The 57671-nt window shown below is 34.4% G+C and carries 50 protein-coding genes and 1 riboswitch; of the genes, 43 read left to right on the top strand and 7 right to left on the bottom strand.

The annotated features are described in order from the left end of the window. Positions 1-199: 199 nt before the first annotated feature. The 17 genes from MWH28_RS09505 (at position 200) to MWH28_RS09425 (ending at position 20028) form a co-directional block, all read left to right on the top strand. The gene (locus tag MWH28_RS09505) at positions 200-3031 is read left to right on the top strand and encodes a PD-(D/E)XK nuclease family protein (protein WP_248619127.1); all 2832 of its coding nucleotides are present in this window, start codon (positions 200-202) and stop codon (positions 3029-3031) included. Next, positions 3032-6520: a UvrD-helicase domain-containing protein gene (locus tag MWH28_RS09500; protein WP_248619126.1), complete on the top strand. Its 3489-nt coding sequence runs from the start codon at positions 3032-3034 to the stop codon at positions 6518-6520. It abuts the gene before it with no gap. Between the two features lie 208 nt (positions 6521-6728). After that, complete coding sequence (locus MWH28_RS09495) at positions 6729-7019, top strand: nucleotidyltransferase family protein (RefSeq protein ID WP_248619125.1); 291 nt, start codon at positions 6729-6731, stop codon at positions 7017-7019. 14 nt (positions 7020-7033) lie between these two features. Further along, a complete protein-coding gene (locus tag MWH28_RS09490) occupies positions 7034-7450 on the top strand; it encodes a HepT-like ribonuclease domain-containing protein (protein WP_248619124.1) in 417 nt (138 codons plus the stop codon). 690 nt (positions 7451-8140) lie between these two features. Beyond that, positions 8141-9220, top strand: coding sequence for an XdhC family protein (locus MWH28_RS09485; protein ID WP_248619123.1), 1080 nt, complete (start codon positions 8141-8143; stop codon positions 9218-9220). A 4-nt stretch (positions 9221-9224) separates the two neighbouring features. Next, on the top strand, positions 9225-9950 hold the full coding sequence (gene yqeC / locus MWH28_RS09480; RefSeq protein ID WP_248619122.1) for a selenium cofactor biosynthesis protein YqeC: 726 nt from the start codon (positions 9225-9227) through the stop codon (positions 9948-9950). Positions 9951-10226: 276 nt separating this feature from the next. Further along, positions 10227-10835: a nucleotidyltransferase family protein gene (locus tag MWH28_RS09475; protein WP_248619121.1), complete on the top strand. Its 609-nt coding sequence runs from the start codon at positions 10227-10229 to the stop codon at positions 10833-10835. Between the two features lie 103 nt (positions 10836-10938). Then, entirely contained in the window at positions 10939-11772 is an 834-nt protein-coding gene (locus tag MWH28_RS09470) for an FAD binding domain-containing protein (RefSeq protein WP_248619120.1), read from the top strand. Between the two features lie 19 nt (positions 11773-11791). Further along, the gene (locus tag MWH28_RS09465) at positions 11792-12274 is read left to right on the top strand and encodes a (2Fe-2S)-binding protein (protein ID WP_248619119.1); all 483 of its coding nucleotides are present in this window, start codon (positions 11792-11794) and stop codon (positions 12272-12274) included. Positions 12275-12276: 2 nt separating this feature from the next. Further along, complete coding sequence (locus tag MWH28_RS09460) at positions 12277-14574, top strand: xanthine dehydrogenase family protein molybdopterin-binding subunit (protein WP_248619118.1); 2298 nt, start codon at positions 12277-12279, stop codon at positions 14572-14574. Between the two features lie 112 nt (positions 14575-14686). Continuing rightward, a complete protein-coding gene (gene yqeB, locus MWH28_RS09455; RefSeq protein WP_248619117.1) occupies positions 14687-15487 on the top strand; it encodes a selenium-dependent molybdenum cofactor biosynthesis protein YqeB in 801 nt (266 codons plus the stop codon). A 41-nt stretch (positions 15488-15528) separates the two neighbouring features. Then, positions 15529-16551, top strand: a complete 1023-nt coding sequence (locus MWH28_RS09450) for a molybdopterin-binding protein (RefSeq protein WP_248619116.1) — start codon at positions 15529-15531, stop codon at positions 16549-16551. A 170-nt stretch (positions 16552-16721) separates the two neighbouring features. After that, positions 16722-17081 (top strand): VOC family protein, encoded by a 360-nt coding sequence (locus tag MWH28_RS09445; RefSeq protein WP_248619115.1) that lies wholly within the window; start codon positions 16722-16724, stop codon positions 17079-17081. Between the two features lie 224 nt (positions 17082-17305). After that, positions 17306-17620, top strand: a complete 315-nt coding sequence (locus MWH28_RS09440; protein ID WP_248619114.1) for a YbjQ family protein — start codon at positions 17306-17308, stop codon at positions 17618-17620. A 162-nt stretch (positions 17621-17782) separates the two neighbouring features. Beyond that, positions 17783-18361 (top strand): TetR/AcrR family transcriptional regulator, encoded by a 579-nt coding sequence (locus tag MWH28_RS09435; RefSeq protein ID WP_248619113.1) that lies wholly within the window; start codon positions 17783-17785, stop codon positions 18359-18361. A 16-nt stretch (positions 18362-18377) separates the two neighbouring features. Then, a complete protein-coding gene (locus MWH28_RS09430; RefSeq protein ID WP_248619112.1) occupies positions 18378-19451 on the top strand; it encodes a serine hydrolase domain-containing protein in 1074 nt (357 codons plus the stop codon). A 40-nt stretch (positions 19452-19491) separates the two neighbouring features. Next, on the top strand, positions 19492-20028 hold the full coding sequence (locus tag MWH28_RS09425; protein ID WP_248619111.1) for a cell wall-active antibiotics response protein: 537 nt from the start codon (positions 19492-19494) through the stop codon (positions 20026-20028). Here MWH28_RS09425 and MWH28_RS09420 read toward each other — a convergent pair. Further along, a complete protein-coding gene (locus tag MWH28_RS09420; protein WP_248619110.1) occupies positions 20025-20312 on the bottom strand; it encodes a hypothetical protein in 288 nt (95 codons plus the stop codon). The genes MWH28_RS09425 and MWH28_RS09420 overlap by 4 nt on opposite strands. 323 nt (positions 20313-20635) lie before the next feature. Here MWH28_RS09420 and MWH28_RS09415 point away from each other — a divergent pair, with 323 nt between their 5' ends. From MWH28_RS09415 to MWH28_RS09385, 7 genes are all read left to right on the top strand, one after another. Then, a complete protein-coding gene (locus MWH28_RS09415) occupies positions 20636-21643 on the top strand; it encodes a LysM peptidoglycan-binding domain-containing protein (RefSeq protein ID WP_248619109.1) in 1008 nt (335 codons plus the stop codon). 247 nt (positions 21644-21890) lie between these two features. Next, the gene (locus MWH28_RS09410; RefSeq protein WP_248619108.1) at positions 21891-22046 is read left to right on the top strand and encodes a hypothetical protein; all 156 of its coding nucleotides are present in this window, start codon (positions 21891-21893) and stop codon (positions 22044-22046) included. 32 nt (positions 22047-22078) lie between these two features. Continuing rightward, entirely contained in the window at positions 22079-23164 is a 1086-nt protein-coding gene (locus MWH28_RS09405) for an AI-2E family transporter (RefSeq protein ID WP_248619107.1), read from the top strand. Positions 23165-23318: 154 nt separating this feature from the next. Next, positions 23319-23783: a MarR family winged helix-turn-helix transcriptional regulator gene (locus MWH28_RS09400; RefSeq protein ID WP_248619106.1), complete on the top strand. Its 465-nt coding sequence runs from the start codon at positions 23319-23321 to the stop codon at positions 23781-23783. 1 nt (position 23784) lies between these two features. Continuing rightward, complete coding sequence (locus tag MWH28_RS09395) at positions 23785-25182, top strand: MATE family efflux transporter (protein WP_248619105.1); 1398 nt, start codon at positions 23785-23787, stop codon at positions 25180-25182. Between the two features lie 328 nt (positions 25183-25510). Further along, positions 25511-26821: a methyl-accepting chemotaxis protein gene (locus tag MWH28_RS09390; RefSeq protein ID WP_248619104.1), complete on the top strand. Its 1311-nt coding sequence runs from the start codon at positions 25511-25513 to the stop codon at positions 26819-26821. Positions 26822-26983: 162 nt separating this feature from the next. After that, positions 26984-29470 (top strand): CoA-disulfide reductase, encoded by a 2487-nt coding sequence (locus MWH28_RS09385; RefSeq protein ID WP_248619103.1) that lies wholly within the window; start codon positions 26984-26986, stop codon positions 29468-29470. A gap of 138 nt (positions 29471-29608) precedes the next feature. On the opposite strand, the gene MWH28_RS09380 is transcribed toward MWH28_RS09385, so the two are convergent. Genes MWH28_RS09380 through MWH28_RS09370 form a run of 3 tightly spaced genes read right to left on the bottom strand, consistent with a single transcriptional unit; the run spans position 29609 to position 31423 of the window. Next, a complete protein-coding gene (locus MWH28_RS09380) occupies positions 29609-29944 on the bottom strand; it encodes a carboxymuconolactone decarboxylase family protein (RefSeq protein WP_248619102.1) in 336 nt (111 codons plus the stop codon). 15 nt (positions 29945-29959) lie between these two features. After that, the gene (locus tag MWH28_RS09375) at positions 29960-31144 is read right to left on the bottom strand and encodes an MFS transporter (protein WP_248619101.1); all 1185 of its coding nucleotides are present in this window, start codon (positions 31142-31144) and stop codon (positions 29960-29962) included. A gap of 24 nt (positions 31145-31168) precedes the next feature. Then, positions 31169-31423, bottom strand: a complete 255-nt coding sequence (locus MWH28_RS09370) for a hypothetical protein (RefSeq protein ID WP_248619100.1) — start codon at positions 31421-31423, stop codon at positions 31169-31171. Positions 31424-31622: 199 nt separating this feature from the next. Here MWH28_RS09370 and MWH28_RS09365 point away from each other — a divergent pair, with 199 nt between their 5' ends. Next, entirely contained in the window at positions 31623-32204 is a 582-nt protein-coding gene (locus tag MWH28_RS09365) for a 4Fe-4S binding protein (RefSeq protein ID WP_248619099.1), read from the top strand. 132 nt (positions 32205-32336) lie between these two features. Continuing rightward, positions 32337-33878 (top strand): hypothetical protein, encoded by a 1542-nt coding sequence (locus MWH28_RS09360; RefSeq protein ID WP_248619098.1) that lies wholly within the window; start codon positions 32337-32339, stop codon positions 33876-33878. A gap of 59 nt (positions 33879-33937) precedes the next feature. On the opposite strand, the gene MWH28_RS09355 is transcribed toward MWH28_RS09360, so the two are convergent. Then, positions 33938-34288: a cupin domain-containing protein gene (locus MWH28_RS09355; RefSeq protein ID WP_248619097.1), complete on the bottom strand. Its 351-nt coding sequence runs from the start codon at positions 34286-34288 to the stop codon at positions 33938-33940. A gap of 407 nt (positions 34289-34695) precedes the next feature. Here MWH28_RS09355 and tsaA point away from each other — a divergent pair, with 407 nt between their 5' ends. The 8 genes from tsaA (at position 34696) to MWH28_RS09315 (ending at position 45177) form a co-directional block, all read left to right on the top strand. Next, a complete protein-coding gene (gene tsaA / locus MWH28_RS09350) occupies positions 34696-35790 on the top strand; it encodes a tRNA (N6-threonylcarbamoyladenosine(37)-N6)-methyltransferase TrmO (protein ID WP_248619096.1) in 1095 nt (364 codons plus the stop codon). A 162-nt stretch (positions 35791-35952) separates the two neighbouring features. Next, entirely contained in the window at positions 35953-37506 is a 1554-nt protein-coding gene (locus MWH28_RS09345; RefSeq protein ID WP_248619095.1) for an ABC transporter substrate-binding protein, read from the top strand. Continuing rightward, entirely contained in the window at positions 37507-38466 is a 960-nt protein-coding gene (locus MWH28_RS09340; protein ID WP_248619094.1) for an ABC transporter permease, read from the top strand. Then, the gene (locus MWH28_RS09335) at positions 38466-39248 is read left to right on the top strand and encodes an ABC transporter permease (RefSeq protein WP_248619093.1); all 783 of its coding nucleotides are present in this window, start codon (positions 38466-38468) and stop codon (positions 39246-39248) included. The genes MWH28_RS09340 and MWH28_RS09335 overlap by 1 nt, the downstream gene beginning before the upstream one ends. A 17-nt stretch (positions 39249-39265) precedes the next feature. Continuing rightward, the gene (locus tag MWH28_RS09330) at positions 39266-40960 is read left to right on the top strand and encodes an ABC transporter ATP-binding protein (protein WP_248619092.1); all 1695 of its coding nucleotides are present in this window, start codon (positions 39266-39268) and stop codon (positions 40958-40960) included. A gap of 102 nt (positions 40961-41062) precedes the next feature. Beyond that, complete coding sequence (locus MWH28_RS09325) at positions 41063-41539, top strand: Spy/CpxP family protein refolding chaperone (RefSeq protein ID WP_248619091.1); 477 nt, start codon at positions 41063-41065, stop codon at positions 41537-41539. A 520-nt stretch (positions 41540-42059) separates the two neighbouring features. Further along, on the top strand, positions 42060-42710 hold the full coding sequence (locus MWH28_RS09320; protein WP_248619090.1) for an adenylate kinase: 651 nt from the start codon (positions 42060-42062) through the stop codon (positions 42708-42710). Between the two features lie 439 nt (positions 42711-43149). Further along, positions 43150-45177, top strand: a complete 2028-nt coding sequence (locus MWH28_RS09315; protein ID WP_248619089.1) for a bifunctional 2',3'-cyclic-nucleotide 2'-phosphodiesterase/3'-nucleotidase — start codon at positions 43150-43152, stop codon at positions 45175-45177. 79 nt (positions 45178-45256) lie between these two features. Here MWH28_RS09315 and MWH28_RS09310 read toward each other — a convergent pair whose 3' ends face one another. Then, positions 45257-45961 carry an SIMPL domain-containing protein gene (locus MWH28_RS09310; protein ID WP_248619088.1) on the bottom strand — a complete coding sequence of 235 codons (705 nt, stop codon included), beginning with the start codon at positions 45959-45961 and terminating at the stop codon, positions 45257-45259. A 253-nt stretch (positions 45962-46214) separates the two neighbouring features. Between MWH28_RS09310 and MWH28_RS09305 the strand changes: the two genes are divergently transcribed. From MWH28_RS09305 to MWH28_RS09295, 3 genes are all read left to right on the top strand, one after another. After that, positions 46215-47249, top strand: a complete 1035-nt coding sequence (locus tag MWH28_RS09305; protein ID WP_248619159.1) for an SUMF1/EgtB/PvdO family nonheme iron enzyme — start codon at positions 46215-46217, stop codon at positions 47247-47249. A gap of 219 nt (positions 47250-47468) precedes the next feature. Continuing rightward, the gene (locus tag MWH28_RS09300; protein ID WP_248619087.1) at positions 47469-47804 is read left to right on the top strand and encodes a hypothetical protein; all 336 of its coding nucleotides are present in this window, start codon (positions 47469-47471) and stop codon (positions 47802-47804) included. A gap of 137 nt (positions 47805-47941) precedes the next feature. After that, the gene (locus MWH28_RS09295; protein WP_248619086.1) at positions 47942-48325 is read left to right on the top strand and encodes a single-stranded DNA-binding protein; all 384 of its coding nucleotides are present in this window, start codon (positions 47942-47944) and stop codon (positions 48323-48325) included. 281 nt (positions 48326-48606) lie between these two features. Here the strand turns inward: MWH28_RS09295 and MWH28_RS09290 are convergent, their stop codons facing one another. Then, complete coding sequence (locus MWH28_RS09290; protein WP_248619085.1) at positions 48607-49773, bottom strand: dicarboxylate/amino acid:cation symporter; 1167 nt, start codon at positions 49771-49773, stop codon at positions 48607-48609. Between the two features lie 629 nt (positions 49774-50402). Between MWH28_RS09290 and tdh the strand changes: the two genes are divergently transcribed. The 6 genes from tdh (at position 50403) to MWH28_RS09260 (ending at position 57531) form a co-directional block, all read left to right on the top strand. Next, the gene (gene tdh, locus MWH28_RS09285; RefSeq protein WP_248619084.1) at positions 50403-51458 is read left to right on the top strand and encodes an L-threonine 3-dehydrogenase; all 1056 of its coding nucleotides are present in this window, start codon (positions 50403-50405) and stop codon (positions 51456-51458) included. Positions 51459-51592: 134 nt separating this feature from the next. Next, positions 51593-52762 carry a glycine C-acetyltransferase gene (locus tag MWH28_RS09280; RefSeq protein ID WP_248619083.1) on the top strand — a complete coding sequence of 390 codons (1170 nt, stop codon included), beginning with the start codon at positions 51593-51595 and terminating at the stop codon, positions 52760-52762. A gap of 119 nt (positions 52763-52881) precedes the next feature. Further along, a complete protein-coding gene (sdaAB, locus tag MWH28_RS09275) occupies positions 52882-53553 on the top strand; it encodes an L-serine ammonia-lyase, iron-sulfur-dependent subunit beta (protein ID WP_248619082.1) in 672 nt (223 codons plus the stop codon). A gap of 15 nt (positions 53554-53568) precedes the next feature. Next, the gene (gene sdaAA / locus MWH28_RS09270; RefSeq protein WP_248619158.1) at positions 53569-54453 is read left to right on the top strand and encodes an L-serine ammonia-lyase, iron-sulfur-dependent, subunit alpha; all 885 of its coding nucleotides are present in this window, start codon (positions 53569-53571) and stop codon (positions 54451-54453) included. Between the two features lie 80 nt (positions 54454-54533). Continuing rightward, positions 54534-54646: riboswitch (SAM riboswitch) on the top strand. A 78-nt stretch (positions 54647-54724) separates the two neighbouring features. Then, positions 54725-56008 (top strand): homoserine dehydrogenase, encoded by a 1284-nt coding sequence (locus tag MWH28_RS09265; RefSeq protein WP_248619081.1) that lies wholly within the window; start codon positions 54725-54727, stop codon positions 56006-56008. A gap of 107 nt (positions 56009-56115) precedes the next feature. Continuing rightward, positions 56116-57531 carry an alkaline phosphatase gene (locus tag MWH28_RS09260; protein WP_248619080.1) on the top strand — a complete coding sequence of 472 codons (1416 nt, stop codon included), beginning with the start codon at positions 56116-56118 and terminating at the stop codon, positions 57529-57531. Positions 57532-57671: the final 140 nt, after the last annotated feature.

Below are 57671 nucleotides of genomic sequence, written 5' to 3'. Positions count from 1 at the left end.
ATAAGATAAAGAAAGAGTTAAATTAAGTATAAATAGGATTTAAGGTCAGATTCTAAACGGATCTGGCCTTTTAATTGTATGTAACTGTTGGCCCGCTTGCTCTTATCAAGGATAATTAAAGAAAGTATAGAATTTGAATACTATGGTAAGATAATATTGGTTTTAAGCCAATAAATTACTAATGAGGGTGGTATGTGTAATGAAGAGGTTAATCTATAGCGAGACTAATCCATTGCAGAATAGAGGATTAGATTACTATTTGAAAGAAGAAGATTTATTATATGTAGTCCCTTACTTTGAAATGCAAAATACTATGAGAGAGAAGCTTTTAAGAAATAGTAAAGAACAAGCAATAGAATTAAATAATATAATCTCTCTAGATCATTTATTTAGAGAGTTGTATTTCAAAGTAGATGGTCAGTCTCAGATATTAACTGATAATGAACTAAAGTATATATTAGAGGAAGTATTGAAGAGTCAAGATTATGATTACTTTGATCATAATTCTGTGAAATATTTATTGGAATTTATCAATAATATTGATGCAGAAATGATAGATCTATCTAAGTATGAAGGTGTTGATTCGGTATTAAGAGAGTTAGTAGAGATTTATCAGCAGTTTCAGGCTAAATTAAAGGGGTCAGGATTTATTAGTAAATGGCAAGCTTATCAAGTGCTCTTAGATAAATTATCAGCAGAAGATTTTACTTATCTTTATCCTGAGCTAAAGAGGATATTTTTGGCTAGATTCTATGTGATTAGAGGGGTAGAGTTAGAGTTGATTTTGAAGTTAGCAGAGTATGTGGAAGATTTTGTGATCTTGATCGATTATCATCAGCAGAAGAAAAAGTTATTTAGTAATTTAGATAGTGTAGTGGCTAGATTAGAAGCAGAAGGCTTTGTTTTAGTTGATAAAACCAGTCAAGATAATCGATTGATTCAGGATCTCTTTTCTAATCAGATTAAAGCAGAAAAGTATAACTGGGAGCAGTATCTGGAGCATAAATTGCAGATAGTAGAGGCTAAAAGTAGGATGGATGAGCTAAACTTTGTGGCTAAAAAGATCAGGGAGTTGGCCCAGACAGGTATAGCTCTTGATAGAATTGGACTAGCCTTCTCTCGTCCTGAGGACTATTTACCTGATTTAGATCGTGTTTTTGCTGATTATAATTTAGTTTATGATAACAGGATCTCTCTTCCTTTATTGGCTTCACCAGTTGCTAAGGCAGCCTTTGCATTATTGGAGGTATTGGATGGTAATTTTGATCATCAACAGTTACTGGCTGTAGTAGATAATGACTTAATTAATTTTGGCTTAGGAAGAAAGATCACCGATGATTTAGAGCTGGTACTTAAGAGTTTAAGATTTGAGGTTGAAGGTTGGAAGTTAATTAATAATCTAGAAGAAGAGGTTCAAGTAGATGAGTTAGAAGAGGTTAATCAAGTCTTGAGATTGTTTAGAGAGGTCTTAGAGTGGGATCTAAAAGAAAAGGTTCAGTTTAGAAAATTTGTGGGAAAGTTGAGTGAGTTATTAATCGAGTTGAAATTTGGGTTAAAAGTAGATTTAGCTAATAATGATGATTTATTAGCAGCTTGGCAAGGTATCCAGGGGATAATTGAGGGCTTAAATAAGGTTTTTGGAACTGAGAAAAGAGCCATTAGCCAGTGGATAGATTTATTGCAGGAAGCTATGTTAGAAGGTAAATATAAGCCTGCTAATCAGCGAGGGATTAAAGTTACAGGAAATTTAGAGTTGAGGGCAGGAGATTTTGACTACATCTTCTTGTTAGGTATGAGCCAGAGTCAATATCCTGCTGTAAGCAAAGAGCCATTAAAGGGTTATTTAGAATTGTTGGGGGTTGATCTAGAGGACAAGCAGGTCAAGGATAGATATACTCTCTTTAATAATATTTTGGCAGCTAATAAAGAGGTTATAGTTACTTATTCATCTGCTATAGATGAGGATCAACCGTTACTTACATCATATTTACAGGAGTTGTTTAGAGTAGTAGATCAGGAGCAGATTTTGGGTAAGATAGCTGAAGGTAATAAAGTTATTTATTCTACTAAGGAGGCGCAAAAGGTTAGAGGGGCTAGTAAAGAGGTCAGTAGCTGTCAGGGATTACTTGAAGATGAAGATAATTTAAGGTGGTTGGAGAATAAATTCAATGCTGATTACAATTATTCTGCTCATATGTTGGAAAAATATAATAGTTGTCCGTTTGCCTTTCTTGTTGATCATATTTTTGAATTAGGAACTGTTGAATATAATGAAGAAGTACATAATGTAGAACGCGGGAGAATATTACATCAGATTGTAGAGGAATTTCATGGTCAGTTTGGAGATAGGGTTAATGATGACAATTATCAATTTGCTGAAGAAAAATTACTTAATGTAGTCGAGCAAGTACTCTCTAATTATCCATTGTTTGAGAAAAATTTCTATTGGCAAGCAGAAGGGCATCGTTATTTACAAGATAAGCAACTAGGGCCAATCTTTGAAGAATTCTTAGCTGCAGAGAAGGAGGCTAAACTAGGTAGGACTAAGATCGATGATTTTAGTTTTGCAGAGGCAGAGTGGGAGTTTAAATCTCTAGAAGTGATTGAAGGGTATAAGTTTTCAGGAAGGGTTGATCGGATAGATTATAATCAGAAGCAGGATGTCTATGGTGTGATTGATTATAAGAGTGGTAAGGTTACTAATAAAAATTTAACTACTAATCCGATTCAAATTCCACTTTATATTATGGCGGTGGAAAAAGAGTTTGGGGCTGATGTTGCCTTTGGTAGCTATTATGGATTGAGACCAGATGATAGGATCGGCTGTAAGAAGATAATTAATAGTGGGGTAATCCAGAAAACTAATCAGGATCAAAGGACTGAAGAGTTTAGAGCAAGATTAGAAGAGACTAAGGAGTTGATTAAATCTTGTATTCAAGGGATCAAGCAGGGTAAGTACTCACTAGAAGAAGAGCAGAGTGGATGTAGTTATTGTCAAAGTCAACTCTTTTGTAGAAAGGAGGAGTTATAAATGGGCCAACAGATTAGAGGGATTGAGTTTACTGCTGAACAGGCGCAGGCAGTAATTACTTTAGATAAGAATTTAGCGATTAATGCGGGAGCAGGAAGTGGTAAGACTAGAGTCTTAACGGAGCGTTATTTAGAGATATTATTGCGTCCAGTTGCAGAAGGTGGTTTGATGTATCAGCAGGATGCTTTAAATAAGATTATAGCGATTACCTTTACTAAAAAAGCAGCTGGAGAGATGAAAGATAGAATTAGAGAGAGATTTGAGCAGTATCTCAGTCAAAATAGCGATCAGCTAAGTTCAAAGGAGTCGGAGTGGATCTTTTATATTTTGGATAATTTAAATCAGGGAAGAATCTCTACAATCCATTCTTTGTGTAGTGAGATCTTACGTAAATACTTCTTTAAGGCAGGGGTCAGAGCTGACTTTAGAGTTTTAGAAGGGATTGAAGAGGAACGGTTAAAGGATGAGGCAATCATTAATGTTATAGATCGGATTAGGGGGTCATCTGAGCAAGAGGTTTATCAGGATTTATGGCAACTAACTTTCAGTTATGGTAAGAGGAAGTCAGTTGATCTCTTTAAGAGTATGTTGACTATCAGAGGTAGATTAGATGAGCTATTAGTTAGTAGGGATTCAAATCAGATCAATGGTGATTTAGGAGAGCTAGTTTATGATATCAACTTGAGAGTAATTAAGGACTATCTAGCAGATGAAGAGATCCAAGGAATGATTCAAGCTTTAGATCAGTATCAACCTCAGAATGAGTCTGAAGGTGTTATTGTAGTTAAAAAGATAATTAAGTTATATGAGAATTTAGCTAGTAAGCTGAGTGAGTATTCTAAAGATCAAAAGAATAATACCAAGCTGGAGTTGTTAGAGTTACATTTTGAGCTGATTCGCTGTTTTTATAACTTTGATAAAGATAAAGAGCTTAGTATCTACAGAGCAATGACAGCAGGGGATTGGGAAGGTGGCAATCAAAGCAAACTAGCTGTTAATAAGCTACATAAGAGATTAAGGAGTGCTATCCTAGAGTTAATGCCTCACAAGAATGGTACTCCAATTATAGTTACTGAGCAGGATGATGCTTTGCTAGAGCCTGAAATATTAGGATCAATATTAAGAATCTATCAATTAATCAAAGAGGAGTATCAGCACTTAAAAGAGAGTAAGGGATATTTAGATTACTTAGATTTAGAGCAACAGACTGTAGAGTTATTCAAGCAGGATTATGATTTAGTCCAACAGTTAAGGGCTGAGTTTAGCTTTATTATGGTTGATGAGTTTCAAGATACCAATCCGCTTCAGTGGCAGATTGTTGGCCCGTTAGTAACTGTTGATCGTTCCTATCAAGAGTTGGCCCCAAATAAGTTATTTTTAGTAGGAGATCCCAAGCAGTCAATTTATGGTTTTAGAAGGGCAGATATTAGGATCTTTAATCAGGTCTTAGAAGAGATTTCTCCTACTAAGAAAGAGGATCAGGTGATTAAGCTCAAGGATAATTTTCGTTCTAACCAAGGGATTATCGACTTTGTTAATCTAGTCTTTGCCAAGATAATGGTTGAAGAGAATGAGTATGATGTAGCTTATCAATCTCTTGACTATGGACGTGGAGTTAGATTTTCTGAAGAGGTGAGGGAGCAATTAGATTCACATCTAGAAATATTAGCTACTGCTAAGCCTGATAGTGATCAAGATTATAGTAGTGCAGAGGCTGAAGGGGAGACTATTGCTAGCAAGATCAAGTGGTTAGTAAATAATTCTCAGAAGAAGATAGCTAAAGATGGAGGTAAGGTTGCTGTTGATTATGGAGATATAGCTATCTTGATCAGAAGTAGAACTAGGTTGAAGGCGTATGAAGAGGCTTTAGAAGCGTATAATATTCCTTATCAAACGGTAAGCGGAGTAGGATTTTATCAACGACAGGAGATTTATGATATCTATTTAGCGTTAAAGAGTCTTATCTTTCCCCAAGATGATTTAACTACCTTTGGTTTAATGAGAAGCCCATTATTTGCTTTAAGTGATGATCAATTATTTAGTCTGATGGTTGATAGTAAAAATTATAGGTTTACTGATGAGAGCTTATTAGAGCGGGTATTTAAGATTGATCAGCAGAGTAAAGAAAGGTTTAATCGCTGGTTAGAGTTAAGGAATAGAGTTAGTATTGATCGTTTGATCGATACTATCTTGATCGATTGTGGAGCATATAGGAGTTATTTATCAGGGCAACGGTTGGCTAATTTAGAAAAGCTATTAAAGGAGGCTGCTGAATTTAGCTACCATAATGAAGGAGATCTATATAAATTTGTTAAGGAATTAGAATTGCTAATTAATAATCAAGAACAAGAAGAAACAGCAGAAGTAGCAGAAAGTGGGGAGCAAGGTAAGGTGAGATTAATGACCATCCATGCCTCTAAAGGTAAGGAGTTTCCTGTAGTCTTTTTAGCTAATATGAATAGTAGACTGAGAAGTAATACTTCGACTATTATCTGTGATGAGATAGAGAATAAAAACTATCTGGGCTTAAGATATTATAATGAGCAGTTAAAGAAGGAAGAGAATTTCACCTATGGTATTCTAAAACAAGAGCTTAAAAAGAGAGAGCTGATGGAAGAGAAGAGGGTCTTTTATGTAGCAGTTACCAGAGCAGAAGAGATGTTATTTTTGTCTGGAGTAGTAGATGAAAAGAAGCCTAAGTTACATAATAGCTTTAAATGGTTACTAGATGAGGGGTTAAATTATGATTTAGCAGAGTTTCTAGCAAGAAAGAAAGAGAGCGATCAAATTAAGGTTGAATTAGAAGGCAGAAAGTTAGTAATAGCTATTAGTAAAGGGAGCGATGATTCAATAACTATTCAAGAGGAGTCTGAAAGCTTTGTTCAAGATAACATAATAGATCTGACAGCTGATTTTAATTATGGCAAGAAGATAGTAACTCCCTCCCAATTAATGAAGGATAAGCAGGAAGTTGAAGGTGAGCAGCAGCTTAATATTTCATTATTAAATGATGATTATGGAGGGTTGAAAGGTAGTATAGTCCATAAAGGAATTGAATTGCTCTCTAAGGGTTTAGAAGTAGATTTCGATTATCTTTTCAACTTATATCCTGAGCATAAGCAGTATAAAGGCCTGAAGGATGAAGTAGTAGATATGATTTCTAAACTTAGAAGTTGTAAGCAGTTTGAACGACTAATCAAAGCTAAATATCAAGGAGAGGTTCCTTTTTATCTAGAAACTGAAGAGAATAAGATCAGAGGAATAATTGATTTTATTTTCAAAGAGGATGATGGAAGATTAGCGGTAGTTGATTGGAAGACGAACCGAATTAATAAGCCAGAAGATATAGTAGAGTTAGTAGAGAAATATAGAGAGCAAATCAAGATCTATCAACAAGCAGTTAAGAAGATAAGTGGGCAGGAAGAAGTAAATGGATATCTTTATTTTGTCAATGGTGAGCAAGGTGAAAGGTTGCAGGAGATAATCTAGTAGAGTAGTCAAAATTATGGGATTAGGTTACTAATAAGTCTTAGTAACAGAGTTTTAAAGTATATAGCTGAATGTTACGTCCCCTAGAGCTTTTGGACAAGAACCTAGTTAACACGTATAATAATAAATAAGGAATGAGAATAAACAAGTTGAGGATTAAGTATATTATGATATAATGATGATATAAGAAGTAGAAGAGGTGAATAGAATGCTTGATTTAAAATGTTACGAACAAGAGATTAATCAAATTTGCGAGGCTGAAGGGATTGAAATAATGGGTATTTTTGGTTCTGTTTCTAGAGGTGAGGAAAAAGAAGAAAGTGATATTGATATTATTATTAAATATAAAAATAAAGATAAGACTCTATTTGATTTGATCAGATTAGAAAACAAATTAACAAATTTATTTGGTAGAAAGGTTGATTTATTAACAGAGGAATCTATTAGTCCATATATAGTTGATGAGATAGAAAAGGATGTAAAGCTGTTGTATTGTTGATAAAGGGGGATGTTATGTCAAAGGATAATCAATTATATTTGAATGATATTTTAGATGCTATTGGAAGAATTAAAAAATTTACTAAGGATATTGGTTTAGAAAAGTTTATAGAAGACGAGCTAGTACATAGTGCTGTTATTAGGCAACTTGAAATAGTAGGAGAAGCAGCTAATAAAATTAGTAAAGAGTTACAAGAAGAATTTGATAGTATTCCTTGGAGAGAGATAATAGGTACTAGAAATAAATTAATTCATGATTATTCAGGAGTTGATCTTGTCTTAGTGTGGAATATAGTTGAAAAAGAATTAGATGATTTAGAGAAGGGATTAAAAAGGATCTTTGAGGTTAAAGGATATAAAAGGTTAAAGAAGAAAAGGAGTAACAAAGCAAAAAAGTTATTGGCTAAGTTGAAAAAAGAAGGCAAGGGCTAATAATATTATTAAGATTAATGTCTACCATATGGTAGGCTTTTTTATTATAGGAATAATTTTTGAAGTAGAGCTTTTTATCATAATATTCTCGGAGCTATTGCACCATTATTTCCTAACTTCCAAAAGATTCTCTCCCTTGTAATAAGCACTTACCTAATAATATTACTTAAATGGTTTGGTTGAATTTGGGTAAGGAATTTTGGATCTATATTTAGTATTGCTCTTAAGTAGCGGGCCAACAAAAATGATTAATCTCTAGTCAGTTTCTAGACAAAGCTGACTTTTTTTATTTTAAAGGTTATCAAATTATGGTATTATAAGGGTAAGAGGTGATTTAGGTGATTGAGATTGAAGGGGAATTAGATAAAAGGTTACTTTAAAGAAGAAGAGGATATAATAGCTGTTTATCTTTTTGGTTTTATCATTGGATATATTATCAGCAAAATTTGATATTTCAATAAGTAATGATACCAGAGGTAAATAAAGTGTATGATTTTATTATTTTTTTGCAGGGGAATGTACTTGATTGTTGAATGTTATTTTTAATGACTTCATCCTTTTTGTTTGCTTATTTTCTAAATAAGTTTAATAAAAGTGGGGAAGTCTTTTTATTTTTTAAAAAAGTTTAATAATCATGTTAAATTATCTTTTGGTTTATTTGAATTTAATTTATTGAAGGAGGAAATAATTATGTCAATTGATATTTTTTCTGAACTATTGACTAGCGTAGAAGATAAAGAGAAGATAGCTTTAGTTACAATTATAGAATCATCTAATCCTGAATTGTTGGGAAAGAAGATGTTAGTTAAGGAAGATGGGGATTATTTAACTCCAACAGATATTTGCTTAAAAGAGAATGAGTTAGATAAAGTAGTGAACCAAGCTAAAGAAGTTTTGACAGGTAATGAATTGAAAGTTTGTCAACTGAAGTCTGAATCTTTACTCTTTTCTGTTGAGCCTTATAAGCTTAATCCACGATTAATTATTTTGGGAGGAGGGCATATTGGCCAGAGTTTATATCAATTTGCTAAGGAGCTTGATTTTGAGTTAGTAATTGTTGATGATAGACCTAAATTTGCTAATAAGGGATTATTTCCAGAAGCTGATCAGGTGCTTTGTCTTGATTTTAAGAAATTAACGGCTGAATTGGAGATTACTCAAGCTGATTACATAGTAGTTGCTACTAGAGGACATCGCTATGATTATGACTGCTTGGAGCAGATTTTGGATTTTAATGTTCGCTATATTGGTATGTTAGGTAGTCAACGAAAAGTAAAGGCTATTTTTGATAGCTTGAGAGAAACAGGTTATTCTGAAAGAGAGATAAATCGTGTTAAAGCTCCAATTGGAATCGATATTGGTTCGGAGACTGTACCAGAGATTGCAATTAGTATTTTATCAGAAATAATTAAAGTTAGAAGAAGTGAGAAAGATAGTGGTAGGTTAGGAGAAGAGGCTATTGATTTTTTAGCTGATTATCAAGAGGAATATGATCAGTTGGCATTAGCAACTATTATTAAGACAAGTGGTTCTACTCCTCGCAAGCCAGGGGCCAAATTATTAATTTTACGAGATGGGAGAACAGTCGGTACAATTGGTGGAGGCTGTGGAGAAGCAGAGGTTAAGCAGAAGGCTTTGGATTTATTTCATAGCTCAGAGCAAGCTATTAGTTATCAACTTAATTTTTCTAGTGATCTGGCAGCGGATGAAGGTATGATCTGTGGAGGCAAGATGGACGTCTTTATTGAAGTTATTAATGTGAGGAATTAATTTCATGCTAGCCCAAAAATTAAAGATTAGACCAGGTGAAGTAGTTTCTATAGTAGGAGCTGGGGGAAAGACTTCAACTTTGGTGAGATTATTAGAGGAGTTGAAGGAGCTATACACATGTAAAATAATAGCAACAACAACAACTAAAATGTTATTTTCAGAGCTTGAAGGTAAGGTTGATTCTTTATTGATTAGTGATCAATTTAATCAACTGGCCCAAGAAGTAGATAATTTTGAAAAGAGATTAGTAGGATTAGCCAAAAAAGTTACTAAAGAAGGGAAGTTGATTGGTCTTGATCAAGAATGGCTTGATCGATTAGCTGAGCTTAAAAGTGAATCAATATTATTAGTTGAAGCAGATGGAGCTGCTTGTAGAGATTTTAAGATTCCTAATTCTCAAGAGCCTGTTGTTGCTGAGAGTACGGATTTGTTAGTGATAATGGTAGGAATGAGGATAGTAGGTTGTGAGTTAAATGCAGAAAATTTACATCGTGTTGGTTTGTTAAACAAGATTAGTAATGATTTTGAAATAGGTCAACCAATTACGATTGATCTAATAGAGCAAGTGTTGTTAGCTCAGGAAGGATATGATTTATCGGGCCAACAGAAAAAGAGTAGAGTTGTTGTGATTTTAAATCAGGTAGGTGAGATGGATAGACCTTGTGAAGCTACCAGACTAGCTCAAAGATTGGCAAGAGCAGGAGTTGAGGAAGTGATGATTAAAAATTGAGAGTTAAAATTAAGAATATAACCCGTTGTGCTAATATAGAAATTGAATTTTATATCAGTTGACAGTGAACAGTTGACGGTTGACAGTTAAAACCATTTAAAACTTAAACCCAAAACCAATCTAAAGCTATAATTTTAAGGTTTTTTATAGCTCTTAAGATTTTGATATTAACTGTAAACTGTAAACCGTAAACTGTCAACTCAATTATGTGGCACTAAAAGTGCCACATAATTGTAATTTAGAAGAGGATAAGCTAATTAAGGGGGGTGTTTAAGAGTGATAACGGCTATAGTGTTGGCAGCTGGAGTATCGGCTAGATTTGGAGATGAGATTAAGCAGTTGGTTTATGTAGGAAAAAAAAGAATGATAGAGCAGGTTATAACTACTTTAGTAGAGTCAGATGTAGATGAGATCATTGTTGTTTTAGGATATCAGGCTGAAAAAATAAAAGAGGTACTGATAGATTATGATGTTAGGTTTTGTTATAATCCTGATTATCAACAAGGGCAGAGTACTTCTTTGGTTGCGGGGTTAGAAGAGGTCGATGATGAAACTACGGGAATTCTTTGTATGTTAGGAGATTTACCATTAGTTAAAAAAGAGACAATTAATCAGTTGATCAGTGAATTTAAGTCAGGTGAAGAATTAATAGTAGTTCCAGAGTATAAAGAACAACGGGGCAATCCAGTAATCTTTGCTAGAAAATTAAAAAAGGAGATGCTTGAGGTTAGAGGGGACAAAGGAGCTAGGGATTTATTGGTTAAATACCAAACAAAGGTTAATGAAGTATTAGTAGATGATAGTGGTGTTAGTTTTGATATTGATACTAAAGCTGATTACGAAAGGTTAATGAAAGTAATTAGAGATCAATTTGTCGATTCTTAGTTTAATTTGTCATAAAAAACAGAAAAAAGTATAAATTTTCAGACAATTAAGAAGGAGAAAATGAATAAAAGCAGAAATATGTATAACGAGAGGAGGGAGCAAGATGAAAAATTTCAAACTATATCAACCTGAAACTATTGAAGAAGCGGTAGATGTTTTAAATGAAAGAAAAGATTATCATTTATTAGCGGGTGGAACTGATTTGATGTTAAGGTGGAAGCATGGTCAAATTGACTTAGAGAATCTGGTTAATTTAAAACGGATTGAAGAGTTAAACTTTATTAATTTTGATGAAGAAGGATTAGAAATAGGTGCGTTGGTAAGTGTAAATCAGTTGATTGAGAATCAGGCGGTTCAGGAGCATTACCCTGCTTTATTAGAGAGTGCTTTAGAACATAGTTCTCCTTTGACTAGAAATTTGGCAACAGTGGTGGGGAATATCTGTAATGCTTCGCCGGCTGCTGATCTTATTCCGGCACTTTTGGTTTATGATGCTAAGTTGAGGGTTAGAAAGAAGGAGCAAGAGATCTTGCTAAGGCTTAAAGATTTCTTTGTTGGCCCTGGTCAGACTAAATTAGAAGATGGAGATTTTGTTCTTTCTGTAATTTTGCCTGCTCCTGTTCAAGAATTAAAGAGTTCCTTTTTAAAGGAAGGTAAGAGGAAAGCTCATGAGATTGCTATAGTAAATAGTGCTGTTAGTTATATAGATAAAGGTGGAAATATATCTGGATTGAAGGTAGCTTTAGGTGGTGTAGCTCCAACACCATTATTATTAGATTTGGATTGGTTTGATGAAATTAGTGAGAATAACTTAAACAAGTTAGTTAAAGTGATAACTGATAGTATTACCCCAATTACTGATCAACGTTCTACAGATTGGTATCGTAAAGAGGTAACTGGAGTATTAGTTAAAAGGGCTATTAAGTCAGCTGATTAAGAATAAGGAGGGAAAAGAGATGGAAGTAGCAATTCAATTTACCTTAAATAATGAAGATTATAGCTTGGAGATACCTGTAAATTTAACGCTACTTGATTTGATTCGTAATGAATTAGGTTTGACGGGGACTAAAAGAGGATGTGATGAAGGAGATTGTGGAAGTTGTACTATTTTAGTTGATGGGAAGCCAGTTAGTTCTTGTCTTATGTTAGCAGTAGATATTGATGGTAAGAAGGTGCTAACTATTGAGGGATTAGAAGGTGAAGATGGAGAGTTACATCCAATTCAACAGGCTTTTGTAGAAACTGGTGCGATTCAATGTGGTTTTTGTACTCCTGGTATGGTCTTAACTGCTAAAGGTTTGTTGGATGATAATCCTGAACCTAGTGAAGTAGAAGTACGGCGAGCTATTTCGGGTAATTTGTGTCGTTGTACTGGTTATGAAAAGATCGTTGAGGCTATCTTGGAAGCAGCTAAATATTTAAGAGAGAAAGGAGTGTAAGAATGGGATATTCTACTGTTGGAAAGGAAGAGGTTAAGGTTGATGCTAAAGCTAAAGTAACTGGTCAGGCTAGATATGTTGATGATATGTATGTTAGGAATATGCTGGTTGGGAAGGTGTTAAGAAGTCCTTATGCACATGCCGAAATTGTTAATATAGATACATCTAAAGCAGAGGCACTAGATGGAGTAGAAGCGGTTTTAACTTATGAAGATACACCAAAAATCCCATTTAATTTTGCAGGGTTTCCACCTTCAGAAGCTGCTATCTTAATTGAAGATCAATATATATTTAGTGATAAAGCTAGGTTTGTTGGAGATCCAATTGCTGGGGTAGCAGCGGTTGATGAAGAGACAGCTAAAAAAGCACTAGAGCTGATTGAGGTTGAATACAAAGAGTTACCAATTATTTTAGATTCTAAGGAAGCCTTAGAGGAAAAAGAAGTGCTTATTCATACTGACCAAAAAGGACCACAAGAACATATTGACGGGAATATTTGTGGAAAAATACCTGCTGTTATTGGAGATGTGGAAGAAGGTTTTGAAGATGCTGACTATATCTTTGAGGACACATATGAGACGCAAAAAGTATTTCAAGCTTCTATGGAACCTTGTGGAGTTGCAATAGCTGAGGTGGGGCTAAATGATCGAATAAAGATTACTACTTCGACTCAAATGCCACATTTGGTTAGAAAAATTACTGCTCAAGCTTTAGGAATGCGGATTCGTGATATACAAATAATTAAGCCTTTCATCGGTGGAGGTTTTGGTAGTAGATTAGGGATTGTAAATGAACCTATTGCTGCTATCTTAGCTAAGGTTACACGCAAACCAGTTAAGGTTGCTTATGATCGAGAAGAGTCATTTTTTACAGAATCTAGACATCCAACTACTATTACTTTAAAGACTGGTGTCAAAGAAGATGGAACATTTACTGCTAGACAGATGGAGGTCTTAGTTGACACAGGTGCTTATGTTACTCATGGACCATCTCTAACAGCAGTTCTAACCGGGTGGTTTTTAGCAATGTATAAAACTCCTAATCTTAAATCAGAAGGTCGTACAGTCCATACTAATACTCCACCGGCAGGAGCATTTAGAGGGTATGGAAACCCACAGGTTGCTTTCGCAGTTGAATCACAAGTAGATAAAATTGCTGAAGAGTTAGAAATCGATCCTACTGAAATGCGTTTAAAGAATCATCCCTGTAAAGATGATGTCTGGTTATGGAGTAAGATGCCGATTGAAAGTTGTGGATTAGAAGAGTGTATGGAAAAGGGTATGAAAGCAATCAACTGGGAAGAAAAGAGAAATAGAGAGAAGGATACTGGAACCAAACGAAGAGGTGTTGGTTTAGGTTATATGATGCATGTTAGTGGTGCTGTACCTGAACTGCACGAAAATTCTTCTGCTAATGTTAAAATTAATGAAGATGGGTCGGTTAATTTAACTTATGCTTGTTCTGATTTAGGAACTGGATCAGCTACAGCACTTAGTCAGATCTGTGCTGAAACATTAGGGGTTAAATTTGAAGATGTTGTTATTACTCAAGATGCTGATACAGATGTAGCTGGATTTGAAATTGGAAGTCATGCTAGTCGTCAGATTTATGCTGGAGGTTATGCCGTTGAACAAGCAGCTTTAGAAGCAAGAGAAGGCTTACTTAAAATGGCTAGTAAAATGATGGATTGTGAGCCTGATGAGTTAGAGACTAAAGATGGTTATGTATTTAAAAAAGAAGATCCCAAGGAAAGGACTTCTATTGAGGATGTCTCTTATGAAGCACACTTTGGAGAGCATGGGCATCAAATTATGGGAGCAGCATCAACTGAACCACCTGGGAATCCACCTGTCTATGCGGTTCAATTTGTAGAAGTAGAAGTAGATATAGAAACAGGTAAAGTTGATGTTATTGATTTTGTAGCTGCTCACGATGCAGGAACTATGATTCATCCACCATCTGTTGAAGGACAGATTGAAGGTGCTGTTCAGCAGGGTGTGGGGTTTGCATTAACTGAACAAATGCAGTATAACGATAAAGGAGAACCTCTAAATGCTAATTTCTCTGATTATAAAGTATTAACTTCTGTTGATATGCCGAATATACATCCTATTGTTGTAGAAGCAGCTAGTGAAACGGGAGCTTTTGGTGCAAAAAGTATTGGAGAATCAGGTTTAGTACCTTCTGCACCTGCTATTGCTAATGCGATTTATGATGCAGTGGGAATTAGAGTTAAGGAATTGCCGATTACTCCTGAAAGATTGTTAGAGGCACTGAAGGAGAAAGAAGAATCAAATTAAAAAGGTACTTGCTTATTTAATAAATATTTTAAGAGTATAGTTAGTCTGGCTGCTATTTTGAATAGGAGTCAGACTTTTTTGTTATCCTTTGTTTTAGAGGGGTGAAAAGTGGATGGTTGGTAGTAAAAAAAGAGTTGTAGTTAGGGGAGCTGGAGATTTAGCAACTGGTGTAATCTATAATTTGTACCAGGCAGGGTTTGAAGTAGTAGCTACAGAAATTGCAGAGCCTTTAGTAGTCCGCAGGACTGTTTCTTTTGCGCAGGCTGTTTATGAAGAGCAGGTTGAAGTAGAAGGGGTAGTTGCTAAGAAGGTTGAAGATTTTGAGCAAATAGAAGAGGAGATTAGTAATCATCGAGTACCAATTATTGTTGATCCACTAGGAGATGTGATTGATTTTTTTAAGCCTCAGGTAGTAGTAGATGCAATTATGGCTAAGAAGAATTTAGGAACTGAGATTGATGATGCTCCAATTGTAATTGGATTGGGGCCAGGTTTTGAGGCAGGTAAAGATGTGGATGCAGTAATAGAGACTGAGCGGGGCCATGATTTAGGTAGGGTAATTTACCAAGGGCAAGCTAAACCTAATACTGGAGTCCCAGGTGATGTTGCTGGGTATACTAACGAAAGAGTTTTAAAGAGTCCGACTGATGGTCAATTTGAATCTGCTTGTGAGATTGGAGATCCAATTCAAACTGGAGAGGTTATTGGTTATGTAGAGGAGGAAAAGGTAGTAGCAGAGATTAGTGGAATTATTAGAGGGTTATTAAAATCAGATGTTAAGGTTAAGGCAGGTACTAAGTTAGGTGATATAGATCCTAGAAAAAGAGTTAAAAATTGTTATACTATTTCAGATAAGGCACGAACTATTGGGGGAGCAGTTGTTGTAGCAACTTTGGCAATGGATAATAGTTGAAATAATTTAATTAATACTTTAAGCAGAAAGGAAGGAATAAGATGAAAAAAGTAGCTGTTGAAGAAGCAGTAGGAATGATCTTAGGACATGATTTGACGCAAATAATTCCTGGAGAGTTTAAAGGAGCTAAATTTAAAAAAGGACATGTAATTAAAGCTGAAGATATCCCTGTTTTAAAGAAGATGGGTAAGAACCATATTTATTCGTTGGAGTTGGAAGCTGATCAATGCCATGAAAATGAAGCAGCAGAAAGAATAGCTAAGGGAGTACAAGGAGAAAATATTAAAATTAGTGGGCCAAGTGAAGGAAAGATGAATTTGGTAGCTGAACAAAAAGGGTTATTAAAGATAGATTTGGATTTGTTAAAGGAGATAAATGGTTTAGATGATATTGTTTTAGCTACTTTGCATACGAATACAGTAGTTGAAGAGGGGCAGGTAGTAGCTGGAACCAGAATTAATCCGTTAGTAATTGAAGAAGAGAAGATTGAAGAGATTGAAATTGTCTGTCAGAAAGAAGAGGATATTCTTAAGGTTGCTACATTCTTTTCGTTCCAAATAGGTGTTTTGATTACCGGCGATGAGGTTTATTATGGAGAAATAGAGGATCGATTTGCAGCAGTATTTGAAGAAAAGGTAGCTGAATTTGAATCAGAAATTTTGGAGGTTAAGTATGTTCCCGATGATGTAGAAGAGATTAAGAAAGGGATTTTGGATTTGGTAGAAGCAGGAGCAGAAGTTATTATTACGGCAGGAGGAATGTCTGTTGATCCTGATGATGTAACGCCGACTGGAATTAGAGCAACTGGGGCTGAAGTTGAAAGTTATGGGGCACCGGTATTGCCAGGCTCAATGTTTATGTTAGCTTATTTAGGGCAAGTACCTATTTTAGGGGTGCCAGCTTGTGGAATGTATCATCAGGCAACTGTCTTTGATTTAGTATTCCCATCAATTTTAGCTAAAGAAAAGGTAACAAGGGATGATATTATAGCGTTGGCCCATGGGGGATTATGCTTACAATGTGATGTCTGTCGTTATCCGGTGTGTCCTTTTGGAAAAAGATGATGCGATTAATAGCTGTTTGATAAATAAAGAAGATATTTCAGCAGCATGAAGATTAGAAATAGGTAAAGAGTAGAAAAGAAGCTCTTAAAAATATTTGTTTATTATAGAATTATTTAGTTGAAAGGTTTAAAATTAAGCAGACAATTAATTTTAAGAGGGAGGAATAAAGTATGAAATTTAATTGGTGTACTATTACAGTCGGGGATATGGAAGAGTCTTTGGAGTTTTATCAGAAGATTGTAGGACTTGAAGTAAGTCAGGAGTTTACAATTGAAGAGGAAATTGAGATTGCTTTTTTAGGTAGTGGTGAGACTAAGGTTGAATTGATCTTTGATCCTAATAAAGAGGCTGCTGATAATCCAGAGGGAATTTCTTTGGGTTTTGAGGTGGAGTCTTTTGATGAACAGCTTGATTTTGTTAAGGAGGAAGGGTTGGAGGTAGTTGGCCCATTTCAACCTGTTCCTAATATTAGGTTCTTCTTTGTCAAAGATCCTAATGGGGTTAGTATTCAGTTTGTAGAACAGAATTAAAGGTTTTAATTTCAGTACTATTTAAGAATTGAAGTAGTATATAATTTGAATTAATGATTTGTTTCAATTTAATTCACTTAAATTCTTTTAAACTCAAAAGGCTTGGGTGAAAAAGTTAAATTCAACTTATATAGAAGAGGAGACCTCTAAGAAAGTTAAAATAACTAGTTTGTTTATAGTTAAGTAGAATATACTATAAACAAACGATTATTAGGAGGATTATTATGCTAGTCACAAATACAGAAGAAATTGCAGATGAAAAGATCAAGCAAACTTTAGGTTTAGTAAAAGGAAATACTATTAAAGCTAAACATATTGGAAATGATATTGGAGCTTCACTAAAGAATTTGATTGGCGGAGAAGTCAAGGGATATACTAAAATGATTTCTGAAGCTAGAGAAGAAGCTATTGATAGGATGATTAAAGAAGCTGAAAGGTTGGGAGCGGATGCGGTTGTCAATGTTCGTTTTTCTACTTCTCAGGTTATGCAAGGAGCTGCAGAGATTTTAGCTTATGGAACTGCTGTAAAATTAAATTAATTATTTAAACACCCGGGAGGGTGTTTTTTATTTCTGAAACTTCAAAAAATATACTTGACTTTCTTTAAAAAAGGTATATAATTATTGTTATATAACAAGCGTTACATAATTAGAACTTGCTAATATTTAAAGAAACTGGATATATAAAGGAGTAGATAAATGGTGTCACCTAAAAGGAAATTTTCTAAACAGCAAATTATTGATTCAGCAATTGAAGTAGTAAAAATAGAAGGGATTGAAGGTCTTACAGCAAGGAAAGTAGCTAATGAACTAGGAAGCTCAGTAGCACCTATCTATGTCAATTTTGAAGATATTGAAGAGTTAAAGAGGACAGTAGTTCATAAGATTCTTGAACTTAACCACCAGATGTCAATGGAAGAAGGTACAGGTGATAGGTTTCTAGATATGGGTATAGCCAGTTTGCGTTTTGCTAAAGAGTATAGTCTATTATTTCGAGACTTAGTATTGAAGAAAAATAATTATATGGAAGATTATGAAGAAAAGTTGGGCAATGATATCATACGAGAAATGTCCAGTGCTCCCGAATTGGAAAAGTTTAATGAAGAAGAACTAGAGATGATTTTGTTAAAGATGAGGGTTTTTCAGTTGGGCCTTTCAGTTATGATTGCTAATGATTTGCTTCCCGAAGATTTTGGAGAAGAAAAACACGTAGAGCTTTTAGCAAGTATGGGAACGGATGTGATTACAGCAACTCGCCTTCAGAAGCAAGAAATTGATTAAAAAAGAGGTGTTGAAAATGAAAAAAGAAGAAGTGAAAGTCTCAATTGAGGAGTTGTTCAGAAAAAAGGTAGAAAAAGATTCTAAAGTAAATAATGGTTATTTATTAGTTCATTCGGAAAAATTAGATTTTGATATGAATATCGCAGCAGGTTCAACAGGCAGTATTTCAGCTGACCCTGAGCAACCTCATTATATTGCTAGTGTTGGTAAGCTGTTTACATCGACTATAATTAGTATTTTGTTCGAGAAGGGGGAGTTATCTTTTGATGATAGTATTACACAGTACTTAGATCAGGAGTTATTGAATGGTTTACATATTTATAAGGGCCAAGACTATACAGCTGATATTAAAATCAAGCATCTGTTGAAACAGACATCAGGCTTGCCTGATAATTTTTGGCCATTGTTGGATGATCTTTTTGAGAATTTTGATTTTAAGATGAGTCCGCGTGAAGCCATTATCTGGGCCAAGGATAATTTAGAAACTAAGTCTCCGCCAGGGGAAAAGTTAAATTATACAGATACCAATTATCATCTGTTAGGATTAATTATTGAAAATATTACAGAAATGCAATTTCACGAGGTATTAAAAGAGTATATCTTTAATCCTTTGGGGATGGATCATTCATTTATGCTCCATTATTCTACACCTAAGAAGGAATCTTCGTATCCAATGGCAGATCTTTATATTCAGGGAAAAAGAATAAATGACCTACAAGGTTATGCTGGGATTGATTATGCTGGTGGGGGAGTTGTGGCTACTAATCAAGATTTGCTAAAATTCATGAAAGCTTTAGCAACATATCAAATTGTGTCCGAAGCTACTTTAAAGAAAATGATGAAAGATCCGGCTAAACTTCACTTTGGAATAGGATATGGGTATGGTATTTGGCAGTTTAAAACTATTCCATTATTGATGCCTAAAAAATATAATTCTTGGGGCTGTGTCGGTGTGACAGGTGTCTTTATGTTTTATCACCCAGAGTTGGATACTTATTTGATTGGGAATTTTAATGATCTTTCTTATCAGAGAAAAAGCCTTAGGTTTATGCTGAAAGTAATTAAAAAGTTGTTTAAATGTAATGATTGAGTCTGAAAAGAAGATAGGAAAATTTTAAAGGAGGTTGTTAATGATGAAAGCTGGATTTATCTTTAGTAGTAGTCTATTTTGGGGAGTTTTATTGATCTTATTTGGTATTTCTTCAATTTTAAAAAGTTTTAATATTCACTTGCCTTTTTTTAGGGTTATAGTTTCTTTGTTTTTTATTTATTTAGGAATAACTATATTATTAGGAGGACCAGTATTTAGAACTGATAAGAATACAGTATTATTTGGTGAAAGAAGAATAGCAGTAACTAATGAAGCTGATAAAGAGTACAATATTATCTTTAGTAGCGGAGAGATTGATCTTTCTAATCTTGAACTGGATAACAATATGGAATTAGAGATAAATAATATCTTTAGTTCAAGTAGAATTAAGGTAGATCCTAGTATTCCACTAAAGATAGTAGCTAGCTCAGCTTTTTCTAGTGTTAGAATGCCAGATGGAAATAATATTGTCTTTGGTGAATCCATTTATCAGTCTGAAGATTTTACAGAAGATGATAAGTATATAGAGATAGAGGCTAATGTTGTATTCGGTTCTTTAGAGGTTGCTGAATATTAACACAATACATAATTATCAGCAGACCTCTTTTGATACTCAAAAGAAGTTGAAGTGAATATATTTACTTCAACTTCTTCTCTTTCTATAACTGCAATGGCAATCATTCCAATAGTCCAAAGGGCTGCTGGAATGATTATATCATAAAGGTTGAGATCAACCAGTAATGTAGTTAAATTAGCTAAAGATGAAATAAAAAATAAGTAACCTATTCTATCTAAAAAGTCAATTTGAGAATCTGGTATAGAAAGCAAACCTTTGGCTTGATATAAAGTGAAGAATGCCAATAAAAGATAAATCAGTCTTCTACCATGCGTTGAGCAATTTCAGGGAATTGTTATAACTCCTAATCCTCTTAAGGTAAAGCCAAAAAGAAGAACTACTAATAATAAAGTTATTCCGATAAAGTAATTTGATTTCATGTTTTCTCCTTTCAATTTGTCTGTTTTATCAGAAGTAAGTGATATTTATGGGCAATAAAATTTAATTGATTTACCATTATCATTGATTTTATGAATCTTTTAAATACTAGATACTAACTTTACCATTGCTCTAAATTATAACTTATGTTAGCATAATAATCAGTGAAAAAAAGAGAGGAGAAATTATAATGAAGAAATTTCTATTTATTACTTTATTGGCTGCAATGATTACTGTACCAGTAGTACAAGCAGAAGCTCAAGATGTCTATACTGTTCAAAGTGGAGATTCGTTATATGAAATTTCTGAAAAGGTAGATGTACCTGTTGAGATCATAATTGATCAAAATGATATATCTAGTCCTACTAATATCTATATAGGACAAAGATTAGTAGTTACTATTAATTTCAATTATGAGGATAGTAGTGATAGTTATACTTATCATACTATCAAAACAGGGGAAGGTTTATGGAGTATTGCTCAAGAATATGATGTAACTGTAGAAGAATTAATTGAGCTAAATGAGATTGAAAATTCTTCTGAGTTATATGTAGGAGAAGAAATCCTAATTCCTGTAAATGATAATACAGAAAATGAAGAGGAAGAAGTAGAGCAAGAAGATGAATCAACAGAGGTTGTTCCCCAATATTTTGTTCATACAGTTCAAGAAGATGAAGAGATCAATGATATTGCAAATACATTTGGGGTAAGTGTTTCTGAGATTTTAGATACAAATGATATTTCTGATTCTGAAGGAATTGAAGAAGGAATTGAATTAGTTATTCCTTTGGATAATTCAAATAAGCTTGCTTATTTAAGAAGAATGAATCAAAAACTTGATAATTATTATCAAGCTACTCAAAATGAAACTTTAACAGAGATTGCAGAAAAATTTGAGATTACAGAAGATATATTAAGAAGAATTAATCAACTAGAGGAAGATGAAGATGTAATTGCAGGTCAAAAGATATTGATGCCTGTTAATCCAGCCTTCTTTGCTGAGCATAAGATCTATGAAGTTGCAGAGGGTGGAGAGTATATCTTTGATCTTTCTTATGAAAATAGTATAACAAATCGCTCTATTCTTGAAGCGAATTATTTAGAAGATGCTAATGAAAAATTAGCTGAGGGAACTACTATTATAATTCCTTTGGATGAAGATAGTAAAACAAGATGGGTTACAACTGATTATAATTAATAGATTGTTGAAATTATTGGCCTCCTAATTTTAATTACCTCCTAGTATTGATACTAGGGGGATTTTTTTATGAAAAGTTAATTGATTATCTATGGTAACTTTCCTCCATCTAATCTCATAACAACACCAAATCCTGATATAATTACAGCTGGTCAAAATATTGATATACCAACCTAATTAGCGATTGATCTTATGATTCAATTTATTTTGTAATACATTATTTTTTTGTAATGTGATAAAATAATGTATGTTCTGCCATAAACTTTACATAATAGGTGGATGTGTTCCTGCTGAAGAAGAACAAGAACCTCCTCCGCAGCCAAAGGAGCAGGAACAAGAAGTAAAAGGGGTTAATTTAAAATCTTATCTACTGTGGATAAGTTCATTAGGTATCGAGTTGTAATTTAAGAAATTTTATTGAAAAGGAGTTAAAGAATGGTTGAAAAAATATTTAAAATTGGTTATGGAATCCTCTTGCTATTTTTAATCATATATGTTGGCTCATTGATCAATTGGGTCTTTAACCCTTTTGTTGTTATATTTGAAACTTTATTCATCCCGATTATTCTATCAGGATTTCTTTTTTATTTGTTGAGACCTGCTGTTAGTATAATGGAGAAGAGATTATCAAGAAGAATGTCTATTTTGTTATTATATCTTATTTTAGTTTATATTCTGATAAGTCTATTATTTATTGTTGGACCTTTACTGCAACGACAGTTTTATAGTTTGATTGAGAATATGCCTGTTATTATTTCTGAAATTCAAAGTAGTTTAATTGATATTCAAGAAAGTGATTTTTTCCAACGGTATCCATTAAGTGAGATGTTAAATATAGAAGAGTTTATCTTTGAGTTAGGTGATTCAATTAATCAGATGACTACAAATCTTGCTTCGGATATATTAGCTTTTTTAGGAACACTAGTGAATCTAGTACTTGTATTAATTATTGTTCCATTTATTCTTTATTATCTATTAAAGGATGGGGAGAAGCTTGGAAGGTCTATTGTGAGTATCTTTAATGAGAAACAACGTGATGATGCCCAATCAACTTTGCAGGATATTGATAAGACCTTGAGTGCTTATATACGAGGACAGGGAATTGTTTGTCTTTGTGTAGGTACTTTATGTTATCTTGCTTTTCTTATCATTGGACTAGATTATGCATTATTATTAGCTGTAATAGCAGGTGTTACAAATATTATTCCTTATTTTGGCCCGTGGATTGGAACCGTTCCTGCTGTAGTTGTTGGACTCTTTCAATCACCAATGATAGCATTGATTACTGTAGGTGTTGTTTTTATTATTCAACAGATAGAAAGTAACCTTATAGCACCTCAAGTGATTGGAAGAAAGTTAAAGATGCATCCTATTACAATTATGTTTTTGATATTGGGAGCAGGTAGTTTGATCGGTTTAATTGGTATGATATTGGTTGTTCCTACTTATGCGATTTGTAAGGTGATATTTACTCATGGTCTTCAAATTTGGAGGTTGAAAAGGAGAGAAGAGTATATATGAAAGAGGTTGGTGTGAGAAGGGTAAATAAACTCAAGTAAAATTTGAACTTCTTAAAATGGATTAAAGAATTAGTTGCAGAAAGAATTATTTTGATTTATAATACTTAGTAGTTATAAATATTATAAATCAAAAATAAAGGAAGTGTTGATTAAAAGTGAAATCTAATAAAAGGGTGAAGAAGATTGATAATCTATTAAAAGATATTCATAAGTTTATTTTCTTACACACTAAGGAAGAAGTTTTAAAACTAGGATTAACTCCACCACGATTTCATATTTTGTGGTTACTTGATAAGTTACAACCTATAAATATGACGGGATTAACTAAGAAGGCTTATATGGCAAATAGTACGTTAACTGTAATTATAGATGCATTGGTAAAGGAAGAGTTAGTGGAGAGGTATCGAAATCCAGAGGATAGAAGGGAAGTTTTATTAGAAGTTACTTCTAACGGAGAGAGTATATTGAATTCTATTGTAGAAGTCAGACAAAAGTTTTTACTAAGATCATTAAGAGGTCTAGATTCAGGACAACAAGATGAACTAATTGAACTGCTAACTCCAATTTTAAAGGATATGGAAGAAGATTTTGAAAATATTAAATGGGAAGAGGAAAATTAAGATGCTAGAATTAGATAGTACTAAAACAACAACAGATATAAGAAAAAATATATTAAAATTAGCTTGGCCCGCATTATTGATGATGTTTTTACAAAGTGTGATTGGAATGATAGATGTAATGATGATAGGAAGTATAGGGCCAACAGCCTTAGCAGCTGTAGATATGAGTAATAGATTAATTATGGTAGTAGTAGGTGCTATATCTGCTTTAAGCATAGGAGCAACTGCCTTAGTAGCTCGCTATGTAGGGGCCAAAAATCATAAGCAAGCCAACAAAGTCATGGTCAACGCACTGATTAGTGGGATTGTTCTGTCATTAATATTGGCCCTAATTGGCTTTTTAACTTCTCAATCTTTACTGGAGATGATGATGGTTTTGATGGAAGAAGTAGATGGTGCTGTATTAGATCAAGGTAGTATTTATTTAAGAATAATCTTTAGTTCAATGGTTTTTGCTCTACCGATGATGCTTATTACAGCTATTTTGCAAGGGATTGGTGATATGAAGACTCCTCTTTATATCATGATCATTTCAAACATCTGTAATGTAGTTATAAATTACCTGCTTATCTTTGGGGTCGGAGTCTTCCCTGCTTTAGGAGTAGCAGGAGCAGCCATAGGAACTATTTTATCTAGGGTTGTTGGAACTATAGCAGGTTTTATAGTCTTAATTAGAGGAAATTCAATCTTAAAACTGGAGCTTAACAAGTCTAGCTTAAAGGTTGATTTTAAGATGATTAAAGAGATCTTTACTATTGGAATTCCGGCAGCAATTGAACAACTAGTTAGGCAAAGTTCACAAATTATCTATACAATTTTGATTGCGGCTTTAGGAACGTTAACTCTTGCTGCTAATGCAATTGTAATGAATATAGAATTAGTACCTATTATGATCGGTTTTGGCTTTGCTACTGCAGCAACAACTTTAGTTGGGCAAAGTTTAGGAGCTGGTAAAAAAGACTTGGCTAAAGAATATGCAAAACAGACAGCCTATTTATCTACAGGGCTATTGATTGTAATTTCAATCCCTATGTTCATTTTTGCTCATCCAATTATTAAGTTATTTACTACAGATTTGGAAGTAATAAATTTAGTATTACCAATCTTAAGGTTCATGATAGTAATTCAAGCATTATTTGGATTGATTATAGTCTTAGCAGGGGCTTTAAGAGGTGGCGGAGACACTAAGTGGCCAATGTATAGCACAATTGTTGGAGACTGGGGAGTAAGGTTAACTTTAGGCCTACTTTTTGGCTATTCATTAGGATATGGGTTATTAGGATTTTGGATGGCTATGGGTGTTAACCTTTTTGTGATGGCAGGCTTAAATCTGTGGCGTTATAAGTCTGAAAAGTGGTTAAACATTAAGGTTACGGAAGAAGAAAAGCTAGCAGCATGAGGATTAGAAGTAGGTAAAGAGTAGAGGGGAAGTTTTTAAAAGTATTTGATGTTTCCAGAATTATTTAAGAAGTTGAAGTAAGTATACTTACTTCAACTTCTTTTTTTTATTAGCCCCTGCGCAATCTCTTGACTATAGGACCTAAGTCGTCTATTCGTTTTTTGATAAGTATAGTTAAATTTACCGAAAAAACTCTAAACCTATTATGATATAGCTTCAAAATTTTAATTTTATCTTAATTTTATCTTAATATTCCTTTGTTATAATAATGCATGTTGGTCAAAATAGTAAGAATAAGGTAAGGGTACTAAAGGGAGGGCGAATTTAAATGAAGAGAATTAAGATTAATTTGATGAGCAAATTATTAGCATGTTCAATAATAGTTACTTTGGTTTTAGGAGGGATGGTTTATGTAAGTAACAAACAGCTAGTTGCATTAAATAATTCTTTAGAAAATTTAGATTCACAGCATGATAATTTAAAAGATATTGAAGAGCTAAATAAGGAAGAAATTAAATCTCTTGTTTTTGGTATGATGGAGCATACTAGAGGGGTTAAAGAGATGACTGAAGATATCAAAGATGTATTATTTAAAGGGATAGTAGTGATGGGGATTACAGCATTATTATTAGGTATAATTGTTACTATGTTAACTACAGTGCCTATTAAAAAATTAATAAATGGTGCTAGAAAAATTGCTAATGGTAATTTAAATACAACAATCGAGGTGAATACTAGAGATGAAATTGAAGAGTTAGCGGATATATTTAACCAGATGACTGCTAGGTTAAGAGCATTGATTGGAAGAATAAATCAAGAGTCAGAACAAGTTAATGCTGCTAGCCAACAGTTGAGTGCAGTATCTCAGGAAGTATCTGTTGTGACAGAAAGGCAAGCAGATAGTACTGAGGAGAATCTACTATTACTTCAGGAGTTTAACGATTTAGTTGAAGATACTGTGCAAAAAGTTGATTATTCTACTGAATTAACTACGGTAACCAATAAACTAGCTATAGAGGGGGCCAAAAATAATAATGATTTAATTAACGATATGAAAAAAATTGATATAACTACTCAAAAATTAAATCAGACCATCAAAGAATTAAATAATAAATCCCATCAAATTAGTGATGTGGTTGAAACTATAGATGATATTGCTGAACAGACTAATATTTTAGCTTTAAATGCAGCTATAGAAGCAGCTAGAAGTAATAAAACAGGGCAGGGTTTTGCAGTAGTTGCTGAAGAAATTCGAGAATTGGCTGCCAATGTTAAAAAATCAACGATTGAGATTAGAGAATTGATTGAAGGATTTCAGCTAGAAGCTGAGCTAGCTGTAACGAATAGTAATGATAATTATAAGTTGATTAAAAAGGGAATTGAAAGTACTTTAGATACTGTGAAAGGATTTGAAGAGATTAAGGAAAATGTAAGTCAATTAGCTAGTGAGATGTTAGAAATTAAGGAGGTTACTAAAGAAGAAGAGGAGAAATTAGAGACAGTTGTTAGTAATACTGAAGTTATTAATGAAATAGTTAAAGATGTTTCTTCAAGTGCAAAAGAGACTGCCATTTCGGCAGAAGAGTTGACGAGTTTTTCTGAAAACCTAGAAGAAAGTGTTCAGGAATTTGATCTATAAGAAAAGAAATGGATTAGAGATAAACTACTATGTAATTAGCAAAAAGCTAAAGATATAGTCAATACACCATCTTTATAATTAAGAGCAGTAGTTAAAATTATTACAAATTTATCTGATAAAAATCATAGAATTTGATCAAATAGGAGAAAGGACTGATATAAAATGGACAAAAAGATATTAATAGTTGGAGGAGTAGCTGGAGGAGCAAGTACGGCTGCTAGGCTAAGAAGGTTAGATGAAGAGGCAGAAATTATTATCTTTGAGAAAGGTGAGCATATATCTTTTGCTAATTGTGGTTTACCTTATCATATAGGTGAAGTAATTGAAGAACGGGATAAATTACTGCTTCAAACACCAGAGGCTATGGCTGCTAGATTCAACATTGATGTAAGGGTAAAGAATGAGGTATTAAGTATTGATAGAGAGAAAAAGGAGGTTAGGGTTAGGGATAGGCAAAAAAGAGAAGAGTATCAAGAAAGTTATGATTGTTTAGTTTTATCTCCAGGGGCCAATCCTATTCAACCTCCATTACCAGGTATTGATGGAGAGAATATATTTACTCTAAGAGATATTTCTGATACAGATAGAATTAAAGAATTTATTGATATGAATAATCCAGAACGAGCAGTTGTTGTTGGAGCAGGATATATTGGATTAGAGATGGCAGAGAACTTACATGAGCGTGGAGTTGATGTTTCAGTAGTTGAGTTGGCCCCTCAAGTTTTAGGGTCACTAGATACTGAGATGGCAGCTCAGCTTCATAATCATATGAGGGCCAAAGATATAAACCTCTATCTATCTGATAAAGTTAATTCTTTTAGAGAAGAAGGGGCAAAGCAGGTTGTTACTTTAGCAAGTGGAAAGGAGCTAGAAGCTGACTTAGTAATGTTAGCTATGGGGGTAAACCCTAATGTTAAACTAGCTAAAGAAGCTGGGCTAGAACTGGGTCAGACAGGGGCTATTAAGGTAGATGAATATCTTCAAACCTCTGATCAGAGTATTTATGCTATTGGTGATGCTATTGAGGTAGTTGATTATGTTAGTAAGGAGGCTGCTCATATTCCTTTAGCTGGGCCAGCGAATAAGCAAGGTAGAATTGTAGCAGGTAATATTGTAGGGGAAAAGAAAAAGTTTAGGGGAACTCAAGGTACAAGCATAGCCAAAGCTTTTGATCTAACAGTTGCTGCTACAGGTAATAATGAAAAGCAGCTTAAACAAGCAGGTATTGACTATCAGGTATCTTATACAACTTCTCAAAGTCATGCTGGTTATTATCCGGGATCATTTCCAATGACGATTAAAATTATTTATACCCCACAAGAAGGTAAGTTATTGGGTGCTCAAATCCTTGGTTATAAGGGGGTCGACAAGAGGATTGATTTAATAGCTGCGGCTATTAAATTTGGTAAGACAGTCTTTGATTTACAGGAGTTAGAGTTGGCTTATGCTCCACCTTTTGGTTCTGCTAAAGATCCAGTTAATATGGCTGGTTTTACAGCAGGAAATATCTTAAATGGTATAGTTGATGTCACTTATTGGCATGAAATTGATGAATTAGATGATGATACTATCCTGTTAGATGTTAGAGAAGAGATAGAAGCTCAAGTAGGAAAGATTGAAGGTTCGATCAATATTCCTCTTAATAGCTTGAGAGAAAGAATAGAAGAGCTTGATAAAGATAAAGAGATAATAGTTTATTGTGCAGTTGGTTTAAGAGGATATATTGCCTCTAGAATCCTAACTCAGCATGGATTCTCTAAGGTTAAGAATTTGAGTGGTGGTTATAAGTTATATAAAGAGGTTATGACCGATAAAAAAGAATTAAAGACTGACTATAATAGATCTGAATCTGAAGAGCAGTCTATTGTTTCCAATCCTAAGGAGGGACAAGCTATGGCTAAGAAAGCTAAAATGACACAAGAAGGAAAAAGAGTGGAGTTAGATGCCTGTGGCTTACAATGTCCTGGGCCAATTATGAAAGTTTATAAAAAGATAGAAGAGTTAGATAAGGGGGATATCTTAGAGGTTATAGCTACTGACCCAGGATTTATAGCAGATATTGAAGCTTGGTGTAAGAGTACAGGAAATAGATTATTAGAGAGTGGTCAACAGGATGGTCAAGTAAAAGCAGTGATTCAAAAGGGGCAAACAGAAGCTACTACTATGATAGAGAATGATAAGAATAAGAAGACTATGGTAGTCTTTAGTGGAGATCTAGATAAGGCTATTGCCTCTTTTATTATTGCTAATGGTGCAGCTTCTATGGGTAGTGAAGTAACTTTATTCTTCACTTTCTGGGGATTAAATGCCTTAAGAAAAGATAAACCAGGGAAGGTTAAAAAGAGCTTGATGGATAGAATGTTTGGCTGGATGATGCCTCGTGGAAGTAAGAAGTTACAGCTATCTAATATGAATATGTTTGGAATGGGTGCTAAGATGATTAGAAAAGTAATGAAAGATAAGGGAGTAGATTCTTTAGAAGCCTTAATTGGTCAAGCAAAGTTAAATGGAGTAAGACTTGTTGCCTGTCAAATGTCTATGGATGTGATGGGGATTAAGAAAGAGGAGTTAATTGATGGTGTTGAAGTAGGAGGAGTAGCAAGCTTTATCAGTAATGCTGAAGAATCAAATATGAATTTATTCATCTAATTGGATATATCTGTAATCATGGTTTTGGTCTTCCGATAAAGAGTAATCTAGAAGAGCTTATTATAGAAACTTCATTTTTATAATCGGGATTATGGATACTAAAGACCCAGATCTTTTTAAGATCTGGGTCTTTCTATATTAAGAGGTTAATTCATCATACTTTTCTTCTAAAAAGGTGGTGTAAGCCATAGCTGGCCCTCCATCTAATAACATAACAACACTACAGGCTTCTAATAATTCCTCTTTAGTAACACCTGCATCAATTGCCTTTTTTAAATTCATTACTATACAATATTCACACCTTTTAGTGATTGCTACACTAACAGCAATTATAAGCTTCATTTTAGTACTTAAAGCTCCATCACTGATTACACTCTCAGCAAAATTCTGAAAATTATCCATCTGTTCAGGTAACTTTTTACTCAAACCTTCTACACTGTTAGTTAAATTTTCTATTGTTTCTTTAGCATTCATAATTGATTCCTCCTTTTATTGTGCTTTAGCTAATTTTTGGACCTGTTCTTCAGTTCCCATTAATCTAGTTCCTACGATTAAGCCTAGGAGTAATAAGATGCTAGCTGCTATGTTGAATATAAATGTATAGCTAAAGCTTGTTAAGATTATTCCATTGATGAAGGTTCCAACTCCTCCACCAGTAATGATACAAAAGGCTACTAAGGCCATCACTGTTCCTGTATTTTTAGCTCCAATCTGTTGAGCTGTAGTTACCAAAGTAGATTGCAAGAAAACAAAGCCTAATCCAAACCCAGCCATGCTTAAAAAGAATAACCATGTATTTGTAGCATAACTAAATAAGACTATTGATAAACTGGCAATTATTGCGCCAAGAAAGATAATTTTAAAGCCCATCTTTTCTTTAATATTCCCTGATCTTCTGCCTCCAATTACTGAAGCTATTCCAAAGCCAGTTAAAATTAAGCCGATAGTTAAAACTGGATATTGAAAGGAGTCATCTAAATAAGAGCCCAAATAAGAAAATGTTCCAAAAACTGCATAGCCTACAAAGAATATTGATGCTAAAATAGGCTTGATCAATCTTTTATTCAATAGTGAGCTATAATATTCAATAATTCCTTTGGATGTAGGTGATTTTTTGGTTGAACGACTCTTTATTTTATGGAACATGATAACTGCTATAATTAGCTCTAAAACTCCATAAATTAAAAATACCCAACGCCAACTAGCAAATTGAGCTAAAGTACCTCCAATGGCTGTAGCAACTCCTTGGCCTAAAAACATAAATCCCATAAACATTCCAATTGCATTCTGCTTTTCTTTCTTTTCAAAAAGATCACCGATTAATGATAAAGCTAAAGGAATGATCCCTGCTGCAAAGATTCCATTGATCCCTCTAAAGCCGATTAAAGAAAAATAAGAATAAGCTAAGCCGCTAGCACTACTGAATACGGCTGTTCCAAAGGAAGCAATATTAATTACATATGCTTTACCGAATTTATCTGCTAAAGGGCCATAGATTAGAGAAAATAGGCCAAAAGGTAGCATATACGCTGTAATTGCTGTAGCTGCTGTAGGAATTGCTAGATCAAGTTCTCCAGCTATTCCTGGTAGGATAGGAGAAATAACAGTATTATCTCCTTGAACTAGAAAGGCTAATAGACCTAAGATTAATAATAACTTCTTTTCTTTATTCAATATGTTAACTCCTTTTTAAATAAATTAGTCAGCTAATAGTTCTTCAATCTTATTAATTTCCTTTTCTAATCTAGCTAATTGTTTTCCGTATTTTTCCTTAGTGTTACCAGGTAAGTGAATTCCTGTTTGGTTTAAGGCGAAGCTCATTTCTTGTTCTATGTCTTCATGGATCTCCTTCTTCTTCTTTAAGAGTGCTTTCAATTCTTCAGTAGATAATTTTTCTAAATCATGTTTCTTATTATCGGTAGCTATTTGACCTAAATTTTGACTGAATTTCATATATACCCCTCCCCCTCAGGATAGTGTTTAGTGTTATTATAATAAATTCCGTAATATTTGTCAAGGTGATCAAATTATTGATAACTTAAGAATTTAAACAAAATTACAGTTTGGATTTAATTACCAAGGATTATTAATAGTAGATACTATTTTAAAGGGGAATAATTTAGATAAAGGTCCTTTATTGGAGGTGATAGTCATGGGAGATGATAAAGCTAAGAAGTTAAAGGTAGCAGATATTGTCTGGACAGTTTTTATATTATTTTTGGCAGTAGGAATAATCTATCCAGTCATTGGAATAATTGCTTTAGTATGTATGCTGGCACCAGTTGTAGTAGGTTTTTTTACAAAGAAGCGGATTTGGTGTAGTAGTTACTGTCCGCGGGGCAGTTTCCTAGGTTCGTTAATAAAGACTATAAGTACAAGGGGCAGACCGCCGAAATTCTTTTATTCTTCTACTTTTAAAAATCTATTTGTCCTCTTTTTGCTGAGTAATTTTGCAGTGGGGATAATTAGGGCTCAAGGGGATTTGGCTCAGATAGGACTTGTATTTGTACGTTTGATTATCATTACTACCCTTGTTGGTATTGTCTTAGGAGTATTTTATCAACCACGAACTTGGTGTACAATCTGTCCAATGGGTACTCTGTCTACAAAAGCTATTAAAGCTCGAAAAAAGATTTCATCAATGCAAAAAAAAGAAGCTGTAGAAAATGAAGAAGATAATCCATGCCAGCAGTGCCCATTAAAAGAGAAACATGATCAAAAAAACAAGGTCTAATCTTAACCTGTGGATACATCCAAGTTGATGTTGGAAATTATAATTTAAAAAGGATGTGTCCATGAAAAACTTAGAAAAACTTAAATTTTCTGCTTAAGATACTGGATAAAGAATTAAGGAGACTAGCGTAAATTGTTTTCTAAACTAAAAGTATATTTTTATAAAGTTATTAAACTGCTGTGGGTTCTACCGTTTATTGGATTATCGTTTTTTTTAGGTATCTGGAGTTGGAATTTATACTTAATCGATTATAATTCAGATTTGATTTCGATAGGCTTGACAATTGCTATTTTTGCAGTCAACTTTTCTTTTTTAGAATATCAATTTTCACCTTATCGGGCATTACTTGAGTCAATTACCCAGGTTCAAATTATTACTTCAGGATTATTGCTTTTATTGGCGATTTCTCCATTGATAGTACTTATAATAAATAGTAGTTTAGTTGCGCCAATTGCTTTAATTATGATTCCTCTTATTGCCTGTGCAAGTATACTATTAACCAAAGTATCTAGATATGAATCTAACCCAATAGTGATGTTAAATAGAACTTGTTCTAAAAAGAAAGTGGATAACTTTTTAGAGCGATATAGTCAAGATATAGATAATCATTTACAAGAAATAAAGAGGTTGGAGCTTTCGCAAGGGGGAGATATACCTGAACATGAGTGGTCTGAAAGGGTACTGCCTCATTTTCATAAAGATGATCCGTTTAATATCTTAGCCAGTTTAGGTCGATTAGCAATAGAAAATTCTGATGTTCATACATTTGGTAGAGTAATAGAGAGGTCATTAGAAGCTGGAAAATGGATAGAGAATAAAAGATTAGTTGAAAGCGTATCACCAGCTTATAAAGTAAAATCATTATTGTTACGCCATGCCCAGCAAAATATTTTACGTTTAGCTATTGCATCATATGAATTAGATAAAAGTAATATTTTTGCAATCAAGTTTTTAGAAGTAGCTGACTTATTTATTAAAAGAGAAGCAGCAAGATTAAATCAAACCTCAAGGTTATTTAAAGCAGTATTAAATAAGATGGTTATAGTAGCAAAAAATTTATTACAAGAACAAGATGATGATTCTGCCTTAATTCCAATCATAGTTGTAAGACAAGCAGTCCAGAAAGGATTAGATAATCCTTCTGAAGAGCCTCTTTTTGACGCAAAGCTTGGCAACTTGACACATTTCATAAAGGAAATGGGCCAACAAGCTGTAACTGCCCGTAATACTGAATATTTATATAGGTGTTTAGATGCTTTAAGTTGGTTAGGATGTTCTGCTATAAAAAGAGATAATTATGAAGTTGGTCGCTTATGTTTGCAAGGATTAGTTCAATTAGGTAGAGAGTCAAGGGCTGAAGAACTTGAATGTTTTTGGACGATGTGTGTGTTACAACCGGTTGATCATGTTTATAAAAAGCTAAAATTAATTTCAACTAGGGTACCGAGTTTAGCAGAGGCTAAGGCAAGGGAAAAGTGGTTAAAGCTTATTAGTACAGCCTTTTCTATGTTGTGTGGGACTAAGCATACTGTAAGCATAACAGATATTGAAAATAAGGAAATAATTATAGAAGATTCTAAAGAGCCATATAAGATTAGCATTACGAAAGAAGGAAGGTCTAGAACTATAGATTTTTCTAATTATCAATTCACACAAGAATATGAACTACGTTAAGGGCTTCTAAGGAAAGTTATGAAAGAGATAACCATACTTAAGTATGGTTATCTTTAGATCTATAAGTCAACATTAACAGAATACTTATCAGAAGGAGAAGAGGGAGAGGTAGTAATATATAAAATCAGGGTTTGAGCGCCGATATTTTCAATAGACATACTTTCTGAGCCAGTTATTTGTATTAGATCATTTTTTCTAATAGAAGAGGTCTTATTATTTATACTGAGATTAGCTCTGCCTTGGATTACCTGGAGTAGCATAGTACAGTCGAAGTGGGTATGACTAGGTAATGATTCCCCTTTATAAATATTTAGAATGAAAGAAGTGACATTTTCATCTTGGTAGATTACTCTTTTAGCTAGCTTACCTTTTGGTTCTACAATATAGTCAGTGAGCTTAAATTTCTTCATTTGAATCTCCTTCTTTTATAGTTTAGTCTTTGAATAAATTTAATTTTTATACAGCTATCTATGAGTTCAATTGGTTAAAAGTCATTCTAAGAGTAGCTTTCCAATAATTTAACAGAAAATTTTTAATTTATGCAGGAATGAATAATTTGTTAGAGAATAAAGAATAACAAAGTGCTACAATTTATTAAATGGTGTTACGAAGATGGTTTCGATAGTGATGGTGAAAATAATTTGGTGGTAAAGCCAGACTCCCAAGGGGGAATATTAAAATTCAGACCCCCTCCCTAACCCCTTGGATATATCAAATGCTGGTATAAAAATAGGTTTTCCTTAGTTAAAGGGATGGGGTCTGAGTTTGATTGGCAGACAATGGTGAGTATCTAATCATAATTAAAGGAGTGATATTAATGGTTGAAGTTGAGAGTATTGGAGTAGTTAAGAGTAAATTTAAAGAACCAGTTGGCCCAGAAGAGATGAGGAAGCATGAAAGTATAATAGAGGTTAAGGCTGAATATGAAGAAGGGCTTTATCGGATTGAAGAGAGTGATTATTTGCAGGTTATCTTCAACCTCCATCTTGCTGAAGGGTATCAACTCAAAGGTGAAAGGCGTTATGGTGGGGTTAAGGGGGTCTTTGCTAGTAGAAGTCCTAGAAGACCATCTCCAATAGCGATTACTACTGTGGAATTATTAGAGAGAAATGGTAGAAAGCTGAGGGTGAAAGGATTGGATGCTATAGATGGAACTCCAATCATCGATCTTAAACCGTATGCTGCTGTCATGGATCATCCGGCTGTAGTTAATAAAGTAGAGTTAAAAGAAAATCCACGGGCAGAGATTGAGCAGATGATTAAGAAAAAAGATATTGAAGGTATTTTGATCAAAGCGGGTGAGCTACATGGTCATTTCTGTCCTTTTGTAAGTTTAGGGGTTAAAGCAGGAATTTATGCTTTAGATAGGCTTGGTATTCAATCCGATGGGATGGAAGAAGTAGTAGCAATTATAGAGACAAATAGTTGTTTCAGTGATGGGGTGCAGTATGCTACAGGTTGTTCATTTGGGAATAATGCTTTGATCTATAAGGATTATGGAAAGACTGCTGTGACTATAACTACTCGTGAGGGACGAGGAATTCGGTTGCGTTTTAAAGATGAGGTAGGTTTTCTTGATAAGTCTTATCCTGAAGCTAAAAAGCTTTTTGAGAAGGTAGTAGTAAATAGGGCAGGAACTGCTGAGGATAAAGAGAAGTTGAATCAACTGTGGAATGAGATTGCTTTTGAGATGATTGATCAGCCAGTAGAAGAGCTATTTCATATTGAAGAGGATTTGGAAGTAGAGCTTCCTGAGTATGCTCCGATCTTTGAAAATAAGTTTTGTGCTGAATGTGGTGAAAAGATTATGGGGCCAAAGGCAGTAAGTAAAGAAGATGGTGACTACTGTATTAGCTGTGCAGGTGAGAGCTATTTACAGCTTGATGGGCGTGGTTTGAATTTAATTAAATAAGCAGCGGTGTTGAAGTGAAGCGGTATTACAATTATGTGTCAGTTATGTGTGTGAGTGTGGGTGAGGTCAAGATCATAAGGGCTAAGGTTTTGCTTTTACTCACACATACCACTCACACTGACACAATATATCAATTAAAAGGTAATGGAAGGAGGGGTAGCAGTGAAGAAGCTTTTATTAGTCATTTTATTGCTCAGTTTAGTAGTTGGAATAGGTTTTTTTAACCTATCGAATAATTCAGAAGCAGAAGTAGAGGTATTAAAGATCGGCGATCAAAGGGGGGATTGGGGTTATCCTACACCACACAGACATTATCTTAGAGGGCCAGGTTATTTAAGGATGAGCCTTATCTTTGATACTTTGATCTGGAAAGATGAAAGTGGTTTTGTTTCTGCTTTGGCTGAGGATTGGTCTTATGAGGAAGAAGAGAATTATTTTACTTTTAACCTGCGTCGTGATGTGAACTGGCATGATGGTACTGAATTTACTGGCCAAGATGTAGTCTTTACCTTTAATTATTTACAAGAAAACCCCTATGGCTGGGCCAACTTAAATGCTGTAGAAAAGGTGGAATTAATAGATGACTATCAAGTTAGAGTCTATCTCAGTCAGCCTTATGCTCCATTTTTAGAGCGGGTGGCTGGAGTGGTGCCTATTTTGCCTGAACATATCTGGGCTGAGATAGAGAAGCCAAGGGAATTTACTGCTACAGAGGCTGTTGTTGGAACTGGCCCTTATCAACTTGCAGAGTATAACCGGACTCAAGGAAGTTATTTTTATCAGGCTAATGAGGATTACTATGGGGGAGATCCAATTGTTGAAGAACTTATTTTTGTCAAGACTAATAGTCCTGAAGTTGAATTGCAGCGTGGTGAGCTGAATATAGTAGAGGTAATGCCTGAAGCTGTAGAGAGTCTTGCAGAAGCCGGCTTTGAGTTAATGACTGGTAATCACTTTTGGGCCAACAAGTTGATGTTTAATCAGCATCAAGAACCTTTCGATCAGCGAAAGTTTAGACAAGCGTTGGCCCATGCAATCAATCGTGAAGAGTTAGTGGAGAGGGGACTAAGAGGTTATGGAGTTGAAGGTAGTCAAGGTTTAATTTCACCTGATAGTAAGTGGGCAGCTAAAGAGTTGCCTGAATATGATTATAATCCTCAAAAGTCTAGAAATTTAATTGAAGAGTTAGGCTATAGTAAGGAAGATGGAGTGTATACTAAAGGTGATCAAAGTCTGGAATTTACTCTGCTAACGCAGGAAGATAGAATTTCAGAGATTATTAAGCAGAATTTAAAACAAGTAGGTATTGAAGTTGAAATTAGAGTGCTTGACGAAGCTTCATTAGATACTAAAATTGATAATTGGAATTTTGATTTAGCGATTAGTGGACATGGAGGATTAGGAGGAGATCCGATGGTTCTTAATCAGATGATTCTAGATGATGATCCTAAGAGTGTTCGCTTTAAAGAAAATCAACAGTTAATAGATCAACTGGAAAAGCAATTAACAATAATGGAGCAAGATAGAAGATTAGAGGTTGTAGAGGATATTCAAGGTATTTATGCTGAAGAATTACTAGCAATAACACTCTATTATCCTGAAGAATATTGGGCTTCTGATGGCACTATTCCCTGGTTTTATACTGCAGGAGGAATTGCTATAGGAATCCCTCACCCACTAAATAAGTTAGCATTAATTGAAAGGGATTTTGATTAGATGAAAGAGAAGAGGCTATCGGGCTATTTAATTGCATTAATAATTATTCTATTATTAAATTTTATTTTACCAAGATTGATGCCTGGTGATCCAATTACTGCTATGTATGGAGATGCGTTAACAGAACTTACTCCAGAGTTAAGAATAGCTTTAGAAGAAAGATATGGCTTATCTAAGCCTCTAGTTGGTCAATTCTTTAATTATTTAAGTAATACTGTGCTAAACTTAGATCTTGGTTACTCTTTTTATTATGAAGAATCGGTTGTGCAAGTAGTTATGAACTATTTGCCCTGGACATTGTTATTGCTCTTGACTTCATTAATTTTATCTACTCTACTTGGATTTGTACTAGGGGTCGAGTCAGGCTGGGAGTATAATCAACGAAAGGATAGATTACTCTTATTAATATTATTGATTATTAATGGGATGCCAGGGATTGTAGTGGGGTCATTATTGTTGATTATTTTCAGTTGGCAGTTGAGCATCTTTCCTACTGGTGGAGCTATGACTTCGCATGCCAGCTATACGGGTCTAGTCTGGTTAGTAGATATCTTACATCATTTAGCTTTGCCCTTAATAACTTTGGTTTTAACTAGATTACCAAGTAGTTATCTGTTGATGCGTAACTCTATGTTTGGGGTTATTGAGCAGCCTTTTATACAATTGGCTAGGGCCAAAGGTCTAAAGCAAGAACGAATCAAGTATGTTCATGGAGCTCGAAATGCTATGATTCCTTTAATAACCCAAGTAGGTATCAGATTTGGTACATTTTTGGGAGGAGCATTATTTGTTGAGAATATCTTTTCTTATCCTGGAATGGGGACTCTAATCTATCAAGCATTATTGAATAGAGACTATCCATTGCTACAGGGTTCACTTTTGTTGTTAAGCTTGATTGTTCTATTAGTTAACTTTGTAACAGGTCTTGTAATTGATAGAGTAGATAAAGGGGGATATTGATGCGGAAGGTAGGTTTGATTTTGGTTGGGATGATTGTAGTGCTAGCTATTTTTGCTCCGTTGATTGCTCCTTATCAGCCTAGTGAATATGTAGGACAATCTTTTTTGGCCCCTAATAGTAGTCAGTTGTTAGGTACTAATGATCTAGGTGAGGATATCTTCAGCCGTTTGTTGTATGGGGCTAGAACTTCAGTAGTGATTGGTTTTTCTACAGCTTTGCTATCTACTTTCCTAAGCTTTTTAATTGGGGTAACTTCAGCTTTATTTAAGGGGATTTATGATACTTTTTGGATGAGGTTGATCGATGGTTTTATTGCACTTCCTACAGTGTTGATTATAATATTGATTGCTGCTTATTTTCGAGTTTCTTTATGGGGGATGGTTATGGTATTGTCATTATTGTTTTGGCAGTATGGAGCACGGATAATTCGTAATCAGACTAACTCTCTTTTGAAAAGTAATTTTATTGTAGCAGTTCAAGGATTTGGAGCAGGTAAATTACACATTACTTTAAAACATCTCTTATCGCAGTTACTGCCTTTACTTTCTGTCCAATTTTTACTTATCTTCCGGCGAGCTGTATTTTTAGAAGCAGGATTATCTTTTTTAGGAGTAGGAGATCCTAGCTTAATAAGCTGGGGTAAGATGATTCGACATGGTTTAGATTATATTTATTTGGGGGGCTGGAGTTGGTGGATACTTCCGCCAGCAATTCTTTTGACTCTGACTATTTTAGGGATTGTGCTGGTAGAGTATGGTAAGGACTCTCAAGAATTAGTCTGATAATGAGGGGGCTAAAGATGCTGGAACTAAAGAATTTACAAGTAGAGTGTGGGAATACTAGGATTTTAAAGAAGATGAATTTAAAGATTGAAGAGGGAGAAAAAGTAGGTATTATTGGTGAAAGTGGTACCGGCAAAACTACCTTAGGATTGAGTATTATGGGATTGTTAGAAGGTGAAGTATCAGGAGAGGTCATCTTTAAAGGGCAGAACTTGTTAGAAAATGAGCAGCAAGATTGGGAAGAAATTAGATGGAATGAGATAGCTATGGTAATGCAGAATCTAGATAATTTGCTCAATCCAGGCTATACGATCTTAAGTCAGGTGGCTGAACCTATGATCCAACATGAAAGAATAAAAAAGAACAAAGCCTTTCTGCGTGCTGAGAAGTTATTAAAGCGGACTGGACTTTCGGTTGAGAAGATGAATTTATATCCAAATAATCTCAGTGGAGGTGAAAAGGCTCGAGCTTTAATTGCTATGGCATTGGTCAATGATCCTGAGTTGATCATCTTTGATGAACCTACTGCTTCTTTAGATTTTTTGACTAAAGAGAAGATAGCTAGCTTAATTAAAGAGATTAGCACAGAAAAGAGCATTATGGTTATTTCTCATGACTTCTTTTTACTTAAAGAATTGGTGGATAAAATCGTGGTGCTTTATCAAGGAAAGATAGTAGAGATTGCTGAGCCTAGTCAGATTTTGAAAAGTCCAGCTCATCCTTATACTAGAGCTTTGATTAGATCTTATCCTACTATGCAGAGGACTCAAGAGTTACAAGGGTTACGTCGAGGAAGTGGGAAGCGGTATAGTGATAAGGGTTGTCCTTTTTATGATCGTTGTACTCAATCAGTTGATCTGTGTGCTTTACGGTCGCCTGAATTGGAAAGGGTAGAGTCTAGCCAACGCTTCTTAGCTTGCCATCGTGAAGGGATTGTTGAATTAGTCACTCTACAAGATGTAACTAAGAAATACTACCAAGGAAGTTTGTTCAATAAAGAGTACTTTACTGCAGTAAATGATGTTAATTTGAGCATTAAAGAGGGTGAAATAGTTTCAGTAGTAGGTGAGAGTGGTTCGGGAAAAAGTACCTTAGCTAAGATGATTGCAGGATTGATCCCAAAGAGTAGTGGAGAGATTATCTTTAAAGAGAGCAATTTAGCTGAGTGGAAGAAGAAACGCTTAGAATTTCATAGTCAGGTACAGATGATCTGGCAGGATCCAGCTAGCTCTTTTAATAAGAAGTTTACGGTTTTTGAAATTTTGGCTGAACCACTTCAGATTCAAGGGTTTAAAGATAAAGACCTACAACTAAAGAAGACCAAGCAAGCTTTAAAGCAGGTCTATTTACCTTCTGATCAGGAATTTTTAGCTAGTCAGATTACTGGTTTGAGTGGAGGAGAGTTACAGAGATTAGCTATTGCTAGAGCTTTGATTTTAGAACCTAAGGTTTTGATTGCTGATGAACCTACTTCGGCTTTAGATCCTGGTGTGCAGGCTCAAGTTTTAAAATTATTGCTAGATTTACAGAATGAAAGAGGGATGGCTATGTTATTTGTTACTCATGATTTAGCGTTGGCCCGTAAGGTTAGTGATAGGATTGTAGTACTCTATCAAGGTGAGATAGTAGAACAAGGCCCTGCAGTCAGAGTAATCAATTATCCTCAACATTACTATACTAAACGTTTATTAAGTGTAGCTAATTCTTTCTAAAAGATAAAATATTTAAGGAAATCTTATTAATTTCTTAATAGCTTCTTAATATTTACTGTTTATAATATGAGTATAGAATAAAATAAAAGGAGGAGATAAATTATGAAGCGAATTATTAGTTTAGTATTGGTTGGGTTATTAGTCTTAGGAATGTCATCTGTAGTTTTTGGGTATGGTAGAGCAGGAATGAGAGGGCATATGATGTCTCAGAGTGAGTATAATAATGATTACTTAGATTTATCAAATGAGCAGTTAGAAGAGATGAGAGCTTTAGAAGATGAGTATTACCAACAAACAAGGGAATTAAATGATCAATTACGGAGAAAAAGGGATGATTTAAGATATTTATATTCTCAGTCAGATGCCAGTCAAGATGAGTTGGCCCAATTACAAAATGAGATCAGTATTTTAAGAGAAGAGCTAAGAAGTTTACAAGATGAGTATCAGTTAGCAAAAAGAGACATCTTATCTGCTGAACAGTTAGAAAGAATGAATGGAACTGGTTTTGATTGTCATGGAACTAGAAGTTCTTTTGATGGGAGAAGAAGTAGAGGTCATGGAATGATGAGAGGTTGGTAAAGGGTAATTTGAAAAGATAAAAAGAGAGTTGGAATATTAAAAACTATTATTCTTATTTAGCTAAAGAAAAGGTAATAAGGGATGATATTATAGCGTTGGCCCATGGGGGAAATAATGTACTCAAATCATTAAAAAGCACCTTATTATAAGGTGCTTTTATCAATTTAAACAATAAGCTTTACTACTTAAATTAAAAGCTTGGAGGGGGCTTTTCTTGATAGTTTTAGATTAAGATTCATTTATTTAAAAAAGATAATCTTTGAATAAAAAACATTATTAGGAAGGGGTTTGGAGATATATCTAGAAATAAGAATACAGAAGATTGCAATAATTATAAAAAGAGCAGGAGAGTAATAAATAGTAAATAGTTGAAGTTAAAAGCATACATATTGAAAAATAATTTTATTAAACTTTGACTATCTACTATGTATGCTCTAATACCAGATAAGGGTATTTAGGCAAAGCTCTCTAGCAAGGTATTATTAAGGATTTATCAAATAATTAAGAGGAGTGGTAAAAAATGCATTTATTGTTAGTTGGCCCGCCGGGAGCAGGTAAAGGAACACAGGCAAAGAGATTGGCAAAGAAGTATTCTATTCCCCATGTTGCTACTGGAGACATTTTTCGAGAGGCAATTAAAAATGAGACTCCTTTAGGAAAAAAAGCTAAAGAATATATTGATCAAGGAAAGTTAGTACCTGATGAAGTAACTGTTGGAATGGTTGAAGAGAGATTATCTAGGGATGATTGTCAAAAGGGGATTATTTTAGATGGCTTTCCTCGAAGTGTAGATCAAGCTAATGCTTTGAGCGATATCTTACAAGATTTAGAACTTGCTTTAGATGCTGTAGTTAATATTGATGTTGGTGATGAAGAGGTTATTAATCGTTTATCTGGCAGACGAGTCTGTTCTGAATGTGGAGCAAGTTTTCATGTTGAGTTTAATCCGCCACAAGATGCAGGAGTTTGTGATGAATGTGGTGGGGAGTTGTATCAACGTGATGATGATAATCCAGAGACGATTAAAGAACGGTTGGTTGTTTATTCTGAACAGACTTCTCCACTGATTGAATATTATCAAGAACGTGATCTATTACTTGTAATTGATGGAGAAACGACTCCTGAACAAGTCTTTGAAAGAATAGAAAAAGAGTTAGATGCTTTAGAGTAGATAATTTCTTTTTATCTTTTCTTGATTTAAATATTAATTGGGACTCTAAGCAAGATTTAGCTCTTTTTGAAGTTAACCCAACTTGTTAGCTAATAGTTAAGAATTTTACTTTAACTATTAGCTTTACGAGTTGGTTTTTTTATTGTTATTTTTAATACTAAAAGTAGAAGGTATGGATTTGTTAACTTGAATGAAGTTGCATTTATTTAAAACTAATGCCAAATTCCATAAAACTGTTTGACATAGTAGGGGCAATTTATTATAATTAAACGTAAGATGTCTGACAATTCATACTTGGTTTATGAGTTGTCTAAAGCCTATTATAAGTTAATAATCATAAATTTACCTATAAGTTTATGGCTCAGGTGCATTAGTTATGAAAGAAGAGAAAGGTTGGATTAGGGAGAACAGAATAAAAATAAAGGGAGTTGATTAAATAATGGATAAAGAAAACAAAGGTAATTCAAAAGAGATTAAAGAACAACTAGAAACTAGTCAACAGAAGAAAGGGATATCACGACGTAAATTCTTGGCCAACACAGGAAAGGTATTAGCAGGAACAGTAGTCACTGGTCTTGGTTTTAGTAGCTTCAATAGAACTGCCAAGGGCTTCTCTTCTGCGCCGCTAAGTAGTGAACATAAATTAACTTTACTAAGTACTACTGATCTTCACCAGTATATAATGCCTTATAGTTATATGAGTAATGAAGCTGATGAAAACATTGGCTTAAGCAAGGTTGCTACTTTGGTGGAGGAGATAAAGAAAAAGCACGATAATGTCTTATTATTTGATTCCGGAGATGTTATTCAGGGAAGTCTGTTAGGGAATTTAGAAGCTGATCAACTTCCTGGAGATGTGGAACCTATTGTATCACCACTAGATGAAGATGAACATCCGACTATAGTAGATTCCATGAATGCAATGGGCTATGATGCTGCTACATTAGGTAATCATGAATTACAAGATTATGGTATTGATTATTTTAGGCGAGCGGAAGCAGGTTCCGATTTTCCTTGGTTAAATGCCAATCTTTATGATTATGATAATCCAGAAGAGAATTACTTCACTCCTTATGTGATTTTAGATAGAGAGATAGATGGTAAAGAGGTTAATATCGGGGTAGTAGGCTTTGTTTCTCCTGAAGTTGTGTCTTGGGGTAGTACCTATCTAGAAGGAGAGGTTGTTGGAAAGGATATTATAGAAGAGGCTGAAAAAGTTATTCCACAAATGAAAGAAGAAGGAGCAGATTTAATTATAGTCTCAGCTCATACAGGTATTGATCCTGATGATAAAGATGTTAATGCTGGCTATTATTTAAGCCAGGTTGAAGGTATAGATGCAATGGTACTTGGACATCAACATAATGAATTCCCAGGAGGCAGTGAATATGATGATATAGAAAATATTGATAATGAACAAGGTTTGATTAATGGGGTTCCTACTGCTATGCCTGGAGCTTGGGGAAGCCATTTAGGAGTTGTTGAATTGGATGTTGTTTACAATGGCGGAGACTGGGAAGTTAAAGGAGGTAAATCAAGAATCTTAGATGTAGATGAGGAGGTAAAAAAGCATCCTGAGATTGTAGGGTTGGTAGAAGAAAAACATGAAGCTACCATTGATTATGTAACTACTCCAATTGGTGAAACAGCAGTCCTTCTTTCTACTCACTTTACTCGGGTTAAAGATAGTGCTATTATTACTTTAACGCAGGAGGCTCAGAAATGGTATACCGAAGAAGTACTGGAATTGACAAAGAAAGAAGAATATAAAGATTTACCTGTGATTTCAACAGCTGCTCCACTTAGATTTGGTCGCCAAGGACCTACAGATTATACTTATATAGAACCAGGGAAATTAGATATAACTGATATAACTGATATATATATTTATGATAACCTATTCCAAGTAGTTAAGGTTACTGGAGCAGAATTAGTTGAGTTTTTAGAAGAATCAGCAGAAAACTTCAATCAAATAGATCCTGATTTAGAAGAGGATCAAGAATTGATTAATGAATACTTTGAAGGTTTTTATTATGAATCTATATTAGGAATAGACTATAAAATAGACGTGACCCAGAAAGTTGGCAATAGAATTGTAGATGTTACTTATAAGGGCCAACCTGTTACTGATGATATGGAATTTCTAATGGCTACTAATAATCATCGAGCTAGCGGTACTGCTACTGATGTATTAGATGGCTCTCAAAGTTTACTGCCTGCTGCTCCTGGAGATGTTAAAAATCAAGATGTTATAATGGAGTATGTAGCAGAAAAAGATGTAATAGCTCCTGAACGTGAGAGCAACTGGGAGTTAAAGCCGGTTGAAACTAAAGGGGATATTATTTTTGCTTCCGATCCAGTTGGGAGAGAATATATGGAAGATAAAGATTTAGCAAGGATCGAATTTGCTGGGACAGATGATAATGAGTGGGGTATATATAAATATTTATTGAATCAAGATAGCTAATGCAAGAATCAAAATCCTTCGGTCTAAATGACCGGAGGATTTTTTTATCATTTTTATCAGTTAAGTAGTGGACTTAAGATTAATTAAACTGATAATCAACTCTTAATCTTTCAGAAAAAGATTGAGCAGTTGGCTTTTGAGGTTGATTAAGTTCTATTTTTTCTTGATAATTCATCAAATCTTTTGTTTTTTCTTGTTCCTTGATCTTTATCATCTCAATTGAACTAAAATTATTAATTTTAGCTAAAGACTCTGCTTTTTGCTGACTAACCTCCAAAGCAGTTTCAAATAACTGTTGTTGATATTTTTCTACTTGTTCAAAAGTATAATAAGCTTGAATTATTTCATAATCGAATTCATAATTTTGATTATAAGTTGCTCGTCTTTGAGGATGAGCTTGATCAATAATCTCAATTAGATTAGAGCTAACTGTAGCCAAATCTTTTTCTTGTTCATTAAATTCAATTGTTAAGATTATTGTTGCTTTATAATCATTAGCTTCAATATTATTAGATTCAATCTCTGATTTTGTAATTTTATCTTTATTGACTTCTTTCTTTTTAGTTAATTCATCCTTTAAGTTATTTAATCGTTGTCTTAATTTATGTTCTAAATTTGCTTTACCTGCTCCTAAACCTACTATTTCAGCTTTAATCATACCCGAATCAGGTGTTTTTTCTATTTGACTATAACCAATTGTAGATATGGTTTTAAGATTAGCTAAAGCAATAGTAGAACTGATTAAGATAAATGATAGAGATAAGATTAATATTTTTTTAGGCAATTTTATCACATCCTTTTATTTTATATTATACTTTATATTTTAAATGATCGCATTATTTTTCTGATTTTAAAGTATAAACATATAGTAGTGTGAAAAATAAATTAAAGTAGTTTTGATGGAGGTGATTAGAGGAATATATAGAAATACAAACCACAGGAGAACAATAAAAAATATTGATAAATTATAGAAGATTTACAGTTTGATCATCAATTATCAACAGCTAAAAGAAAGGAGAAAAAATAAATTGAATTATGTGCAAATAAGCAAGGCAATATTTGAGGCATTAGAAAAAGATGATATCCAAAGAGCAATTAAGAATATAGAAAAATTTACAGAAATATTTGGTGGTAGTGTTAATATCAAAGATGAATATGGGAATACTCCTTTAATGGTAGCGGCAGCAAGGGGAAATGCGGGGTTTGTAAGGTTTTTGATTGAAAAAGGTGCTGATGTCAATCTTACAAACAATAAGGGTGAAACTGCGTTACAATTGGCTAAAAAATATAGAGAAGTGTCAGATACTTTTGATGTAATTAAAATTTTACAAAAAGAAATGAGAAAAGGAAGAAATAATCTCCTCAAACAAGAATGTAAACCTCATATTCGCTTCACCTCTAAAACGATATTAGTTGAAGCAGGCACAACCAGTAAAGAAAATGGAGCAATAAGTGTAGAGAATGACTTTTATATTGGAAAGTATTTGGTAACACAATCAGAATTTGAAAAATTAATGGGGTTTAATCCGTCTACATTTTCAAGAAGCCCCTATAACCCTGTAGAAAATATAACTTGGTATGATGCTATAAGATACTGTAATAAATTATCACAAAAAAAGGGGTTAGATAAGCATTACAATATACGTGGTATAGAATATGATGAAGAAAATATAGTCTCAGCTACAGTAACAGAGGATAATAACGCTAATGGATATAGATTATTAACAAGTAGAGAATGGGAGTATGCAGCCCGTGGAGGAGCAGAGGGTAAACCAACAAAATATGCAGGTAGTGATAATTTAGATGAGGTTGGTTGGTATAATGAAAATACAAATTCAACACAACCTGTTGGTCGTAAGCAACCTAATGAACTAGGGCTATATGATATGAGCGGTAATTTGAGCGAATGGATGAATAATATTCCAGAGGGATATTTTGTTGCTCGGGCTATACGAGGTGGTTCTTGGGCCAACACCTCTGGTCATAACTGTAAGGTAAGTAGTAGCCGCGAACGTGATCCATCTTATAAGCGAGGAGATTGTGGTTTTCGATTGGCAAGAACCTCTTCTTAAAACAACTTGACTTCAAAGTTATTCTATGGTATCGTCTAATTGAATAAAGTATGGAGGCTATTTATAATGAAATCTATGAAAAATTATAATCAAGAGTGATAGGCTGGTCAGTTACCTAAAAGGCTGATTAGTCTCTTTTCTTATCTAGCAATGTTAGTAATAGTGTAAATTTAATTAGTTTGAATTTAATTGTGAATTGAAATGGGGTTGAAGAAGAGAATGTTTAAACTTATAGGTTTTATTTTTGGATTAATAACCTTTCCATTTAGATTGATATATGCTATAGTGAAACTTCTTAATGCAATTGTAATGATAGCTGTAGTATTATCATTTGTTTTAGTTGGTACTTTTATCTATCAAAATTACCAAGAGACGGAATTTATAGCAGAGATAAAAGAAACTGCAATTGAATATTATGATCAAAATGAGGAGCTTAAAGAGTATTATGAAGAAAGTATAAAAGGGAGTTTAGAAGGTTTTTTACAAGATAACAATTTATTTTTTGGAGAAGAGTCAGAAGAAGATGAAACTAATAATGAAGAGAGTGAAAATTAAATTGTAAATTTGCAGGAATCTTTTTTAGAATAATGAAATAAGACTTATGGAGTAAAAAAGATTCTTTGTAGGTACATATAATGGTTAAGTATCCTATCATGAACAGGATTTAAATTAAAAAAGGAGATGGTTTTATTATGTTGAATAAAGTTATTTTAATTGGAAGATTAACAAGGGATCCAGAGTTGAGGTATACTTCCCAAGGGACAGCAGTTTGTAACTTTGCTCTTGCTGTAGAACGAGATTATAAAAATAGTAATGGTGAGCGTGATGTAGATTTTATTGATGTAACTGTCTGGAGAAAACAGGCGGAAACATGTGCTAACCATCTAGGTAAAGGGAGACTAGTTGCAGTTGAAGGTAGAATGCAGATTGACACATGGAAAGATGATAATGGAACTAACAGAAAATCTCCTAAAGTAGTAGCCAGAGATGTTAGTTTTCTTGATTGGCCTAATGATAAGCAAGGTAATAGTGGTAATAATAATCAAAAGAAAGAAGAGATTGATGTTCCTTTTTAAAAACTTTTAGGCAAGTATAATAGAATATACTAAGTTAAAAGTAGTTGCTAGGTAAATTAATTCACCTAGCAACTACTTTTTTTATTATTTAGGAAACTATGCTTTTTAAAGGTTGTGGATAACTTTTTTGATTTTACTTATTCTTAACCTTAAGTTTAGCCTAAAGTGGGCTAATGCCCACTTTGTTCTTTAGGAAATTATGATTTTTAGAGATTAAATAAGGCCATCTAATCTTGTCAGATTAGATGGCCTTAGAAATTTAAAATTTAACTTTTAGTCAATTATGCAGTTTTAGAGAACTTGTTGGATATAGAATCAACTATCATAGCAATTGCTCCATCTCCAGTAACATTACAAGCAGTTCCAAAACCATCTTGAGCCATGTATAACCCAATCATTAATGCTTGTTGAGGTTCACTAAATCCAAGAATAGTAGTCATTAGTCCCATAGCAGCCATTACAGCTCCTCCTGGCACTCCTGGAGCAGCAACCATTACTACACCTAAACTCATGATAAATGGTAAGAACTCAGCTAAAGCCGGTTGTCCACCATGTAGTAATAAAACAGTAAGTGCACATAAGACTAAAGTAATCGTACTACCTGCTAGATGGATTGTTGCTGATAAAGGAATTGCAAAATCAGCTACCTCTTCAGATACCTCATTCTTTTTAGCATTTTTTAGAGTAACAGGTAACGTAGCAGCACTAGACATAGTCCCCAATGCTGTAGTATAAGCTGGGACCATATTTTTTAAACTTTTGAAGGGGTTACTTCCACTTCTTTGACCCGCTACTAAAAATAAGACAACTAAATAGCCTAGGTGTAAAGCTATCACTAAAGCAAATACTTGTCCAAAGACTCCTAAAGTTTCAAATACTTCACCTGTAGCTGCCATATCAGCAAAGACACCAGCAATATAAAGTGGTAAGAATGGAATGATTACTTTTTCTATTGCTAATACAATGATTTTTCTGAAATCATACATAAAATCTAAAATAACATTCTGTTCATCTTTGATTTGACTAATTCCTAAACCAAGTAAAAATGATGTTATCAGTGCTGTCATTACTCCCATTAATGGCGGCATTTCAATTGCTAAAAATGGTTCAATTCCACCATTTTCTGCACTTTGTACAGCACCATCAGCTATAATAGAAGGTAATATAGCATCACCAATAAAATAAGCTATAACTCCAGCAATAACTGTAGATAAATAAGCTGTTCCTACTGTAATTCCTAATAACTTTCCAGCCTTATCCCCTAGTTCTGCAATCCCTGGGACAATAAATCCTAAGATAATAAGTGGAACAATGTACATCAAAAACTCGCCAAATACATTAGTAATAGTGTAGAAGGCCCTAGCAAACCAGTTTGGAAAGAATAGACCTACAATGATACCAAATACAATTCCTAATAATAACTTTGGTAATAAACCTAACTTTTGCATAATTTTCAGCTCCTCTTTTTTAATTATTATTTTGTTTAACTTCTCCAGTGTTAATAGTTATAGATGTTTTTAGAAATTCCTCCTTTTTTGTAGAATTTTTTTGAATTTTATAATATTCAAATTCAATTTGACAAAATTTATATAAATCGTTATAATTATGGTGATAAATATGATTTATTCCAATGTAATTGCTTCGCCTGAACTAATCTGGTGTATATTTATATTAGATGAAAAAGGATGAAATTATTTTGCATTGAAATTTTTCAGAGTGATTTTCAGAGTAAATAGATAGGTATACTCTTGAGTAATAGTTAATGCAATTAAGATGCCACTACAAAATAATTATTTGCTTGTAGGTGGAATAAACCCTATCATAGCAAGGTTTGAATTAATTTATTATTTTATTACTGTCAACAACTAGCTGCCTTAATAAAGGTTCAAGATGACAGATAAATTGCATTGATGCAAAATACTTGTCACATTGACCAGGTTACATTATAAAATGGTGATGTTGGATCTTATTTACAGCAATTTCACTTGTTGAAAGAGGAGGAAGTTGGATTTATATTTCCAAATAATAATGATTAAACTAAAGATAATCAAATAATAAAACTTAGGAGGAACTAGGAATGAAAAATAAAATGAAGTCACTAATGAAGACAGAAGCTGATGTAGGTGCTAAACTTGTAGAAGTAGATATTCCTCAAATCGGTGCTGATGAGGTGTTGGTTAAAGTTGATGCTGCTGCTATCTGTGGGACTGATGCTCATATTTATAAGTGGGATGAGTGGTCTCAGTCTCGGATAGAGCCACCGTTGATCTTTGGACATGAATTTTGTGGAACAGTAGTAGAAATAGGTGAAGATGTAGATACTATTGAAAAAGGAGACTTTGTTTCTGCTGAAGGACATTTTACTTGTGGTAGTTGCTTTTATTGTCGAACTGGACAGGGGCATATCTGTCAAGAGGTAGAGATTATCGGTGTTGATACTGTTGGTTGTTTTGCGGAGTATGTTAGTGTGCCAGCAGAAAATATTTGGAAGATGGATTCTGATATTCCGCTAGAAATAGCAGCAATTTATGATCCTTTTGGTAATGCTGTACATACAGCTATGATGGATGATTTAACTGGTAAGAGTGTAGCTGTCATTGGATGCGGGCCAATTGGCTTAGCGGCTGTAGCTGTGGCTGAATATTCTGGTGCCGCAAAGATATTTGCTACTGATATCAATGAATACCGATTAGATTTAGCTAAGAAGTTAGGGGCAGATAGGGTTATAAATGTTTCTGAGGAAGATCCTGTAGAGGTGATTGAAGAGGCTACAGGTGGAGTAGATGTTATGTTAGAGTTTTCAGGACAACCTACTGCTATTAGACAAGGCTTTGCTGCTTTAAAAGGTGGAGGATGGGCTTCTTTATTAGGAATTCCATCTAAAGAGATGGAGATAAATCTATCTGATGCTATTATCTTCAAAGGAGCTACTGTCTATGGGATTAATGGTCGCCAGATGTGGGATACATGGTATAAGATGGCTTCATTGTTAGAGGGAGGATTAGATTTAGAGCCGTTGATTACTCATCGTTTTGCGTTTGAGGATTATGAAGAGGCTTTTGATTTGGTCTTATCAGGGAATTGTGGTAAGGTAATTCTTTATCCTAATAAGGAAGATATGCTGAAAAAATAGTTAACAGTTGACAGTGTACAGTTTACAGTTAAGATCAAGAGCTTAAAAGCTTAAGGCTTTTGATTTTAAGGTTTTAACTGTCAACTGTAAACCGTAAACTGTACACTGAATTATCAAATGGGAGGGTTTAAATAATGGAATTTATCGCTAAGGAGATTGAACGTTTAGAAACAGAAGGGTTGTATAATCAAATTCGTACTTTAGAAAGTGGACAAGGTGCTTGGGTAACTATCGAAGGGGAAGAAGTACTAAATTTCTGTTCTAATAATTACTTAGGATTAGCTGCTGATCCACGATTAGTAGAAGCTGCTAAAGAAGCAATTGATGAATATGGGGTTGGCCCAGGAGCAGTAAGGACGATTGCTGGAACATTATCCTTACATGAGGAGTTGGAAGAAAAATTAACAGAGTTTAAGAAAGCTGAAGCTACTATAGTCTTTCAGTCAGGTTTTAATGCTAACTTAGCTACTATTCCAGCTTTGGTTGGTAAGGGCGATATTATTTATAGTGATGCATTAAATCATGCTAGTATTATTGATGGTTGTCGTTTGAGTGGAGCAAAGGTTAAGGTTTATGGTCATGATAAGTTGGATGAATTAGAAGAGTTATTGATAGAAGATCAAGATAAAGATTGTAAGCAGTTGATAGTTGTTGATGGGGTATTCAGTATGGATGGTGATATTGCTGATTTACCTGGGATTGCAAAGCTAGCTAAGAAATATGATGTAATGACAATGGTTGATGATGCTCATGGGGAAGGAGTTTTAGGTTCTCATGGAAGAGGTATTGTAGATCACTTTGATTTGCATGGACAGATAGATGTAGAGGTAGGAACTTTTTCTAAAGCATTAGGTGTTGTCGGTGGATGTGTCTCAGGTAGTAAGAAGTTAATTGAACTTCTAAAGCAACAAGGAAGACCATTTTTATTCAGCTCTGCTCCTACTGTTCCTGATATGGCAGCAGTAATGGAGTCAGTTAATATCTTACAAGAAAGTGATGAGCTAGTACAGAAACTATGGGATAATGGCGAATACTTCACAGAAAAGATGGAACAGCTTGGGTTTGATACTGGAGAGAGTGAAACTCCAATTACGCCTGTTATGATTGGGACTGCTGAGAAGGCAGCTGAATTTAGTAGTAAGTTATTAGATGAACAGATATTTGCTCAATCAATTGGTTTTCCTACTGTGCCTAAGAATACAGCTAGAATTAGGGTAATGATTTCTGCAGCACACAGTAAAGAAGATTTAGATTTTGCATTAGAGAAGTTTGAAAAAGTAGGTAAGGAAATGGGATTGATTTAATAAATATAATAAGATAATAGCTTTAAAATCAGTAGGTTCCTTTAGGGCCTGCTGATTCTAAATTTTAAGCCTAGGAATAATATAGTAAATATAATTTATCTTAGTAGTGGAGGGATATAATGAGTAAGTTAAGCTTGTTAGATATCATCGGGCCAATTATGCTTGGCCCTTCTAGTTCTCATACTGCTGGGGCAGTAAGGATCGGTAATTTGGCCCGGGAAATTGTAGCAGAAGAGATCGAAGAAGTAAAGTTTCATTTACATGGATCGTTTAAGGAGACTTATCAAGGCCATGGTACTGATAAGGCTCTATTAGGAGGGTTATTAGGATTATCGACTGCTGATCCAAAGATTAAGAACGCATTTGAGTTGGCCGAAGAAAAAGGAATTGAGTTTGATTATTTGCCAGTTGAGTTGGATGGAGTTCACCCTAATACTGCTAAACTTGAAATTAAAGATAGAACAGATAAGACTACTACAATAGTAGCCTCTTCTGTTGGAGGGGGCAGTGTTGTTATTAAGCAGATAGATGGGATTAATGTAGATTTAAATGGAGAATACCATACCTTAATTACTCTACATCAAGATAAGCCAGGAGTAATGGCCAAAATATCTAGGGTATTAGAAGAGGATGAGCTTAATATTGCTTTTATGAAGGTCTTACGAGAGTATAAAGGTGCTTTAGCGACAGCAGTAATTGAGTTAGATCATAATTTAACGACAAAGAAATTAAGAGCAATCAAAGAGATAGCTGAGATCAAAGAAGCTAGGATAATTAAACCTGTTAAATAGGGAGGCAAGATGGAGATGTATGATTTTAAGACGATAAATGGACTTATAGAACTTGCTCAAAAAGAAGAGCTTTCGATTCCTGAAGTTGTTATCTTACGGGAACAAGAGTTGAGTGAAAGATCTGAAGCTGAAATTCGAGAACTGATGAAGAAAAATTTAAAAGTAATGAAAGAGGCAGCCCAAAAAGGGCTTGAGAAAGATGATTTAACCTCCATAAGTGGACTAACAGGAGGGGATGGTAGATTACTTGCTGAGGCTGAAAAAGATGGAAAGAGCTTGATAGGAGCGGTGATTTCACAAGCAGTTGCCAAAGCCTTAGCAATTGCAGAAGTAAATGCTGCTATGGAGCCGATAGTAGCAGTTCCTACAGCAGGTTCTTGTGGGATCTTACCTGCAGCTTTATTAACAGTAGCTGAGAAATATGAAAAGAAGGAAGAAGAAGTAATAGACGCTCTATTTGTAGCTTCTGGAATTGGATTGGCGATTGCTCAGCAGGCATCAGTCTCAGGAGCAGAAGGTGGTTGTCAAGCTGAATGTGGTTCTGCTGCTGGAATGGCTGCTGGAGCTGTTGTTTATTTAATGGGAGGAGACCATAACCAATTAGCTAGTGCAGTAGCAATTTCACTGAAGACTGTTTTGGGGTTAGTTTGTGATCCGGTGGCTGGCTTAGTAGAAGTTCCTTGTATTAAAAGAAATGCTACAGGAGCAAGTAATGCTTTAGTAGCAGCCGAGATGGCCCTTGCAGGGATTGAAAGTGTAATTCCAGTTGATGAAGTAATAGTAGCAATGAAGAAAGTAGGGGATGCTTTACCTAATGAATTAAAGGAGACCTCTTTAGGTGGGTTGGCAGCAACACCAACAGCCCGTAAGATTGAAAATGAACTCACTTTAAATAATTAATTGAAAATAACTTGGGGTTATTGTTGACAGTAAGTGATCTAAATGATACAATTATTTTAAATTTCATAAATTTAGTATTTCTCTTATCAAGAGAGGTGGAGGGACTGGCCCGATGAAGCCCGGCAACCGACTCTGTTTTACAGAGTAATGGTGCCACATCCTGCAATTCCAATTTGGGGTTGAAAGATGAGAGAAGAGGGTAAAATTGTAAATTAAGCCTCTTCTCAATCAGAGAAGGGGCTTTTTAAATTTTAAATGAGGAGGAATGAGTATGGGGGCAGTTAAAGTAGGAATTTTAGGTTTAGGTACTGTAGGTAGTGGAGTAGCAGAGATTTTATTGAAGAATAAAGAGAGTATTAATCAGAGGGCAGGAAGTAGGATTGAGCTGACTAAAGTATTAGATAAGAATTTGGATAGAGAAAAAGTTGTTGATATTCCAACTGGTATAATGACTGATAGGTCAGAAGAAGTATTAGGTAATTCAGAGATAGATATTATTGTTGAATTAATTGGAGGAGTTGGCCCGGCTAAAAGATTTGTAGAGCAGGCTCTAGAAGCCAAAAAGCATGTAGTAACAGCCAACAAAGAGTTGATTGCTAAATATGGAGATGAGTTATTTGCTTTAGCAGCTAAGCAAGGAGTTAAGCTTCATTTTGAAGCTAGTGTTGGGGGTGGAATTCCAATTATCAAGTCCTTACAGCAATCATTAACTGCCAATCGGATTGAAAAAGTAATAGGGATTGTCAATGGAACTACGAATTATATTTTGACTAAGATGGCTGATGAAGGAGCTGAATTTGAAGAAGTATTAGCGGAAGCACAACAGAAAGGTTATGCTGAAGCTGATCCTACTTCTGATATAGAAGGTTATGATGCAGCCTATAAATTAACAATTCTTTCTGCTATTGCTTTTGGTAGGGCTATCAGTTTAGATAATATTTATAGAGAAGGGATTACACAGATAACACAAGAGGATATTACATACGCCCAAGAATTAGGATATACAATTAAACTTTTAGGTATCGCTAAGAGGGTCAATGGAGAGGTAGAAGCTAGAGTTCAACCGGCGATGATTCCTCAAGATCATTCTTTGGCTGGAGTCAAAGATGCCTTTAATGCTGTGTTGGTTAAAGGAGATGCAGTAGGAGAGTTGATCTATTATGGTCAAGGGGCTGGTTCATTGCCGACAGGTAGTGCTGTTGTAGCTGATGTGATTGATATTACTCGTAATATTGATTATCAAGTCACTGATTTGAATGAGAAGAGAGCTTATAAAGCTAAAACGGTAAAATCACATCAAGAGCTAACTTCTAAATATTATATTCGCCTACAGGTTGCAGATAAACAAAAAGGTTTGGCTGTTGTTTCTAAGATTTTAGGAGATAATGATATTAGAGTAAGCAAAGTAATTGGAGCAGATCAAGCAACTAAGTCAGTAAGTTTAGTCTTTCTTACTCATTCGGTAATTGAAAAGAATCTTCAACGAGCATTAAAAAAGATTAAAGAGCGGACTGCAATTAAAGAGGTCAGTAATGTAATTAAGATTGAAGCATAGAGTTAATTGATCATTTAAATTAGAGTAGAGTTTTAGAATAAATAATAGCCAAAAGGTCAATTTTAATACTAACATATCTTAAATATATTATACGAGGAGGCAATAAAATGAAACGGAATTTTAAGATCTTGTTTGTAGTAATTTTGACCTTTATGCTAGCAGCTTGTGCACCCCAAGAAACCCCTCCGCAAGAAGAGGAGGAAGCAAGTCCTAGTAATGTAATTGTTATGATTGCTGATGGGATGGGAACAGGTCAAATGGAGGTTGCACGTCTGTTTGAACATGGTAGAGAGGGAGAATTATTTATGGAAACCCTGCCTCATGTAGCATTAGCTAGAACTTATTCAGCCGATTATGATGTTACTGATTCTGGTGCAGCAGGTACAGCATTAGCCAATGCAGCTAAGACTAATAATGGTATGATTGGTGTTGGCCCGGATGGTGAGGAATTGACAAGTATTTTAGATATCTTTAAAGAACAAGGTAAGACAGTTGGTGTTGTTTCTACCAATACTGTCACCGATGCTACACCAGCAGCTTATGTTGCTAAAACAGAAGATCGGGGCAATCAAGCTGAGATAGCTCGACAGATCTATGAAAATGAATATCATATAGCTTTAGGTGGTGGAGAGAGGTTTTTCCAACCTGAAGCACAAGATGGTGAAGATTTAATTGCTGCCTTTGAAGAAAAAGGGTATGAAATCCCTCGGGATAGAAATGAATTAGCGAGTATAGAACCTACTGCTGAGACAAGGGTTTTGGGTCTCTTTCATCCTTCCTTTATGAATTATGTAGGAGATAGAGAGATCTTAGAAAGTGAAGAGCCTTCTCTTGTAGAGATGTCAGAAAAGGCAATTGAAACTGCTGCACAAAATGAAGATGGATTCTTTCTAATGTTAGAAGGAGCACGGGTAGATCATGCATCACATGCAGCAGACTTTGGTGGTATTTGGAGAGAGATGATTGATTTTGATGAAGCAGTAGAGTATGCTGTTAATTGGGCAGAGGAAGATGGTGATACATTAGTTATTGTTAAATCCGATCATGAAACGATGGGGATTGCTGCATCAGAGGTTATGGATACTGAAAGTTTTAAGGAAATTGGTGTATCTCCTGAATATATGGCCCAACAGCTAGAAATGGATGAAGAAACGGATAATTATACTGCAGAAAGCATTAGGGAAGTCTTCTCTGAATATGCCAATATTGAGCTTAGTGATGAAGAGATAGAAGAGTTTCAAGATAATGTGTGGGATGGAAATGATCCAGAGGGAAGACTGGTTGCTGAACACATAGTTGGATGGGAGATTGGAAGTATTATTGCTTATTATTATGATGGAGGAGTAATGCATCGGAAGACTAGAGCAAGAAGTGATAGCACTGGAGGACATACTGCTAATACTGTTCCTGTTTTTGCCTATGGTGTAGGAGCAGAAAATTTTGATGGTATCTTAGATAATACTGAAATACCAGAAATGATTGCTGATATATCTGGTTTTGAATATCAAGTTCAACAAGATTAATTAAAAGAAGGTCTTCTAGTTTAAGCTAGGAGACCTTTTTAAAATTATAAATAGTTCTTCATAAGTTGGTTTTTTGCTGTAACTATTAATATAGAAAATGAAGAAAGTGATGATTCCAATATAATGGGGGTTGATATTGG

The organism is Natroniella sulfidigena, from assembly GCF_023223645.1.
Taxonomy (GTDB): domain Bacteria; phylum Bacillota; class Halanaerobiia; order Halobacteroidales; family Halobacteroidaceae; genus Natroniella; species Natroniella sulfidigena.
This window is presented reverse-complemented; position numbering and strand designations above follow the sequence as displayed.

What these genes read in the sequence shown, in the direction of transcription:
- MWH28_RS09505 (WP_248619127.1), top strand. Translation starts at nt 200, where the DNA reads ATGAAGAGGTTAATCTATAGCGAGACTAATCCATTGCAGAATAGAGGA.
- MWH28_RS09500 (WP_248619126.1), top strand. Translation starts at nt 3,032, where the DNA reads ATGGGCCAACAGATTAGAGGGATTGAGTTTACTGCTGAACAGGCGCAG.
- MWH28_RS09495 (WP_248619125.1), top strand. Translation starts at nt 6,729, where the DNA reads ATGCTTGATTTAAAATGTTACGAACAAGAGATTAATCAAATTTGCGAG.
- MWH28_RS09490 (WP_248619124.1), top strand. Translation starts at nt 7,034, where the DNA reads ATGTCAAAGGATAATCAATTATATTTGAATGATATTTTAGATGCTATT.
- MWH28_RS09485 (WP_248619123.1), top strand. Translation starts at nt 8,141, where the DNA reads ATGTCAATTGATATTTTTTCTGAACTATTGACTAGCGTAGAAGATAAA.
- yqeC (WP_248619122.1), top strand. Translation starts at nt 9,225, where the DNA reads ATGCTAGCCCAAAAATTAAAGATTAGACCAGGTGAAGTAGTTTCTATA.
- MWH28_RS09470 (WP_248619120.1), top strand. Translation starts at nt 10,939, where the DNA reads ATGAAAAATTTCAAACTATATCAACCTGAAACTATTGAAGAAGCGGTA.
- MWH28_RS09465 (WP_248619119.1), top strand. Translation starts at nt 11,792, where the DNA reads ATGGAAGTAGCAATTCAATTTACCTTAAATAATGAAGATTATAGCTTG.
- MWH28_RS09460 (WP_248619118.1), top strand. Translation starts at nt 12,277, where the DNA reads ATGGGATATTCTACTGTTGGAAAGGAAGAGGTTAAGGTTGATGCTAAA.
- yqeB (WP_248619117.1), top strand. Translation starts at nt 14,687, where the DNA reads ATGGTTGGTAGTAAAAAAAGAGTTGTAGTTAGGGGAGCTGGAGATTTA.
- MWH28_RS09450 (WP_248619116.1), top strand. Translation starts at nt 15,529, where the DNA reads ATGAAAAAAGTAGCTGTTGAAGAAGCAGTAGGAATGATCTTAGGACAT.
- MWH28_RS09445 (WP_248619115.1), top strand. Translation starts at nt 16,722, where the DNA reads ATGAAATTTAATTGGTGTACTATTACAGTCGGGGATATGGAAGAGTCT.
- MWH28_RS09440 (WP_248619114.1), top strand. Translation starts at nt 17,306, where the DNA reads ATGCTAGTCACAAATACAGAAGAAATTGCAGATGAAAAGATCAAGCAA.
- MWH28_RS09430 (WP_248619112.1), top strand. Translation starts at nt 18,378, where the DNA reads ATGAAAAAAGAAGAAGTGAAAGTCTCAATTGAGGAGTTGTTCAGAAAA.
- MWH28_RS09425 (WP_248619111.1), top strand. Translation starts at nt 19,492, where the DNA reads ATGATGAAAGCTGGATTTATCTTTAGTAGTAGTCTATTTTGGGGAGTT.
- MWH28_RS09415 (WP_248619109.1), top strand. Translation starts at nt 20,636, where the DNA reads ATGAAGAAATTTCTATTTATTACTTTATTGGCTGCAATGATTACTGTA.
- MWH28_RS09410 (WP_248619108.1), top strand. Translation starts at nt 21,891, where the DNA reads ATGTTCTGCCATAAACTTTACATAATAGGTGGATGTGTTCCTGCTGAA.
- MWH28_RS09405 (WP_248619107.1), top strand. Translation starts at nt 22,079, where the DNA reads ATGGTTGAAAAAATATTTAAAATTGGTTATGGAATCCTCTTGCTATTT.
- MWH28_RS09395 (WP_248619105.1), top strand. Translation starts at nt 23,785, where the DNA reads ATGCTAGAATTAGATAGTACTAAAACAACAACAGATATAAGAAAAAAT.
- MWH28_RS09390 (WP_248619104.1), top strand. Translation starts at nt 25,511, where the DNA reads ATGAAGAGAATTAAGATTAATTTGATGAGCAAATTATTAGCATGTTCA.
- MWH28_RS09385 (WP_248619103.1), top strand. Translation starts at nt 26,984, where the DNA reads ATGGACAAAAAGATATTAATAGTTGGAGGAGTAGCTGGAGGAGCAAGT.
- MWH28_RS09380 (WP_248619102.1), bottom strand. Translation starts at nt 29,944, where the DNA reads ATGAATGCTAAAGAAACAATAGAAAATTTAACTAACAGTGTAGAAGGT.
- MWH28_RS09370 (WP_248619100.1), bottom strand. Translation starts at nt 31,423, where the DNA reads ATGAAATTCAGTCAAAATTTAGGTCAAATAGCTACCGATAATAAGAAA.
- MWH28_RS09365 (WP_248619099.1), top strand. Translation starts at nt 31,623, where the DNA reads ATGGGAGATGATAAAGCTAAGAAGTTAAAGGTAGCAGATATTGTCTGG.
- MWH28_RS09355 (WP_248619097.1), bottom strand. Translation starts at nt 34,288, where the DNA reads ATGAAGAAATTTAAGCTCACTGACTATATTGTAGAACCAAAAGGTAAG.
- tsaA (WP_248619096.1), top strand. Translation starts at nt 34,696, where the DNA reads ATGGTTGAAGTTGAGAGTATTGGAGTAGTTAAGAGTAAATTTAAAGAA.
- MWH28_RS09340 (WP_248619094.1), top strand. Translation starts at nt 37,507, where the DNA reads ATGAAAGAGAAGAGGCTATCGGGCTATTTAATTGCATTAATAATTATT.
- MWH28_RS09335 (WP_248619093.1), top strand. Translation starts at nt 38,466, where the DNA reads ATGCGGAAGGTAGGTTTGATTTTGGTTGGGATGATTGTAGTGCTAGCT.
- MWH28_RS09330 (WP_248619092.1), top strand. Translation starts at nt 39,266, where the DNA reads ATGCTGGAACTAAAGAATTTACAAGTAGAGTGTGGGAATACTAGGATT.
- MWH28_RS09325 (WP_248619091.1), top strand. Translation starts at nt 41,063, where the DNA reads ATGAAGCGAATTATTAGTTTAGTATTGGTTGGGTTATTAGTCTTAGGA.
- MWH28_RS09320 (WP_248619090.1), top strand. Translation starts at nt 42,060, where the DNA reads ATGCATTTATTGTTAGTTGGCCCGCCGGGAGCAGGTAAAGGAACACAG.
- MWH28_RS09315 (WP_248619089.1), top strand. Translation starts at nt 43,150, where the DNA reads ATGGATAAAGAAAACAAAGGTAATTCAAAAGAGATTAAAGAACAACTA.
- MWH28_RS09300 (WP_248619087.1), top strand. Translation starts at nt 47,469, where the DNA reads ATGTTTAAACTTATAGGTTTTATTTTTGGATTAATAACCTTTCCATTT.
- MWH28_RS09295 (WP_248619086.1), top strand. Translation starts at nt 47,942, where the DNA reads ATGTTGAATAAAGTTATTTTAATTGGAAGATTAACAAGGGATCCAGAG.
- MWH28_RS09290 (WP_248619085.1), bottom strand. Translation starts at nt 49,773, where the DNA reads ATGCAAAAGTTAGGTTTATTACCAAAGTTATTATTAGGAATTGTATTT.
- tdh (WP_248619084.1), top strand. Translation starts at nt 50,403, where the DNA reads ATGAAAAATAAAATGAAGTCACTAATGAAGACAGAAGCTGATGTAGGT.
- MWH28_RS09280 (WP_248619083.1), top strand. Translation starts at nt 51,593, where the DNA reads ATGGAATTTATCGCTAAGGAGATTGAACGTTTAGAAACAGAAGGGTTG.
- sdaAB (WP_248619082.1), top strand. Translation starts at nt 52,882, where the DNA reads ATGAGTAAGTTAAGCTTGTTAGATATCATCGGGCCAATTATGCTTGGC.
- sdaAA (WP_248619158.1), top strand. Translation starts at nt 53,569, where the DNA reads ATGTATGATTTTAAGACGATAAATGGACTTATAGAACTTGCTCAAAAA.
- MWH28_RS09265 (WP_248619081.1), top strand. Translation starts at nt 54,725, where the DNA reads ATGGGGGCAGTTAAAGTAGGAATTTTAGGTTTAGGTACTGTAGGTAGT.
- MWH28_RS09260 (WP_248619080.1), top strand. Translation starts at nt 56,116, where the DNA reads ATGAAACGGAATTTTAAGATCTTGTTTGTAGTAATTTTGACCTTTATG.